At 50.2% G+C, this 46,655-nt stretch carries 44 protein-coding genes; 40 read left to right on the top strand and 4 right to left on the bottom strand.

What is annotated here, in order from left to right; genetic code table 11:
* Nucleotides 1-155: 155 nt before the first annotated feature.
* Both HOK28_10755 and HOK28_10750 read right to left on the bottom strand, forming a co-directional pair.
* Nucleotides 156-731 carry a methyltransferase domain-containing protein gene (locus HOK28_10755; protein MBT6433564.1) on the bottom strand — a complete coding sequence of 192 codons (576 nt, stop codon included), beginning with the start codon at nucleotides 729-731 and terminating at the stop codon, nucleotides 156-158.
* A complete protein-coding gene (locus tag HOK28_10750; protein ID MBT6433563.1) occupies nucleotides 728-1,372 on the bottom strand; it encodes a lytic transglycosylase domain-containing protein in 645 nt (214 codons plus the stop codon). Before HOK28_10750 ends, HOK28_10755 begins: the two co-directional genes overlap by 4 nt.
* Before the next feature lie 508 nt (nucleotides 1,373-1,880).
* Here HOK28_10750 and mraZ point away from each other — a divergent pair.
* The 33 genes from mraZ (at nucleotide 1,881) to HOK28_10585 (ending at nucleotide 35,272) form a co-directional block, all read left to right on the top strand.
* The gene (mraZ, locus tag HOK28_10745) at nucleotides 1,881-2,339 is read left to right on the top strand and encodes a division/cell wall cluster transcriptional repressor MraZ (protein ID MBT6433562.1); all 459 of its coding nucleotides are present in this window, start codon (nucleotides 1,881-1,883) and stop codon (nucleotides 2,337-2,339) included.
* The gene (rsmH, locus tag HOK28_10740; protein ID MBT6433561.1) at nucleotides 2,339-3,289 is read left to right on the top strand and encodes a 16S rRNA (cytosine(1402)-N(4))-methyltransferase RsmH; all 951 of its coding nucleotides are present in this window, start codon (nucleotides 2,339-2,341) and stop codon (nucleotides 3,287-3,289) included. The genes mraZ and rsmH overlap by 1 nt, the downstream gene beginning before the upstream one ends.
* A 1-nt stretch (nucleotide 3,290) precedes the next feature.
* Nucleotides 3,291-3,584 carry a hypothetical protein gene (locus HOK28_10735; GenBank protein MBT6433560.1) on the top strand — a complete coding sequence of 98 codons (294 nt, stop codon included), beginning with the start codon at nucleotides 3,291-3,293 and terminating at the stop codon, nucleotides 3,582-3,584.
* Nucleotides 3,574-5,559 (top strand): penicillin-binding protein, encoded by a 1,986-nt coding sequence (locus tag HOK28_10730; protein MBT6433559.1) that lies wholly within the window; start codon nucleotides 3,574-3,576, stop codon nucleotides 5,557-5,559. Before HOK28_10735 ends, HOK28_10730 begins: the two co-directional genes overlap by 11 nt.
* Before the next feature lie 13 nt (nucleotides 5,560-5,572).
* Nucleotides 5,573-7,042 carry a UDP-N-acetylmuramoyl-L-alanyl-D-glutamate--2,6-diaminopimelate ligase gene (locus HOK28_10725; protein MBT6433558.1) on the top strand — a complete coding sequence of 490 codons (1,470 nt, stop codon included), beginning with the start codon at nucleotides 5,573-5,575 and terminating at the stop codon, nucleotides 7,040-7,042.
* A gap of 43 nt (nucleotides 7,043-7,085) precedes the next feature.
* Nucleotides 7,086-7,265 carry a hypothetical protein gene (locus HOK28_10720; protein MBT6433557.1) on the top strand — a complete coding sequence of 60 codons (180 nt, stop codon included), beginning with the start codon at nucleotides 7,086-7,088 and terminating at the stop codon, nucleotides 7,263-7,265.
* 36 nt (nucleotides 7,266-7,301) lie between these two features.
* Nucleotides 7,302-8,717, top strand: coding sequence for a UDP-N-acetylmuramoyl-tripeptide--D-alanyl-D-alanine ligase (locus tag HOK28_10715; GenBank protein MBT6433556.1), 1,416 nt, complete (start codon nucleotides 7,302-7,304; stop codon nucleotides 8,715-8,717).
* A complete protein-coding gene (locus HOK28_10710; GenBank protein MBT6433555.1) occupies nucleotides 8,714-9,862 on the top strand; it encodes a phospho-N-acetylmuramoyl-pentapeptide-transferase in 1,149 nt (382 codons plus the stop codon). Before HOK28_10715 ends, HOK28_10710 begins: the two co-directional genes overlap by 4 nt.
* Entirely contained in the window at nucleotides 9,859-11,280 is a 1,422-nt protein-coding gene (murD, locus tag HOK28_10705) for a UDP-N-acetylmuramoyl-L-alanine--D-glutamate ligase (protein MBT6433554.1), read from the top strand. Before HOK28_10710 ends, murD begins: the two co-directional genes overlap by 4 nt.
* A complete protein-coding gene (ftsW, locus tag HOK28_10700; protein ID MBT6433553.1) occupies nucleotides 11,277-12,419 on the top strand; it encodes a putative lipid II flippase FtsW in 1,143 nt (380 codons plus the stop codon). The genes murD and ftsW overlap by 4 nt, the downstream gene beginning before the upstream one ends.
* Nucleotides 12,416-13,498, top strand: coding sequence for an undecaprenyldiphospho-muramoylpentapeptide beta-N-acetylglucosaminyltransferase (gene murG / locus HOK28_10695; protein ID MBT6433552.1), 1,083 nt, complete (start codon nucleotides 12,416-12,418; stop codon nucleotides 13,496-13,498). Before ftsW ends, murG begins: the two co-directional genes overlap by 4 nt.
* Nucleotides 13,491-14,891, top strand: coding sequence for a UDP-N-acetylmuramate--L-alanine ligase (locus HOK28_10690; protein ID MBT6433551.1), 1,401 nt, complete (start codon nucleotides 13,491-13,493; stop codon nucleotides 14,889-14,891). The genes murG and HOK28_10690 overlap by 8 nt, the downstream gene beginning before the upstream one ends.
* A 145-nt stretch (nucleotides 14,892-15,036) precedes the next feature.
* Nucleotides 15,037-15,942: an FtsQ-type POTRA domain-containing protein gene (locus HOK28_10685; GenBank protein MBT6433550.1), complete on the top strand. Its 906-nt coding sequence runs from the start codon at nucleotides 15,037-15,039 to the stop codon at nucleotides 15,940-15,942.
* A 3-nt stretch (nucleotides 15,943-15,945) separates the two neighbouring features.
* Nucleotides 15,946-17,175 carry a cell division protein FtsA gene (gene ftsA / locus HOK28_10680; GenBank protein ID MBT6433549.1) on the top strand — a complete coding sequence of 410 codons (1,230 nt, stop codon included), beginning with the start codon at nucleotides 15,946-15,948 and terminating at the stop codon, nucleotides 17,173-17,175.
* 68 nt (nucleotides 17,176-17,243) lie between these two features.
* The gene (gene ftsZ / locus HOK28_10675; GenBank protein MBT6433548.1) at nucleotides 17,244-18,395 is read left to right on the top strand and encodes a cell division protein FtsZ; all 1,152 of its coding nucleotides are present in this window, start codon (nucleotides 17,244-17,246) and stop codon (nucleotides 18,393-18,395) included.
* 170 nt (nucleotides 18,396-18,565) lie between these two features.
* Complete coding sequence (locus tag HOK28_10670) at nucleotides 18,566-19,042, top strand: phosphatidylglycerophosphatase A (protein MBT6433547.1); 477 nt, start codon at nucleotides 18,566-18,568, stop codon at nucleotides 19,040-19,042.
* A gap of 130 nt (nucleotides 19,043-19,172) precedes the next feature.
* Entirely contained in the window at nucleotides 19,173-20,498 is a 1,326-nt protein-coding gene (locus HOK28_10665; GenBank protein ID MBT6433546.1) for an MATE family efflux transporter, read from the top strand.
* 118 nt (nucleotides 20,499-20,616) lie between these two features.
* Nucleotides 20,617-21,696: an MBL fold metallo-hydrolase gene (locus HOK28_10660; GenBank protein ID MBT6433545.1), complete on the top strand. Its 1,080-nt coding sequence runs from the start codon at nucleotides 20,617-20,619 to the stop codon at nucleotides 21,694-21,696.
* A 54-nt stretch (nucleotides 21,697-21,750) separates the two neighbouring features.
* On the top strand, nucleotides 21,751-22,986 hold the full coding sequence (locus HOK28_10655; GenBank protein ID MBT6433544.1) for a CinA family nicotinamide mononucleotide deamidase-related protein: 1,236 nt from the start codon (nucleotides 21,751-21,753) through the stop codon (nucleotides 22,984-22,986).
* Between the two features lie 162 nt (nucleotides 22,987-23,148).
* Nucleotides 23,149-23,796 (top strand): riboflavin synthase, encoded by a 648-nt coding sequence (locus HOK28_10650; protein MBT6433543.1) that lies wholly within the window; start codon nucleotides 23,149-23,151, stop codon nucleotides 23,794-23,796.
* Entirely contained in the window at nucleotides 23,793-24,974 is a 1,182-nt protein-coding gene (gene ribB / locus HOK28_10645; GenBank protein ID MBT6433542.1) for a 3,4-dihydroxy-2-butanone-4-phosphate synthase, read from the top strand. The genes HOK28_10650 and ribB overlap by 4 nt, the downstream gene beginning before the upstream one ends.
* Nucleotides 24,971-25,459 carry a 6,7-dimethyl-8-ribityllumazine synthase gene (locus HOK28_10640; GenBank protein ID MBT6433541.1) on the top strand — a complete coding sequence of 163 codons (489 nt, stop codon included), beginning with the start codon at nucleotides 24,971-24,973 and terminating at the stop codon, nucleotides 25,457-25,459. The genes ribB and HOK28_10640 overlap by 4 nt, the downstream gene beginning before the upstream one ends.
* 5 nt (nucleotides 25,460-25,464) lie before the next feature.
* A complete protein-coding gene (nusB, locus tag HOK28_10635; protein ID MBT6433540.1) occupies nucleotides 25,465-25,893 on the top strand; it encodes a transcription antitermination factor NusB in 429 nt (142 codons plus the stop codon).
* 5 nt (nucleotides 25,894-25,898) lie between these two features.
* Entirely contained in the window at nucleotides 25,899-26,381 is a 483-nt protein-coding gene (locus HOK28_10630; GenBank protein ID MBT6433539.1) for a peptidase M17, read from the top strand.
* Nucleotides 26,382-26,542: 161 nt separating this feature from the next.
* Nucleotides 26,543-26,917 (top strand): response regulator, encoded by a 375-nt coding sequence (locus HOK28_10625; GenBank protein ID MBT6433538.1) that lies wholly within the window; start codon nucleotides 26,543-26,545, stop codon nucleotides 26,915-26,917.
* Entirely contained in the window at nucleotides 26,914-29,046 is a 2,133-nt protein-coding gene (locus HOK28_10620; protein ID MBT6433537.1) for a chemotaxis protein CheA, read from the top strand. Before HOK28_10625 ends, HOK28_10620 begins: the two co-directional genes overlap by 4 nt.
* Complete coding sequence (locus HOK28_10615) at nucleotides 29,043-29,669, top strand: purine-binding chemotaxis protein CheW (protein ID MBT6433536.1); 627 nt, start codon at nucleotides 29,043-29,045, stop codon at nucleotides 29,667-29,669. The genes HOK28_10620 and HOK28_10615 overlap by 4 nt, the downstream gene beginning before the upstream one ends.
* On the top strand, nucleotides 29,669-30,181 hold the full coding sequence (locus HOK28_10610) for a chemotaxis protein CheW (protein MBT6433535.1): 513 nt from the start codon (nucleotides 29,669-29,671) through the stop codon (nucleotides 30,179-30,181). The genes HOK28_10615 and HOK28_10610 overlap by 1 nt, the downstream gene beginning before the upstream one ends.
* A 22-nt stretch (nucleotides 30,182-30,203) precedes the next feature.
* Nucleotides 30,204-32,249, top strand: a complete 2,046-nt coding sequence (locus HOK28_10605; GenBank protein MBT6433534.1) for a HEAT repeat domain-containing protein — start codon at nucleotides 30,204-30,206, stop codon at nucleotides 32,247-32,249.
* The gene (locus HOK28_10600) at nucleotides 32,246-33,124 is read left to right on the top strand and encodes a protein-glutamate O-methyltransferase CheR (GenBank protein MBT6433533.1); all 879 of its coding nucleotides are present in this window, start codon (nucleotides 32,246-32,248) and stop codon (nucleotides 33,122-33,124) included. Before HOK28_10605 ends, HOK28_10600 begins: the two co-directional genes overlap by 4 nt.
* Nucleotides 33,124-34,188 (top strand): chemotaxis-specific protein-glutamate methyltransferase CheB, encoded by a 1,065-nt coding sequence (gene cheB / locus HOK28_10595; GenBank protein ID MBT6433532.1) that lies wholly within the window; start codon nucleotides 33,124-33,126, stop codon nucleotides 34,186-34,188. Before HOK28_10600 ends, cheB begins: the two co-directional genes overlap by 1 nt.
* Before the next feature lie 71 nt (nucleotides 34,189-34,259).
* The gene (locus HOK28_10590) at nucleotides 34,260-34,892 is read left to right on the top strand and encodes a hypothetical protein (protein MBT6433531.1); all 633 of its coding nucleotides are present in this window, start codon (nucleotides 34,260-34,262) and stop codon (nucleotides 34,890-34,892) included.
* Entirely contained in the window at nucleotides 34,892-35,272 is a 381-nt protein-coding gene (locus HOK28_10585; protein MBT6433530.1) for a response regulator, read from the top strand. The genes HOK28_10590 and HOK28_10585 overlap by 1 nt, the downstream gene beginning before the upstream one ends.
* Before the next feature lie 24 nt (nucleotides 35,273-35,296).
* Here the strand turns inward: HOK28_10585 and HOK28_10580 are convergent, their stop codons facing one another.
* Nucleotides 35,297-36,517: an imidazolonepropionase gene (locus HOK28_10580; protein MBT6433529.1), complete on the bottom strand. Its 1,221-nt coding sequence runs from the start codon at nucleotides 36,515-36,517 to the stop codon at nucleotides 35,297-35,299.
* Nucleotides 36,518-36,520: 3 nt separating this feature from the next.
* Complete coding sequence (gene hutU / locus HOK28_10575) at nucleotides 36,521-38,167, bottom strand: urocanate hydratase (protein ID MBT6433528.1); 1,647 nt, start codon at nucleotides 38,165-38,167, stop codon at nucleotides 36,521-36,523.
* A gap of 218 nt (nucleotides 38,168-38,385) precedes the next feature.
* Here hutU and HOK28_10570 point away from each other — a divergent pair, with 218 nt between their 5' ends.
* The 7 genes from HOK28_10570 to HOK28_10540 all read left to right on the top strand — a co-directional run bounded on the left by HOK28_10570 (nucleotide 38,386) and on the right by HOK28_10540 (nucleotide 46,588).
* On the top strand, nucleotides 38,386-39,252 hold the full coding sequence (locus HOK28_10570) for a HEAT repeat domain-containing protein (GenBank protein MBT6433527.1): 867 nt from the start codon (nucleotides 38,386-38,388) through the stop codon (nucleotides 39,250-39,252).
* The gene (locus tag HOK28_10565) at nucleotides 39,224-40,057 is read left to right on the top strand and encodes a DUF481 domain-containing protein (GenBank protein ID MBT6433526.1); all 834 of its coding nucleotides are present in this window, start codon (nucleotides 39,224-39,226) and stop codon (nucleotides 40,055-40,057) included. Before HOK28_10570 ends, HOK28_10565 begins: the two co-directional genes overlap by 29 nt.
* 86 nt (nucleotides 40,058-40,143) lie before the next feature.
* Nucleotides 40,144-41,622 carry a D-glycero-beta-D-manno-heptose-7-phosphate kinase gene (gene rfaE1, locus HOK28_10560; GenBank protein MBT6433525.1) on the top strand — a complete coding sequence of 493 codons (1,479 nt, stop codon included), beginning with the start codon at nucleotides 40,144-40,146 and terminating at the stop codon, nucleotides 41,620-41,622.
* A gap of 155 nt (nucleotides 41,623-41,777) precedes the next feature.
* Entirely contained in the window at nucleotides 41,778-42,725 is a 948-nt protein-coding gene (locus tag HOK28_10555) for an ATP-binding cassette domain-containing protein (GenBank protein MBT6433524.1), read from the top strand.
* Nucleotides 42,726-42,736: 11 nt separating this feature from the next.
* A complete protein-coding gene (locus HOK28_10550) occupies nucleotides 42,737-43,456 on the top strand; it encodes an ABC transporter permease (GenBank protein MBT6433523.1) in 720 nt (239 codons plus the stop codon).
* Nucleotides 43,457-43,466: 10 nt separating this feature from the next.
* Nucleotides 43,467-45,041, top strand: coding sequence for a GldG family protein (locus HOK28_10545; GenBank protein MBT6433522.1), 1,575 nt, complete (start codon nucleotides 43,467-43,469; stop codon nucleotides 45,039-45,041).
* 20 nt (nucleotides 45,042-45,061) lie between these two features.
* Entirely contained in the window at nucleotides 45,062-46,588 is a 1,527-nt protein-coding gene (locus HOK28_10540; protein MBT6433521.1) for a DUF4340 domain-containing protein, read from the top strand.
* Nucleotides 46,589-46,655 lie beyond the last annotated feature (67 nt).

Here is a 46,655-nt window from a genome sequence, read left to right as displayed (position 1 = left end):
CGAAGAAAAAAGTGACCAAGAAGAAGGCCACCAAGAAAAAGGTCACTAAGAAAAAGGTGACCAAGAAGAAGGTCACTAAGAAGAAAGTAACCAAGAAAAAGGCCACTAAGAAGAAAGCGTCCGAAGATTAGTTCACTTACTCGTTGTAGCCCTCTTTAGGGCTTTAGGCGCTTAAAAACCATCACTGTGTACTTAAACCAGTCCAACGTCGCTCGGTCCCGAAAAGATTGACCAACGTCAACGAGTTCTTCATACCCCATCGCTTGCAGTCGGCAGCTAACATATTCGCTGTCTCTGCAGTTCACATGCCCAAGTCCAGTCTGACCAGGAATCGCCCAGCTTAAAATGATGCCTTCACGGTTCATGCTGTGGAGGTTCTCAAGGTAGATGCGTTCATATTTGGCCGGAATATGTTCGGCCACCTCTAGAGATAAGCTCCAATCGTAAACCCTTGAAAGTTCCAGAGGGCGGGCAAGGTCGGCTTGGCCACAGAGGCCACCGGAGAGTTCTGGTGTATTGGGATTCCCGTCGACTCCGTCGCAGTCAAAACCAGCCTCTTGCAATCGCCTTACATAATTGCCCGTACCACAACCGAGATCGATGACCGATTGACCCATAGGGATAAACTCTACGATGGCATTCGCAAGATTTGAGTCGAACATATGCTCTTCTTGAAAGTTCGTTCCTACCCAATAGCCATGACTTGAAAGTGTGTATTCTTCAGGCATCATTTACTCGCTCTTTGGCGGTACCGCCGCTCGAGCTTTAAAACACGTTTAATGTAGTGCCGGGTTTCGGAGGGCACCTTGCCCAAACGTTTACGCTTTGAGACACGTCCCATCCCCCAGTTGTATGCTGCTGCAATTTTTTCTTTATTACCTCGGTACCTTTTCCAAAGAATTTTTAAGTACCGCACGCCTCCGCGAATATTATCTTTTGGGTCAAATGGATCTGTAACGCCCATATCTCGTGCGGTGCCCGGCATCAGTTGCATGACGCCCATCGCTCCCGTGCTGCTAATACGGTACGGCATCAAATTGGACTCGGCCTCAGCTACTGCAGCTACAAGTGAGTAGGGAATTTTATTAATATGTGCGTAATGTCTCAAAAGCTCTCGGATAGATTTGTCTTTATTTAGGAATGGGTACTGGATAGCGTGACCCGCGAGCTTTCCGAGGGCGCTTACCTTATTTTGAAAATGAAACGGTGAGAGTAGATGCGGATAGCCGCCGCCGAAAGTTCGCACGGATTGGTTGACGCCCACCATCGCACCAAGGGCAATAAGACAGCATAAGAAAACCCATTTACGTAATCCACCAAGCATAACGCTTTGTAGAACGATTGAGTGAGCACTACGAATTCCTTGCAGCATTGGAATTGAATCATTTGGTCATTTTTTCCGCTGGATTTTTGCGTACTGCTCCATGAGAGGCTAGAAAATCGACTTTGCTGGATCTTTTCCGGTGGATGCGATCGTTAAGGCTCTCACCCTAAGCACTTATGTAAGTAATTGGGGATGTTTGTGGGCTGGTGTCGCTAAAATTGTCATTGATTACAAAGCCTTAACGCCCACTGGGCCAGCGGGTGCCTGGTAGTACCTTCAGGCCATACTCATCGCTCTCTGTTTCAAGCCGATTGCTAGAGAGTACTTTCATTAATGGCCAGATCTACCTGATTTTATTAGTTTTTGAAAAAAAACCAAAGTTCATAACGCGTCTGAGCAAAGTGATCTGGGCCTGCGTAAACCCTTACGAAACCGTGAACCTGCTTGACCTTTCTACGTTTTTTTAATTTAGATCAAAGTGGGAGATAGTGGATCATAGTGGATCTTCGTGGATCTAAGTGGAACTCGTAACCAAAACAAACCAAGCGGTCATTTCATGTTTCTAGGACAACACCAGCACACCATCGACGCCAAAGGCAGGATGAGTCTGCCGGTGCGTTTTCGTGAGCAGCTCGCGCCCGTGTCGAGCGGTGAGTCCGGAGAAGTGAATTTCATTTTGACCACGGGAATCGATCGATGTTTGGTTCTCTACCCAGTGAAGCAATGGCAAGAGTTTGAAGAAAAGCTGGCAGGCCTGTCCCAGTTTGACCCGGCGGTGGTTGCGATTAGACGAATCTACCTTGCTGGAGCAGCCGAGGTGACGCTTGATAAGAATGGCCGCCTCCTCGTACCACCGATGCTTCGAGAGTGGGCCGGTTTGTGCCGGGATGTTGTTTGGGCAGGCACGGGTTCTACCGTTGAACTCTGGGACAAGGAGCAGTGGAACCAAAAGGCTGATGATTCGAGGTCTGACCCTCAGGCTGTGTCAGCGGCACTTGCGGGATTGGGCTTATGATGGATTCAGAGCCGCCCAAGCAAGACTTTGAGCACGAGCCCGTATTGCTACGGCAAGTGGTCGAGAGCATTGCTGCCGAAAATCCCAAGCTCATTATGGATTGCACTCTTGGCGGCGCAGGTCACTCCGCAGCGCTTTTAGAAGCTATTCCACAAGCTCATTTAATCGGCTTAGATAGAGACCAAACAGCCATCAGCGTCGCCAAGAAACGACTGTCTCAATTTGGCGATAGGGTAACCATCGTTCACTCTTCATTCGAGAATGCACCACAAGTGTTAGCAGATCTGGGCATTGATGGCGTCGATGCTTTACTGGCAGACCTTGGCGTTTCATCTCACCAAATAGATACAGCAGACCGAGGTTTCTCCTTTCGAATGGATGGGCCCTTGGATATGCGCATGGACACTTCGGTGGGCCAATCTGCGGCAGAGATTCTAGAAGAGATTCCCGAGAAAGAACTGGCTAGAATCATTAAGGTTTACGGTGAGGAACGCTATTCCGGCCGCGTAGCCCGGGTGATCAAGGAGGCTAACCTCACGACCACGGCTGAACTCGCCGATGTGATTCGCAGTGTGGTGCGAAAAGGTAAAGACAAGCTGGATCCGGCAACCCGAACTTTTCAGGCAATCAGAATGCTGGTCAATGGTGAGTTGGACCAACTGGAAAATCTGCTTAACGCGATTCCAAACTTACTTAACGATGATGGAGTCGCGGCCTTAATAAGTTTTCACAGCTTGGAAGATAGAGCTGTGAAGCACGCATTTCGCAAGGCTGCAAAAGGTGAAGAAACACCGCCTGAAATTCCGGTCTATGTTCAGTACGTGGCACCGACGATGGAAGTCGTAACCCGGAAGCCACTGGTTGCTGATGACGATGAAATTAGGAGCAACCCGCGCAGCCGAAGCGCGAAGCTGCGTGTCGCTCGTCGCCTTGCTCGAGGGGATAACTGAAATGTCGATTGTGGGACGATTTCTTTGTGCGGTCGCAATTGTGTGCCCTTTGATAGCCGGACTCTTCATTGTTCATGTGCACCAAGATGGTGTTCAGCTTGGTTACAAGTTGATGAAGGAAGAAAAGCGACACCGCGAGCTCGTTATGACTTTGAAGAAATTAGAAGTCGAGTTGGCCGCGGAGTGCGCACCCGAGCGCCTTAAAGAGCTTGCTGCTCGGCTGGGGCTGAACCAGCCAGAGAATTCACAAGTTGTTGGTGCGGTCTACCCGAGCGGGGGACCGAATGTCGAGTAGTCATCAAATAGCAGTTGGCCGTCTCAAGTTTGTCTTTGGGCTATTCATTGCTCTGAGTCTCTGCATTGTAGCGCGTTTTGTACAGCTCCAAGTCGTTCAGCACGAACATTTAAAAGGGATGGCTGACCGTCAGCATCTGCGCAGTGTTCATATCGCAGCCAAACGTGGAAATATTTACGACCGCAATGGGCAGAATCTTGCCATTTCAGTTGATGTTCCTTCCATCGCTGCTGACCCTTCTTTAATTCAAGATCCACGCCCGGTCGCCAAAGCTCTCTCCAAAACTCTCGGCTTAGATTACGAAGCGCTTTATAAACGCCTGAGTTCTGATACCCGTTTTGCCTGGATGCAGCGCCGAGTCCAGCCAGAGATCGCAGAGAAAGTTCGCAGCCTTAAATTACCAGGAATTTTTGTTCGCCAAGAGGCCAAGCGCTTCTACCCAAATAAGAACGTAGCCTCTCAGATTCTTGGATTTACAGATATTGATGGCCGAGGCCTTGAAGGGGTTGAGCGCGCACTTGAGGGCAAGCTTAAGGGCCAGCTGCAAATTATTAAGACGGCACGAGACGCCAGAGGGCGTCCGGTTTTGGCCGGCGGTTTGGATCCAGAAGGCCGAGCGCGGGGCAATGATATTCGGTTAACGTTGGACTTGAATATTCAGCACGTGGCTGAAGTCGCTTTGATGAAGATGATTGAAGAAACCAATGCAAAATCGGCCTCGGCGGTTGTGCTTGATGTTGAGACTTCTGAAATCTTAGCCATGGCAACAGTTCCAAGCTTCAACCCAAATAAGATTACAGGCTCCAAGACTGGTGACCGCCGTAACCGCGCCTTGGTCGACCTTTTCGAGCCTGGTTCAACGATGAAACCCTTTGTGGTTGCGGCTGCCTTGGACGAGGGTTCATACAAAGCCGATGACCAGCTCTTTTGTGAAGATGGTAAAATGCGAGTGGGCGGACATACTATTCGCGACTATAAGCCATACGGTTGGATGACGCTTACTCAGATCATTCAGAAGTCATCGAATATTTGCTCCGCGAAAATCGGTCAAACCTTAGGTAACGAAAAACTCTACTCGACTTTAATCAACTTAGGTTTTGGTACACGGACAGGAATTGATTTTCCGGGTGAAACTCTAGGTATGCTTGCAGCACCTTCTCGGTGGTCTGCATCTTCAAGCGCAACGATTTCCTTCGGACACGGAATGGCTTCCAATTTACTTCAGCTCGCGGGAGCTTACCGCGTATTGGCAGCCGAAGGCGTCTACAAAACTCCAACCCTCATTCATAGCATCGAAGGCCCCGATGGCATCGAAGAATCAGACCAGCCGCGGCAGGAAAAACGTATCTTCGATGCGGAGGCGGTAGCACATACTGTGAGAATGATGGAGGCAGTGGTGGGCGAGGGCGGTACAGGCCGGTTGGCTGCCGTGCCGGGTTATCGCGTAGCAGGCAAAACGGGTACCGCTCAAAAGATTGATCCCATTTCAGGGGGTTACAGTGACGAACTCTTTAGAGCGGTCTTTGGAGGATTTCTTCCTTCACGTGATCCACGGGTTGTTATTGCGGTGGTAGTAGATGAGCCAATCGGCAAACATACCGGCGGGGCCGTTGCAGGTCCTGTGTTCAGTGAAATCGGTTCAGCTGCGATGTTGCATTTAAAAGTTCTACCGACTTTAGAGCAAGAGGCACGGCCTACATCGAATGTGGCTGCAGCTATCGCGCGAATTAATCAGCTTCCATCTATTTCAACGAATCCAGAGCCAGCTGAAGATAATCTGGATAAGCCAAGCTCTGGAACCATTCCATCGTTCTTAGGTTTAAGCGCTCGTCAATCTTTAGCGCGTTATCAAGAGCTGGGAATAGACAGCCATATTGAATTGGTTGGATCTGGAGCGGTTGTGAAGCAAGAGCCACGAGCTGGAACACGTTTTGGGGACGTAGATAAATTACGACTTGTATTGGGACAACGGTAGCGAAGAGGTGAAAGTGAGTTCTCTATTCATAGATCAGGATATTAAGCAGGAGGGCCCCGACGTGGAGGTTCTTGGATTGGCTTATGATTCCAGAGCTGTGAAAAATGGATTCTTGTTTGCAGCACTTAAGGGTTCGCAGGGAGATGGCAAGGCGCATGTAAACGATGCGGTTGCACGTGGCGCGGTTGCTGTTCTCAGCGCTGATCCCATTGCTCAACCAGGTGTTACGAACATTCTCGCTAAGCATCCCCGTAAAGCCCTGGCGCTTGCGGCCAATAATTTTTACGCTCGCCCTGATCAAAAACTTAAAATGATAGGGATTACCGGGACGAACGGTAAGACCACCGTCGCCCATTTGGTTGAAGGAATTCTTGAGGCAGCTGGTCTGGCTCCTGGCGTCATCGGAACTCTCGGCGCACGTTATCTAAACAAGACCATCGAAACCGGACTTACCACGCCGCAATCTGTTGACCTGTCCTCCATGCTTTCACAGATGACTACGGAGGGTGTCGCCAGCGTGGTTATGGAAGTGAGTTCTCATGCCTTGGAGCAAGATCGAGTCGGCGGTGTCCAGTATGACGTTGGTGTTTTCACAAACTTAACTCAAGACCATTTAGATTATCACGGCTCTATGAATGCATACTTCGATGCTAAGTCTATCTTGATTAACGAGCGTTTGAAGCAAAACGGAGCGGCAGTGTTGAACCTCGATGACCCGACCATAGCCGGGCTAAACGTCGAGGGCGTTTGGGGCTTTAGTGTCAAAGGTCATCCACAAGCTCGAATCGTTGCTGAGCAAATTGAGATGGGCCGCGACGACACCCGAGTTCAAGTATCTATCGATGGGCACAGCCTAAACATTCATAGCCGCATGGTTGGTGGCTTCAACGTTGAAAATATTCTTGCAGCCGCAGGTGTTGGCGCAGCTCTCGGTTTTAGCCACGATGTGATCCGCCAAGGTATTGAAAGTGTGGACGCGGTGCCCGGCCGGCTTGAGAGAGTGAATCAAGTTGGTGAACCGTTGGTGGTTGTAGATTACGCCCATACACCAGACGCTTTGGAAAAGGCTCTTACAGCTGTTCGAGAAATTACGAATGGAAATGTTTTTTGCGTCTTTGGTTGCGGTGGTGACCGAGACACTGAAAAGCGCGAGCCCATGGGACAAGCAGTGGGCCTTGGTGCAGACAGTGCAGTTGTAACCAATGACAATCCTCGCGGTGAATCACCGGAAGCGATTGCCGAAATGATAAGACCGGGCTTGGTGACCAGTGGGATGGCCTCGGGGCATTTAGGAAACCTAAAAGAATACGAAATAGAATTGGACCGTTCCCTTGCGATTGGAAAAGCCGTGCGCGCGGCTGGACCCAACGATGCAGTATTGATCGCAGGCAAAGGACACGAGGACTATCAAATAACTGGAGATGAGAAACGATATTTTGACGACCGAGAAGAAGCACGAAGTGCCTTAAAAGCACGGGAATAAACTTTTTCTTTAAGCGGTTACATAAGGGAGGGGGGCTCCTATTATGAGTAAGCCATGGTATATAGCGCCTGAGCATTTTCGTATTCAGGCGAGTATCAAAACGAAACAAGAGAAATTTAGAACCCGTAACCTCGTAGCGCCTCAAGGGCTGCTCGATAAAAAGTACGTAAGAGAGATGTCTCGTACAGAGACTGATAAAAAGAAGAGTGAAGTAAGTAATTAACTCTGTTATTGACTGTTGCGAAACGATACATTGACTATGCAAGAAACAATCGAAACAAATCAATGGCTGCTTGATGAGCTTGCGCGAGCGACTCAAGCAGAACTTCGTGGAGGGGGGCTCCCAGCCCACATTGAATCGGTAGGGACCGACACCCGGTCCCTACCACCACGAAGTTTGTTTGTTGCCCTTCGGGGCGAAAATTTCGATGGTCACGAATTTCTCCAAAAAGCTCTCGATTCCAACTGCCTCGCTTTGATGGTTGATAAGCAAGGTGCAGATGCTGTGCACAGTTTAGAGGGTTCTCCCGTTCCGGCTTTGGTCGTTGATGACACACTCTTTGGTTACGGGGAGCTTGCTGCTTTCCACCGACGACAAATGGCTCGTCCTGTTGCGGCGGTTACCGGCTCCAATGGTAAGACAACGACGAAAGAGCTGATGGCGGCGGCATTAAATTCTCGAGGGCCCGTTCACAAAACTGCCGGTAACTTCAACAATCTCATTGGCGTTCCAAAAACAATTCTCGACTGGAAGAATGATGCCTGGGCCGCAGTGGTCGAAATGGGCATGAACATTCCGGGTGAGATAGAGCGGTTAACTCAGATAGCAGCGCCTGATGTGGCAGTGATCACAAATGTAGCGGGCGCACATCTTGAGGGACTCGGAAGCATCGAAGGCGTGGCGCGCGCCAAAGGTGAGCTTTTTGCAAACTTACCTCCCAACGCTGTGGGCGTGGTGAATTTAGATGACCCGATGATTTGCTCTGTTTGCCTGCCTTTACTGGGAACTCGCCCTCGCCTTACTTTCGGAAAAGGCCGATCTGCAGATGTGAGAATTCTAGAATACATCAGTACGAAAACAGGCTGTATTGTACGGTTGAGTATTCAGGGCCATGGTTTTGATTTCCCGGTTCCACTCTTTGGCGTTCATCAGGCTTCCAATATTGCAGCGGCGGTTTCAGTTGCCCTTGCCCTTGGCTCCCGGCCAGCGTCTATCCAGGCCGGCCTCTCGGGAGTAGCGGTTCCTGGTGGTCGGTGCCGAGTGTTTATGCAGTCTGGCCGAAATATGATCGATGATTCCTACAATGCAAACCCAGCATCGATGTCTGCGGCTTTCAAGACCATGGAAGTTCTCGCGGGAAGTAACCGCCGATTGGCGGCTCTAGGCTCCATGTTTGAGCTTGGTGATGAAGCAGCGGTCTTGCATTTTCAAGTTGGCGAAAATGCGGCGAAATCAGGAATTGATGAAGTATTTGCTTTAGGGCCTTGGGCAAAAGATTTAGCTGCCGGTGCTCAAGAAGCCGGTGCTCGTGGATATGCATTCGAAGAAATGAATGACCTCACTGGTCACCTCACTCAATCGCTGAAAGATGGCGAGTGGTTGCTGGTTAAAGGTTCGCGAGGAATGCGAATGGAACGCGTTTTTGATGCGTTAGATACGGAAATGACTAACTGATGTTATATCATCTATTCACAGCATGGGCCGATGTCATTGGGCCTTTTCGAGTTTTTCGATACCCTTCGTTTAGAATCCCTGCGGCTGCGCTCACGGCTCTGGTCTTGATGCTTTGGTTATTTCCGCGCTTCATTGAATTTTTGAGATCGCAGCAACACGGCGTCAGCAATGTTCGAGAGGACACGCCGGAACAGCACCAGGTTAAACGAGGCACTCCTACGATGGGTGGTGTTTTTATTTTAATCACCTTGATGGTCAGCACTTTACTCTGGGCTGATTTGAGTAACATTTTTGTTTGGGCTGTTTTATTGGTCACTGCTGGCTTTGGAGCCATCGGGTTCATCGATGATTATCGCAAGGTAAAAAAGAAAGACTCCAAGGGTCTACCGGGGCGCAAGAAACTTCTCTATCAAGTTTTTGTATTAGGTGGACTGACAGCTTTTTTAATGGCTGCGCGTGCGGGGTATTTTGGAACACCCATCGAACTTGATACCACGGTTTCACTTCCTTTTGTTTCGGTAAAACTATTTAACCCTGATATTGGCTGGCTTTATGTCCCATTCGCATTCTTGGTCGTCATGGGTACCTCCCACGCGGTGAACCTCACCGATGGATTGGATGGACTGGCCATCGGTCCAACAGTCGTGAGCGCATCAACCTTCATGATCTTGGCCTATATTGCAGGTTTGGTTTTGGGTGTGAATGCCGGCGGAACCTACGTTGAGTTCAACGCAGCTGATTATCTCAACTTGGTTCATATCGAAGGTATGGGTGAGCTGGCGATTTTGTGCGCGGCCATTGCCGGAGCAGGCATCGGTTTTCTGTGGTTCAACACATTTCCAGCCTCGGTATTCATGGGTGATGTTGGTTCATTGGCCCTTGGAGGGGCACTCGGAGCCATCGCGGTTTTAACGAAGAATGAATTCTTAAGTGCGATTATCCACGGTGTATTTTTGGTGGAAGTGTTGAGTGTCATCACTCAGGTGGCCAGCTTTAAGCTTACCGGAAAACGCGTTTTTCGAATGGCGCCAATTCATCACCACTTTGAACTCAAAGGCTGGGCAGAACCGAAAATCATTGTTCGCTTTTGGATTGCTTCAATTATCCTTGCCTTGGTTGGATTGGTAACACTGAAACTACGATGAGTTTATGGAAGCCCTCCAATAGCGAGCTTGCAAAGCTCGACGAGATACTCGGCTCATTGCCTGGTAGGCGCATCGGTCTACTGGGGCTTGGTGTCGCCGGGAGGGCCATGGCTCATTACCTCGTCAAGCAGGGCGCAAATGTTGTAGCCGCGGACCTGAGAACAGAGCTTGGGCAGGATGAAAATCTCAGTCCAAATCTGACGCTTCGTTTGGGCTCAATGTCTGAAAGCACGTTTGACGATGTGGAGGCTTTGGTTATTTCACCAGGAGCGCATCCAGAGCAACCAGCGGTCCAAGCGGTTCGAGCATCTGGACGACCAGTTTTCGGCGAACTTGAGTTGGTAGGTAACTTGGGAGCGAAGGTTGTTGCCATTACTGGGACCAATGGAAAAAGCACCACCACGGCATTGATCGGTCGTCTGATCGAGGGCTTGGGTTACAGCGTTTTTGTGGGCGGTAACCTCGGTGATCCATTAAGCCGGTTTGCCGCCAGTGGAGAGTCGGTTGATGTGTTGGTCCTTGAGTTGTCGAGTTTCCAACTTGAAACGGCGTACCGTTACCGGCCTGATGTATCCGTTGTCCTCAATGTGACGCCAGACCATGGCGAGCGATATGACGATTTAGAAGACTATGCATTAACGAAAGCCAATATCTTGGCCAGTCAAACAGATGAGCAGGTCGCCGTTTTAAGTGCAGATGATACTCGGGTCGAAAAGATGGCTCAAAATACAGCTGCTCAAGTTCGTTGGTTTTCAACCGGCGCAGATTTGAGCAATCGAGATGGCCTCTACTTAAACAACGATACCGCCCAAGGCAGTGGTAAACTTAGCTCAGAACTGAATCTCAACCTTGAGCACGAAAAACTCTTTGGCAGGCATAACCGAGAAAATGCTTTGGCTGCGTTCCTCGCGGTAGATGGCTTGGGTCTCGCCGACCACAATTGGTCCGGCATCCTTAAGGGTTATCGGGGTTTTGGTGGCCTTGAGCACCGGCTTGAGTGGGTTCGCGAAGTAGATGGAGTGCGCTTTATCAATGACTCCAAGGCGACCAACGATGAAGCTGCGGCGGTTGCGTTAAGAGCCTTGCCGGCTCCGGTCGTGTTACTGGCCGGCGGTCGCAGCAAGGGCGGCGGGTATGAAGCCCTGGTTCAGGCGAGCAAAGACAAAGTGACTCAGGTGATAGCTTTTGGTGAAGCCGGCGATGAGATTTACGAACGATTTTCCAAAGAGCCGTTAGATACGAGGCAATGCACAACGATGCTAGAAGCAGTTGCGGGATCCTTGACCGGTTGTACAGAGGGAACAACCGTGGTGCTTGCGCCAGCTTGTTCTAGTTTTGATGAATTTCCCAATTACACCGTGCGAGGACAGGTTTTTAAACAAGCTGTTCTTGCTCTGGGCGAAGGGGCAGCGCGATGAGTCAGCAGTTGAAGTTGAAAGAAGCACCCAAGATCGATCTTTGGTTATGCGGCTCCGTGATTGCTCTCTTAACACTGGGCTTGGTCATGGTTTACTCCAGCAGCTCCGCCCATGCAGCAAAATCTTTCGGAGATCCCGAGTTCTTTATCCGTCGCCAGTTGATGTGGTGCACGTTGGGACTGGGGGGTATTGCTCTTGTGCTGCGCGTTCCCACTCATATTTTCTCGCGCCGAGCGGGTTGGTTCGCACTTTTTGCGGTTGTACTTTGTGCAATCGTTTTGATTCCCGGAATAGGCGTCAAAGTTGGCGGTGCCCGCCGCTGGCTTGATTTGGGTTTAGCTAGATTTCAGCCATCTGAGTTTGCGAAGGTAGCATTGGTTATTTTATTCGCAGTCGTTTGCTCTCGCCGAGCAGCCCGCGGTGACACAGATACAAAAAGCTTAATCGTTCCTTTTCTTTTCGCTCAGATTCCCATCGCCTTGATTTATTTTGAACCCGATTTGGGCACCGCTTTTGTAATAGAAATGGTTCTTTTGACTATGTTGCTGGTGGCGGGCTTAAAAATACGGGTCGTGGCCATGGTGACCTTGGCCATTGCTCCCATTGTTTACCATCTGATTATGGGAACACACTACCGGCTACGCCGGGTGATGGGATTTATCGATCCTTGGGCTCATCGATCAGACGAAGGCTACCAATTAACAGAGGCATTGATTTCGATTGGCTCTGGAGGACTGACCGGTTTAGGACTTGGTCAGGGTAAGAAACAGCTCTTTTTCTTACCAGAAGCACATACCGACTTTATTTTCGCAATTTTAGCCGAAGAATTGGGCCTTATTGGTGTGGTTTTCTTTGTCACAGCCTTTTCAATTCTGGTATTCCGCTCCGTTCGAATTGCTATGAAGGCACCAGATCTGTTCCGGGTTTTCCTGGCAACGGGTATTACGGCGATGCTGGCAATCCCGATGTTGTTTAATTTGGCAGTGGTGACTGGGTTGGTTCCTACAAAGGGTCTCCCGTTACCATTTATGAGTTCAGGTGGTTCCAATATGTTGATGGCGCTTGTTTGTGTGGGAGTTCTTTTAAGAATTCACCTGGAAACTCAAGATGGCCACGACATCGGTGGAGAACACGCGTGATGGATGTGTTGATTGCCGGCGGCGGTACCGGTGGCCACCTATTTCCTGGAATCGCGCTGGCCCAAGAGGTTCGGCGACGAGACCCCAATGCGCGCATTGTATTTGTAGGTTCTCCCCGGGGCATCGAAAAACATGCAGTCCCCAAAGCTGGGTTTGATCTGCGGCTGATTCCCGTGAGTGGTTTACGAAGCAAAGGTTTGAAAGAAAGACTTTTAGGTCTCATGCGATTGCCGGTGGCGATGGTGCAGGCGTTTTGGGTCGTCGCTCGGTTTCGGCCAGATGTTGCGGTTTCTTGTGGCGGCTATGCCGCAGGTCCTGCAGTTTTGGCGGCCCGGATACTCGGTGTGCCGTGTATTGTGATGGAGCAAAATGCCGTTCCAGGTGTTACGAATCGAATATTGGGTAAAGTTGCCCACCGAGTTATCTCCGCGCTTCCGGTAAAAGGTTTCTCTCCGGAGAAGGTTCGGGTCTTAGGAAATCCAGTTCGTTCAGATTTACTCCGTGTCCGTGATACCGGCTACACCTTGAGCGAAACTCCGCAGATCCTTCTTTTTGGAGGTTCACAAGGCGCACGAGCTCTAAATGAAGCGATGATGGAGTTGGCTCCGGTATTAGACCAAGAGGGCTTAAACGTTCGCATTGTCCACCAAACTGGCCGCTTGGATTATGAGCGAGTTAAGGAACACTATAAAACGCTTGGTATTGAGCGAATCGAGGCCCGTCAATTCATTGATGATATGGCGACTGAGTATGAGGCCGCCGACTTGGTGATTTGCCGTGCAGGCGCCACGACCATCGCAGAGCTTACCGTGGTCGGACGTCCCTCGATTCTTGTACCTTTTCCGTTTGCAGTTGATGACCATCAAACGGCGAATGCGTTGGAACTAGAAAACCAGGGTGCTGCGCTGCATTTACCTCAAACCGAACTTTCGGCTCAGAAGATTTTAGAGCTTCTCAAGGGATTTCTCGCAGATTCAGACAAGTTAAAAACCATGGCTCAGGCAAGTTTCGATGCAGGTCGTCCAGATGCCGTCTCACAGATTTTTGATGCTTTGAAAGAGGAGATTAAGCATGTTTAGAGGACGTGCCCATCGGCTCCATTTTGTTGGTATTGGCGGAATTGGGATGAGTGGTATTGCCGAAGTTCTCCTGAACTTGGGCTATGAAATTCACGGTTCTGATATGCGAAAATCTTCAGTGACTGAGCGTTTAACTTCAATGGGCGCTGTGATTCATCAAGACCACGCAGCTGAAAATGTCTCCGAGTGTGACGTTGTCGTCACCTCCACCGCAGTTCGCGCCGATAATCCAGAGGTGAAAGAAGCCCGCCGGATTGGTATCCCTGTAATCCGACGAGCTGAAATGCTAGCGGAGCTGATGCGAATGAAATATGGCATCGCTGTTGCGGGTACTCACGGCAAAACCACGACCACGAGTTTGTGCGCTACGATTTTAGGCGAGGGCGGTATTGATCCCACTGTGGTTATCGGTGGCAGGCTGAAGTCGATTTCATCGAATGCGCGGCTGGGCGAAGGCGAATACCTGGTAGCAGAAGCCGACGAGAGTGATGGCTCCTTCTTGAAGTTGATGCCAACCATCGCGGTTGTAACGAATATCGATCCCGAGCACTTGGACCACTGGTCCGGAGGTTTACCTGAGATTGTTGATGCCTTCGTCGATTTCGTAAACAAGGTCCCGTTTTATGGATGTTCAGTGGTGTGTTTGGACCATCCAACGGTTCAAGCTTCCTTGCCGCGCATCGAAAAACGCTACCTAACCTACGGATTATCTCCTCAAGCTGATTATTGTGCTTCGAACCTCGAGACGGTCAACGGCCAGGTCTCATTTGATGTGGTGGCTCATGGCGAGGCCATGGGACGCGTAACATTGAATATGATTGGTCAGCACAATGTACAAAATGCATTGGCTGCAATTGCCGTGGCGGATGAAGTCGGTGTCGACTTTGCCGTTTCCATTCGAGCACTTGGTACGTTTGAGGGCATTGGACGGCGCTTTGAGTCCAAAGGTGAGGTTGGCGGGATTGAGGTGGTTGATGACTATGCACACCACCCAGAAGAACTTAGAGCCACCCTTGGCGCTGCGCGAGAGGCGTTTGACCGCCGCGTCGTCGTGGCTTTTCAACCCCACCGCTACAGTAGAACGCAGAATCTGATGGATGATTTTGCGACCTGCTTCAACGCTTCAGATGTGCTCTTGCTCACGGATATCTATGCGGCAAGTGAAGACCCGATTGAAGGTGTAACAGCCTCTGCGTTGGCGGACGTCATTCGAGCCCATGGGCACCATGACGTAAGCTGGGTGGGCTCAGTTGCAGATGCAGGAAAAGCTCTACAGGAACGTGTTCAACCTGGCGACTTGGTGATTACCTGCGGTGCAGGAAATATCTATCAAGCCGGTGAAATGCTTTTAGAAGAGCTAAAAAAGAACGTTTTTAAAAAAGAAGATGAATAAACTTTTCGATAGGTGATTATAGTGTCGGATGTCTCGTAAATAATGATTTTATTAAGCGAAATTTTGGCCAAATTGAGAAAAGTCTAGTTTCATAGAGGTGGCAATCGTGCCCACGAAGTGGGTACTGCATAAGCCTGGAGGGGCTTTGAAAAGTAGAAGGGTAAAACCAGCAAGCCGTCGGCCGCGCAACCGACGTGTGAAGCAGGGGCGGAAGAATACATCCGCTTTGAACCTGGGAGCACTCTGGCAGTTCACAAAAACTGCCGTGGTGTGGACGGGCTCTTTTGCGTTGGTTTGCGGTCTCACCTTTGCTGGCTACACCGGCTGGCAACATTTTCAACAAAGCGACAGCCTTTTGGTGAAGAACATCGAGGTCGCTGGGATTCAGCGTGTAGCGGAGCATGAAGTTCTGGCTTATGCGGATTTGAAAGTGGGCATCCCGGTTTTCGACATCGACCTTGCAGATTGTGCAGAGAGCGTGCGGCAGCACCCCTGGATTGAGGAAGCAACGGTTCGTCGGCGACTGCCCGATGGAATTTTCGTTGACGTTAAAGAATTTACTACCGGCATCTTAGTCTCCATGGGCAATCTTTATCTGGCCAACCCGCAAGGGCGAATCTTTAAGCGCTTATCACGAACTGACAGTCTCGACCTTCCTGTCGTCACCGGGTTGAGCCCAGCTCAGAATGCAGATGAAGAACTGCGCAATCAGCAGATACTTACTGACGCCATGGCTTTGGCGGCTAATATTGCTGAGCACGAGGCGGTCATGGGACGCCTTGAAGAAATTCATTACGACTCTCATCTACATTGGTCCATCGTCACCGGTCATCCTCATAAGGATGATGGCGTTTTGACGATGCATCTTGGAGAGCACCCCGGTCGCCGCTTAAGCGTGGCCCGGCAGGTCTTAGGACAACTTAGACAACGTACGCGTGTACCACGTGTGATCTGGTTAGACGGGGAAACCCATCCAGAACGGGTACACATTCGCTTTGCCGATTCAGGACAATTCGCGGATTCGACAACTTTCACAGCAACTCTGAGGTAACACATGGCACAAGATGAAAATCTCATCGTCGGCTTAGATATCGGCACCACCAAAATCTGCGCAATCGTCGCAGCAGTCCAATCAGACGGCTCCGTAGAAATACAAGGCATCGGAACGCATCCATCTCGTGGTTTGCGCAAGGGCGTGGTGATTAACATCGAGGCCACAGTCGCATCGATTAAGGAAGCCATTCGTGAGGCTGAATTAATGGCAGGCTGTGAGATTTCCCATGTTTATGCTGGCATTGCAGGTGGGCATATCAAGGGTCTGAACAGTCACGGTATTGTCGCGGTAAAAGACAAGGAAGTCACTGAAGCGGATGTTGAGCGAGTCATTGACGCAGCTCGTGCCATTGCCATTCCATTGGACCGCGAAGTCATTCATATCTTGCCTCAAGAATATGTCATTGACGACCAAGACGGTATTCGTGAGCCTCTTGGCATGAGCGGTGTGCGTTTGGAGTCAAAGGTTCATATCGTAACTGGCGCTGTGACCAGTGCTCAAAACATCATCAAATGCGCTCAGCGCTGCGGTCTGACCGTAGCCGACATCGTCCTCGAGCAGCTCGCGTCTTCCGAAGCAGTACTGTCTCAGGATGAAAAAGAGTTGGGTGTAGCACTGATTGATATTGGTGGCGGAACAACCGACCTGGCGATTTGGAGCGAGGGCAGCATCATTCATACCTCGGTTTTAGCCATTGGTGGTGCTCACATCAGCAACGATATCGCCGTGGGGCTGCGTACTCCGATGGATGACGCCGAGCGAATCAAGCAGAAATTTGGATGCGCGATGGCAAGTATGGTGGATGAAGAAGAAACCATCGAAGTGCCAAGTGTGGGTGGTCGTAAACCCCGCGTACTTTCTAAGAGAATTCTTACTGAAATTATTGAGCCGCGGGTTGAAGAGATGTTCTCTCTGGTTCATCAAGAGATTCAGCGAACTGGCTACGAAGATCTCTTGGCAAGTGGCGTGGTGATTACTGGAGGAGCAACATTGCTTGAAGGTATGCCAGAGCTTGCCGAAGATATTTTAGGGCTTCCGGTGCGATTGGGGATGCCGGAAGATCTAGGCGGGTTGATGGATGTGGTGAGAAGCCCTGTCTATTCAACAGGTGTTGGACTCGTCCTCTACGGGCGTGACCACGAAGACCACCGTTACTTTAAGGTACGAGAAGAAAACGTTTATACGAAGGTCAAGAGCCGAATGAAGTCTTGGCTCGGTGATATTTTTTAGAAAATAAATAGCAATGGAAACATGCCGATATGGGGTGCGCGCCCCAGGCATTTAGGAGGGAGCAAGTTATGATTCACCTGGACGACTATAATGCACAAGATGCATTGATTAAGGTCATCGGAGTTGGCGGTGGTGGTGGTAATGCCATCAACACAATGATTGAGCACAATATTACCGGCGTAGAATTTATCGCCGCAAACACGGATCAGCAGGCTTTGGCGAAAAACCTAGCGGGCGTTAAGATTCCACTTGGGTCAACGCTCACCAAGGGTCTCGGCGCTGGTGCTAATCCAGATGTGGGCCGCGAAGCTGCACTTGAGGACCGTGAGCAAATTGCTGCATGTCTCGATGGTGCAGATATGGTTTTCGTCACCTGTGGTATGGGCGGCGGAACTGGTACCGGAGCTGCACCTGTGATTGCGGAACTCGCACGCTCGATGGGCTGCTTGACTGTTGGTGTTGTCACAAAGCCATTCTTCTTTGAAGGCAACCGTCGGCGCCGTCATGCTGAAGGCGGTATCATGGAGCTTCGTGATTCTGTTGATACTTTGATCACGATTCCAAACCAGCGACTGCTTTCAATTACTGATCAAAACACGCCCATGATGGATGCATTTAAGTCTGTCGATACCGTTTTGCTAAACGCGGTACAGGGCATCAGTGATTTGATTACGTGTCACGGTGTCGTAAACGTCGATTTTGCTGATGTTCGAACAGTTATGACTGATCAAGGCATGGCGTTGATGGGTACCGGGCGTGCGACGGGTGAAAATCGAGCAATCGAAGCAGCCAGCCAAGCCATTGATTCGCCTCTTCTTGAAGATGTGAGCATTGATGGGGCAACCGGCATTCTTCTGAACCTGACTGGTGGACGCAACATGAGCCTTAACGATGTTCATCAAGCCTCTACTCAAATCCAAGAAGCAGCCGATGAAGATGCGGAAATCATCTTTGGCGCTGTTATCGATGATACGATGGAAGCAGAAGAGCTTAAAGTCACAGTGATTGCCACGGGCTTTGACCGCCGGGACTCACGACGTCCTGATCCGGCAGCTGGCTCCAACATGATGGTTGCCAAGGAAACTCATGACATTCCTACAAAAATTCGTTTAGACCGCGAAAAGAACCAGTTTGCTAAGGTGCGTGCACCTGAAGCTGCGGTTGAAGTTGAAGAAGCTACTTTTGATGTTCCCGCTTTTATGCGCCGTCGTCCTCAGTAAGCTTTTTTAATTGTTTTCCATTTGCTCCTTGGAGGCCGGCTGACGCAGAATATGCTCATCCGGCCTCTACTCATTTGTGGCTATCTTTGTTATCCGAATCCCCCGACTGCGACCACGAAGCCAGCTCCTGAGCCGTTGGTTGTTGGATTAACCTTGATTGAGGATGGGTCATGCGCGCTTTTGATTATTTGATTCTAACTTTTTCAAGTGCAGGTGGGCTCGGTTACGCCCCGAAAGCACCCGGTACCTTTGGTACCTTGATGGGCATCCCGCTTTGGTGGGCGCTCTCGCAGTTGCAGCTCCCCGTATGGCAGTTCGTCCTGGTTGTGGCTTTGCTAACTGCTTTCGCCGTTTGGGTGTCTGGTCACGCGGAGCGAATTTATGGGAGCCATGATTCGGGCAAGATTGTTATCGATGAAGTTGTCGGTTTTCTAGCCACCGTGATTGCTGTGGATTTTGGTCTTCGTGAAGTCATTGTCGCTTTTATCATGTTTCGGATTTTCGACATTATTAAGCCTCCGCCCATTGGCACCGTGGATAAGAAAGTCGAAGGCGGTTTTGGTGTGGTGATTGATGACACCATCGCCGGACTCATGGCTTGCCCACTGGTTCACGGCGTTCTTTACCTAATGGATAAATTCCTCTAGCTATTTGTCTGCTCGAGCCTTAGAGAGTGTCTCCCGGTGCCCCGGGAAACAGATTAGGCCCACCTTAATTCTCGTTTAATGAACTAGACGAGCCAGCGTTGCCGGTGAGGCGTAAGCGGAGCGTTGGTCCATGACCAGTTTTAGTAAAGACTTTGAGCTGACTCGCGGCGAGGTGTTGCGGTTTGCAATTCCCAGTACACTCTTCTCTGTATTACGTCATGGCTACCGAACCGTGGACCAGTATTGGATTCAACATGTATCCACTGAGGCGCAAGCCGCTATTGGCTCCTCTACTTTTGTTCTGATTCTATTTTCGGGCCTCTTCGTGATGCTCTCGGCGGGCGCGGGTCCTTTGATTGCGCGTGCGACAGGAGCTGGGGATCTAGAGCTGCGGCGAAAGGTGCTTGGGGCCTCGTTTTACGGAGTCATCTTTATTACGCTTGTAACGATGGTTGTGGGCTCTGTTTTCGCGCCTGAAATAGCGACCCTGCTGGGCCTTCACGGGGAGACCCATACTGAATGTGTTCGATACCTTTCCGCGTTGTCGCTAACCTGCTTCCCGTTGGTTCTCATACCACTGGTTGATCAGGCGTTTATCGCGATGGGCAGTGCACGAACGCCGATGATTCTCCATGGCGCTATGCTCGCTTTAAACATCGTGATTACGCCCTTTATGATTCACACGATGGGTCTTGGAATTGTGGGCGCAGCTTTGGCTTCTAACCTTTCCTATTTAATCGGCGGAAGTATTGGTTTTGCGATTATTTGGAAAAGAGCAGGTGCGACTCGCTCGGATATTCGATTGGGCTTCCAGCTTAAAAGAATTTTGCGATTGGGTACCCCGATTGGCCTGGGGACCATCTCTTATGCGCTGGTGTATTGGGGAATGCTCTATACTTCGATCTCTCCTTTAGGGCCTCATGTGAACGCCGCCTTAGGTATAGGATTCTCGGTGCTCGAGGGTTTCACGTGGCCATGCTTCCATGGAGTGGAACTGGCAGTGGCATCTTTTGTGGGCCGAAGTTTAGGCGCGGGACGCCCAGACCAAGCACGCCGGGCCATCCGGTTGGCGCTGCCACTTTCGTTGTTTTTAGGCGTGGTGTCCTCAGTGGCTTTTTATTTCGGTGCAGAGTTCCTAACTGGCATTTTTACCGAAGACCAGAAGGTACATGACCAGGCCATTTTATACGCCACGATTTTAGCTTTCTCGCAGATATTTGTCGCAATCACGGTGCTTAATGAAGGTGTGCTCGCTGGGGCCGGAGATACTCGAACGGTCTTTTGGCTGACCACGCCGCTTACTGTCGTGCGGGTACCGCTTGCTTACTTTTTTGCATTTACGCTGGGCTATGGTGCCGCTGGGATCTGGTGGGCTATCAACTTAACGACGTACGCAAAGGCGATAGCAACGAGTATTGCCTGTTTTCGTGGTCGTTGGGCGGAGCAAGAAATCTAGCGCTTCAAACTCAGCGAACCGCGTAGCACGGCCAGGGTTCACCTTGTAATTTGATGGGTAGACTCACATAATACAGCTCCTGAGGATTCTTTTACTCGATACTCCAGGAGTTGTAATCGTGGGAATGTTGAGCATCATCAGTTCTGCAAAGTTCTTAAGACATACAAACTATTTTTATTTAACGGCCGCGTTTTGGTTAGCCAGCTCCACGGGATGTGCCACGATGAACCCTATTGATCCTAAATCACCTGAACATCATACCGAGACCGGTTTTCGAAATCTTTTTATCGAATCCAAGGCCAAAGGTTTCGGTGATATGTGGAAGTGGAAAGTCTCGGGGGAGGGTCCGAGGGGCAGTGACACCGATAGGAAAAGTGTACCGCGGGTTGATGTAGATCAAGCCTCGTTAAATAAACCGGGCTCCGCGCCTCAAGTGACTTGGATAGGGCACTCCACTGTTCTTTTCCAAATGGCTGGTAAAACAGTCATAACAGATCCTGTTTTTTCCGACCGTTGCTCACCCGTTAGTTTTGCCGGCCCGAAGCGCTACCAAGCGCCAGCGCTCTCTGTCGCTGAGCTTCCTAAAGTGGATTTTGCGGTGATTTCCCATAACCACTATGACCATCTCGATAAAGCATCCGTGATTGCGATGGGTAAAGAGGTGCATTGGCTCGTACCGTTGGGTCTCAAATCCTGGTTCAACGACTTGGGTATTGAACGGGTCACCGAGCTGGACTGGTGGGCCGAGACCACGCTTAGCGATGTTCGTTTTGTGGCAACCCCAACTCAGCACTGGTCAGCCCGAGGCCTAGCTGACCAATTTGAAACGCTGTGGGCATCATGGTTGGTTGAAATAGATGGTGTCCGATTTTGGTTTGGCGGCGATACTGGCTACAACGATATTCAATTTAAAGAGATTGGAAAACGCTTTGCGCCGATTGATATCGCGGCGATTCCTATTGGTGCCTATGAGCCACGTTGGTTTATGAAAGAGATGCACGTGAATCCCGAAGAGGCGTTAAATATTCATGAAGATATTGGAGCGCGCTGGTCCTTTGGTGTTCACTGGGGAACGTTCCAACTTACGGATGAGGCGCCGCTCGACCCTCGAAAAGATTTACTCAAATTCAGAGACCAGAAGGGGCTCAGTGAAGATGAGTTTACAACCTTAGCAATTGGAGAAACGCAGACGCGTTAACCTAAGGCGAAGTGTTAGGGTGGGTTCGAATCAAAAGATGATGTGGAGATTTTTATGACGCGTATTGAAGCCTTAATCATTGGCGATGAATTACTCGACGGGCGTGTGACTGACACCAATACAGTGCGTTTAGCCCAGAAGCTTGGTGAAATGGGCCTAAAGATTCAACAACGCACGACTATTACGGATGACTTGGACATTATCATTTGTGAGGCCAAGCGCATTGCGGAGCGCGAGACCAAGGTGTGTGTGGTCAGTGGAGGCTTGGGGCCGACCAGTGATGATATTACAGCTGAGTCTTTTGCACGCTTACTGGGCGTAGAGCTTGAGCGCGACGCAGCCCAGGCACAGAAAATTACGGACCGCTTGATTGGCCGTGGCCGTGAAGTGACGGCAAACCAACTGAAACAAGCAGACAGACCTCTTGGGGCAGAAGTGATTGAGAACCATCATGGCACTGCGCCGGGTTTTGCCGTGGTCTACCAAGGTTGTCGATTTGTCTCGGTACCAGGTGTGCCGCGCGAGTTTGATCCAATGATTGAAAGCGCGGTTTTGGCCCCATTACAGGAGACGAGTGCCGAACCCGCTCGTGTCGTTTTGCGAACCTTTGGGATGGTGGAAGCACAGGTCGAGACGAAGATTAAAGAATTGAGCACCAAGTGGCCGATGGTTCGTCTTGGGTTTCGAGCACATTTCCCAACCATTGATGTTTCACTCAGCAGCGATGCCGATGACCGTCCGGCTTTAGAAGAAGCGGCGGGCTACGCGCGGGAAAAATTAGGGAACCATCTCTTTAGCGAAGAGAAGGGACCGTTTGCTGCGAGTCTCGTAAAAATGCTGCAAGAGGCTCAAGCCACCGTTGCCACAGCCGAGTCGTGCACTGGAGGTAAGGTCGGAGATTTGATTACGGATGTATCTGGGAGTAGCGCGGTCTTTCGAGAGGGAGTCGTGGCCTATTGTAATGAGGTTAAGGTAAGCCGGTTGGCCGTCAAACCCGAAACACTTGAGGCCCACGGGGCAGTGAGTGAGCCCGTTGTTCTTGAAATGGCGCGGGGCGTTCGAGAAAAAGCGGGAGCGACCTATGGCTTAGCCATCAGCGGTATTGCTGGACCCTCAGGGGGAACGCCTGAAAAGCCAGTCGGCACGGTATTCTTGGCAGCCGTCGGAGAGCACTTTGAAGAAGTTCGGAAGCTATCTTTGGTCTATGGCCGGGAGCGCAATAAAGTGGTCAGCGCTTTTGGTGTTTTAGATTTGCTTCGCCGAGCCCTTCAGCGCAGAGCGGATTCTTAAAGTAGACACCCGTTTTCAAGAGCTTCTTCACCTCGCTGGGGATTCCGAAAATCCTTAAAATTGAAGAACTTTTACGAGAAATCCTCTTTCGATTCGGCCCTTTTGTGTGTATGGCAGCCTCAATCGAGCCCCCAGCACCTTCCCCAAGGGGCTCTGGAGTACATGATGTTTACTGGTTTGGTCGAATGTGTAGGAACGGTCAGTCGCCTTCAAGGCCGCTCACCGCTGCGTGTGACGATTCAATCGACCATGAATACTTCAGAAGTCGCCCTCGGTGATTCGGTTGCCATCAACGGCTGCTGCCTTACAGTTGTCGAAAAGTCTAAAGATTCTATGACCTTCGAGGCTGCCACAGAAACAATGGACCGTACAACCATCGCTCGTCTTCAGGTTGCAGAGGAAGTCAATTTGGAGCGTGCGCTTCGCGTAGGTGACAGGCTTGGCGGACATCTGGTCTCTGGCCATGTGGATGCAGTAGGGCATGTTGGTGTCTGCGAAATGCGTGGCAGTATGCTTTGGGTCGGGGTCGAAGTGCCTGATAGTGTGAGTAGAATAACAGTTGCCCGTGGCTCAATTACCCTCAACGGGGTGAGTCTTACGGTCAACGATGTTGATAAGTCCATGATTTTTGTAGGTTTAATTCCTCATACCCGCGAAGTCACCACATTGAAGACCCTGCAAATTGGGCAGGCCATCAATGTGGAGGCTGATATGCTGGGGCGCTATGTGGAAAAGTTGTTAGCCACTCGCCAGACACCGGTTAGCACCGGGTTGACCGAGCAATACCTGAAAGATAAGGGGTTCGCATGAGCCACGAAAAAGTACAACGCGCCTTGAGCGCTATCCGTGAAGGCCGCATGGTCATCTTAGTTGATGACGAAGATCGCGAGAATGAAGGCGATTTGTGCTGTGCTGCTGATAAAGTTACCCCCGAATTGATCAACTTCATGGCCTCGAAAGGTCGAGGTTTGATCTGTCTCACCATGATGGAAGACCGGCTCAAAGAGCTTAAAATCCCGATGATGGTGGACCAGAATACCAGTCCCTTTGAGACTGCATTCACGGTTTCTATTGAGGCACGAACTGGTGTGAGCACAGGTATCAGTGCCGCCGATAGAGCCCGCACCATTCAGGTTGCTGTTGCTGAAGAGAGCACCGCTGAAGATTTGGTTCGACCAGGTCACGTATTTCCTTTGCGAGCTCGCGAGGGCGGCGTGTTGGTTCGAACGGGGCAAACAGAAGGCAGTGTCGATTTGGCACGAATGGCTGGATGTTATCCTGCAGGGGTCATCTGCGAAATTATGAACGAAGATGGCACGATGGCGCGCATGCCGGATCTTAAGAAGTTTGCGGAAGAGCACGATACGCCGATCCTCGCGATTGCGGATTTGGTTCAGTACCGTCTTACTCAAGAAAGCCTTGTGCACCCGATTGTTTCTCGCAAAGTGGAACACCCGACTTGGGGTGAGGTTGAGCTTTGGGCCTTTGGCACTCGGCTAGACGGAAAGCAGCACCTCGCGGTCGTAAAGGGAGACCTATTTAACGGCCCTCCGCCTCTGGTACGCGTGCACTCAGGTTACCCTTTCGCGAATGTATTTGGTGATCTCTTTTCAAACGATAGAGGTTGGCTAAACGCGGCACTCGATAGATTGGGCGAAGAAGAGCGCGGTGTGATGGTCTGTATTGACCGCGGCGCACCTCAAACTCCACTTGATAAGCGTATCGAGACATTGGGTGATAAACGTCCTGTAGCTACGCGCGATAACAGCGGCGTTTTGCGAGAGTATGGCATTGGAGCCCAAATTCTGCGTCAATTAGGGTTGAACCATATTCGTCTTCTGACCAATAACCCACGCCGCTTGGCGGCTATCAAAGGTTTTGGACTGGAAGTGGACGAGATGGTTCCATTGATTCAGGACGAGACGAAGATGCCAACGAAAATTCATGAATTGGTGTCGCAAGACCAAAAAGCAGGAGGCGAAGGATGAGCCAGCAACCCACAGTATACGAAGGTGATTTCAACGCGGCCGGTGGGCGCTATGCAATTGTTGCTAGCCGATTCAACGCATTTATCGTTGAGAAATTGGTTGAAGGTGCTCTCGATGCATTACGCCGTCACGGTGCCGATGTTTCGACCGTTGATGTCGCTTGGGTACCCGGTACTTTTGAAATGCCGTTGGTAGCTCGCCGTATGGCGACCAGCAAGAAATACGATGCAGTCATTTGCGTGGGCGCAGTTATCCGTGGTGGTACGCCTCATTTTGATTACGTTGCAGGTCAGTGTGCCCGCGGCGTATCGCAGGCTGGGTGGGATGCGGATGTTCCGGTTGTCTTTGGTGTGCTGACAACAGATTCAATTGAGCAATGCATTGAACGTGCTGGCACTAAAATGGGTAACAAGGGTTTTGAAGCAGCAGTTGCAGCTATCGAAACAGCTAATTTACTTAAGAGCCTTCCGGCCGGAGAGTCGTAAATATTATGCGCAGACATGGGCGCGAGTGCGCATTACAGATCCTCTACCAAATGGACATGCAGAGTTTGCTCACAAGCAAAGACGAATCGTCGCGGCTTAAAGCGATTTCTGATTTTTGGGGCAGCTTTGACAAGGTGGGACCAGACGACAGGCGTTTTGCCACACGCTTGGTCAATGGTGTCATTGAGGCGCTCGGTGGACTGGATCAGGCCATTGAAGGCGTCAGTCATCGATGGAAAATGGGCAGAATGGCTCAGGTTGATCGTAATCTTTTACGAATGGCCGCTTACGAGATCATTTATTGCCCCGATATCCCAAAATCTGTCACGATCAACGAAGCTATTGAGGTAGCAAAACGGTTCAGTGGCCAGGACTCTTTTGCCTTCATCAACGGCATTCTCGACAAATTAGAGCCTGAATCAGACGACCACTAATCACCGTGTCCAAGTCTAAGGTAGCTAAACTCCCCACACGCCTCTCGGCCGATCTTTCAGGCCTGGATCAACTTCAACTTGAGTCGCTGGCGGTCTTCGTCTTTCAAGATGTGAGGCCACTGCGCGGTGTAGCTGGTTATATTGATTGGCGTTTATGTGGATCCTTGTCTCGTTTGATCCTTGCCGGCCATTTCGAAGGTCGACGTGACGAGCACGTTTTGATGCCGGTCACGGGAACACTCAATATCCAGAGACTTTTCATTTTTGGCCTCGGACCACTGCGGACTTTCAGTCAGTCTACACTTTCGAGCGTCTGTGGTACCGCTATTGAGGTCATGGGCCGAGCGGGAGCCACCTCAATTCATCTTTCTCAGCCCGAAGTTTACGGACGCGAAGATATTGCTCAAAGCTTTTTAGATGTGACCTCTCGGACAATTAAGCGCCATCTTACTGGAATTTTGGTCAGTCCTGAGTTTTGTAGCGCCTAAGTCCCTTATTTCCGCCAATAATTTGGCAAAAGTCTCAAAAATACCCGATAATTAATGCGCAGGTGCATCGTACCTGTTTGTGTCAGGTGTTGCCTCGAATTCGGTAAGCTCCTAAGCTGTTTAGTGGGTGAAACCGAAATAATATTGGAGGGATGGCTCCCATGCCCAGGGTACTGGTTGTTGAAGATTCTCCCGTCATGAGAGGGCTTATAGGCTCTTTAGTTGACGAACTCGGAGAAATAGATGTTGTTGAAGTCGAGAACGGCTTGGAAGCACTGCGTGTGCTTCCGGTGGAAAGTTTTGATCTCATCATCACAGATATCAATATGCCAAATATCAATGGTTTGGAATTGCTTTCCTTTATCCGAAACAATCCGCAACACGTCGACACGCCAGTTCTTGTAGTTACTACTGAAGGAGCTGCCCGTGATCGTGAGAAAGGTCTTGCACTGGGCGCTACAGATTACTTGGTTAAACCCTTTGAGAATGAGGTTTTAATTGAGACGGTGCGCAGGTTGCTACAAGAAAAAGAATGACTACTCTCGTCAGTCCTGAATTTGTCGCTGAAGCTCAAGAGATTGTGGATGCACTGAACCGTGATCTTATTGCGGTTGAAGATGAAATGCGTACGGGTGCGGATGAAATTGATCCGGACCGTTTAAACAATCTGTTCAGAAGTGCCCACTCCCTAAAAGGGATCGCTGGGATGTTTGGTTTGGAAGAAGTTGCTGGCCTCGCGCACGATATGGAAAATGTGCTCGATGGTATGCGACTCGGTAAAGTCTCTCTCGACACTCGCGCCGTAGACGTCCTCTTTAGCTGCGTTGATCGCTTCGGCGTGTTGATTGAAGAGGCTTCAAGAGGTGTTAAAGGCGAAGGCACCGGTTCTCAAAGCTTAAGAGACCAACTGCAAAAGGTTGCAGAGGGTGATGAGGATGAGGGCGGCGAGGATATCCTGGATACCATCGACATCGGTGAAGAAGTCCTCGGTGTCCTTACAGAATACGAAGAACACAGGCTTCGCGAAAACGTTAAGCGTGGTAAGAATTTATTTACGCTTCATACTGCTTTCGATTTAGCGACTTTTGACCAGGGCCTTGCTCAGCTTGATGCTGCGCTCAAAGGCAAGGGCGAGGTCATCTCGAAGCTACCAAGTTCACAAGAGACCGACCCAGGAACTCTGGCGTTTGATATCATTGTGGGCTCTGAACTATCGCAAGGTGAACTTACTGAAATCATTACAGTCGATGGGGCCGAAATAGTTCCCATTGCACGTAAGAACAGTAAGGGCAGCAGCGCACCAGCCAAGAAAGAAGCGGTGCCAATCGGTGCTCCTGCTCCCGAAGCAGCCGCTACATCTGAAGCTGCCCCGGCGGAGGCAAAGCCTAAGCCGGCAAAAAAAGCTGAAGCAGCGAAAAAAGCTGAGCCCGCGCCGAGTCCAAGTCCACAACGTGCAGCGATGCAAACCGTACGTGTTGATATCCGCCGCTTGGATAGACTGATGAATATGGTTGGTGAACTTGCCTTAACGAAAATGGCTGTTCAGCGGCTCAGTGAAGAGCTTAAGCAAGATATTGGGTTTACCGGCATGGCCGTTGAACTGCACAAAGCGAGTCGTAACTTCGAACGACGTTTGGCTGATTTACAAGCTGGCATCATGGAAGTGCGTATGGTTCCGCTTGATAACCTCTTCGAGCGTATGGTTCGTATCGGCCGTCAAATTGGGCGTGAACTCGGTAAGCGCGTTCGGATTGAGGTGAAGGGTGCACACACCGAGCTGGATAAGCTTATTGTCGAAGATCTCGCCGATCCATTGATGCACCTGATTCGTAACTCGGTTGACCACGGTCTCGAGGCTCCAGACGAACGTAGAGAATCTGGGAAAGATGAAGAAGGCCGAGTTCGGTTAACTGCGGTTGCACAAGGTAACCACGTTGTCGTTGAAATCGCCGATGATGGACGCGGTATCAACACCGAGAAGGTTCTTGCCCGGGCGCTTGAAAGAGAGCTCATTACTGAAGAGCGAGCCCGCGAAATGACGGACCGCGAAATCTTTAATATTCTTTTTATGCCTGGATTCTCAACTGCTGATCAGGTCACTGAATACAGTGGTCGCGGTGTGGGGATGGACGTTGTTAAAACGAATATTGCCGAACTCAGTGGAATCATTGATGTTGAATCTGAGATGGGTGTCGGAACGAAGACTACGGTTACATTGCCAATCACGTTGGCCATTATTCCGGCGTTGATTGTTCGAATTGCCGACCGCGTTTATGCTCTGCCGTTGAATAACGTGATGGAGACACTGTCACTCCAAGAAACGCAAATTAAAACCATCGAAACACGTGAGGTGATTTCGGTACGCGGCACGACGGTTCCATTGGTCGACTTACGAGAAATATTCGGTATGGAGGGTGAGCGCTCTCACGATGCTTTTAGTGTTGTGGCGGGAGTAGGTGAGAGCCGGATGGCCTTGGTCGTGGATGAGCTGATTGGTCAACAGGATATTGTTATTAAGTCTCTTGGCCGAAGATTGAGAAACTTACCGGGCATCGCGGGTGCAACCGAGCTTGGTAACCAGAAAACAATTCTGGTGATTGATATGGTTGGCTTAATTAATGAAATGACTTCTCAAAATGAAGAGAGAGCGAGTGCTGCAAGATGAGCGAGTCAGACAACGGTGGTTTTGATCCGGGAGAAGGTTTCTCATTGCGACGGGGAGTTCTACCTCCGCTCTTAGGCGCGCAGGATATCACAGATATCAGCGAGTTTTTTGTTTCAAAAGAGGAACAGAAGCAGAGCCTTGCAAGTTATCTATCCGATCCTGCGTTTTCTACAGCCGCTGTTCTGTCCGATAATATCGTCGAGCTTTTGAGCTTTTGGGTTGCTGATGAAGAGTACGCCGTTGATATTTTAGAAATCGGCGAAATTATTAAGGTCCCGGAAATTACAGATGTACCCAGAGGGCCGCGTTGGCTCTTGGGTGTTATTTCATTACGCGGTACGGTTGTACCCATTCTTGATTTAAGAATCGTATTAAAACTCGATAAGCAAGAGGTCACCCGAGCGAGCCGTGTTCTGGTTCTAAGAGCCGACGATGAACCGGTCGGCATTCTGGTTGATCGTGTAACAAGCGTTGTTCGTTTAGAGCGAACTCAGATTGAGCCAAAGCCGCAGACGATGCGTCTTGAGGCCGGTGACGTTATTCGCGGCGTCGGTCGTATTGGTGAGAGGGTTCTAATCATTCTAGATGGCGACAGCGTCGTTAGTGTATTGGAGCGAACCTAATGGAACGTGAAAGTTTAACTTTAGGTAGTATCGAAACCGAGGAAATTACTCAGCTTACTGCTTTTAAAGTGGGTGATGAGGAATACGTCGTCGATATCTTAAGAATTCGAGAAATTATCAGACCTCTGCCGGTAACACCGGTTCGGAGAGGTCCTAGATTTGTTGAAGGCGTAATCAGCCTGCGAGGCTCTGTTATCCCCGTGGTCGATATGCGCAACCGGTTCGGTTTGGGACCACTGTCAACAGATTCATCCAAGCGACGGGTTATCATCCTGGTTATTGACGGCCGGGTTTTGGGACTCATCGTAGATGCGGTTACCGAGGTAGTCCGTGTGCCTCGGACTTCTATCCGACCCGCGCCAGGTTTTCTTGACGCAGAACGAGCTCCCTATTTTATGGGTGTCTGTTACCACAAAGAGAGGATCCTGATCCTTTTGAATGTTCGTAACGTTGTTGAGTCTGAAGAGGCAATCGACGTGATGACAGCATCAGAGTTGATGGGGCAACCCTAATAATACGTGGGGCTTAGGCGCTGTGACAACCGATTCAAAATTTAAAACGCCAGCATCTTTTTCTGAGACTGCTCACCATGAGACAAATGTAGGGCTCACTCCTGAGAATGCGCGTTACGCATCCATTCAGGCGATTAACCCTGCGGCTGATAATGCCATTGATCAAATTATCGAATTGATGGGTGACCCAAGTTGGCGTGTTAGAAAAGCTTCAGTTGAGAAGATTGCATCCTTTGAGCATACGGCTGAGCTAATTGCCACACTCACTGAGGCTCTAAGCGCCGATAACAATGCGCGTTTACGAAACACTGCAGCCGAGGCATTGATTGAAATAGGCTCCGGCGCACTGGAGCACCTCGTCGTCGCGCTTGGTACCGCAGACAGCAGTCGACGTAAGTTTATCGTAGAAATTCTTGGCTCCATTGGAACAGACACAGCTCGTGTGAGCCTTTTTGCAGCTCTCAATGACCGAGACCGAAATGTGCAGGCTGCAGTGGTAGAGGCGCTGGGAAGTATTGGCGGACGTGCAGTCGTCAGTGAACTGGTGAGACGCGCTTCTGAGGCCATTGGAGACAAGCAGCTCCTGAATTATTTGGTTGGAGCGCTCGGTACATGTAAAGCAGAAGTCGATTTTAAGATCCTTGAGGTATGGGAGAGAGAACGGTCTATCGTTCGGTTGGTTGGACCCCTTCTAGGTCTGTCAGGTGATCCCAGGGCGTTTCCGCTCCTCGCTAAGCATATGATGGATGGTTCACGAAGTGTACGAACAGGGGCCCTAAAAGGCGTAAGACATGCGATGACTGTATTCGCACCTCTTGACCTATCCGATCTCAAAAAAGAACTGTTCAAAAAACCAGAGGTTCTCGAGAGAATTCGTGAAGCTTTGGGCGATAAAGAAACAAGCATCGCCGAATCTGCTTTCGATATTCTGGTGATGATTGGGGATCCGGTTTTCGCCTCAGATATTCTGCGGGCAGGCACAGGTGAAGCGTGGGAACCGAGGGCTGTGGAAGCTGTTGTGAATATGGGTCCGCAAGTGGTTGAACCGCTTATGCGCGAGTTCAGTACCACCAGAGCGAGTGCGCGGGTTTTATTCCTTGAAGTCTTAGAATTGCTCGGCGATGACTCGGTGATACCCACCTTGGTTCGTACGGCACATGGTGGTGACTCTCGAGCAGCAGAGGCCGCGATTCATGCGTTGGCTCGTATCGGCGGCGCAACCGAAGTTGACGTTATTGTTGAATTGATTGTGACAGGTGAGTCCGACCTCAAGCAGCCGGCAACGCTTGCTCTATCGGCCATTGGCAAGCGTCATCCACAAAGAGTGGCTGACCAGGTTCGAATGATGATTGAGCGTAAAGGTCAGAACGCTGTGTGGCTTTCAGTTCTCGGCGCGCTAAGACGATCTAAAGATTTAGATGTTGTTGTTGAAGGTGTTCGCAATGCGAATCCCAAAATAAGAAAAGCAGCGCTCGGCGCGTCCTTATCTTATGGGGGTAGTTTTCCGGAAGAGGTTCTTCTGGAGGCACTTAACGATGCTGTGGCCACAGTGAGGGCGGCAGCAGCGAGAGCATTGGGTGCGTTTAGTACTGACCAAGCATTGGTAGCACTTCGACAGGCTATGGAAGATGATGACCCTTGGGTTGTTTCTGAAGTGGTTGAGGCGCTGGGGCGCTCAGGAGCACACCTGGTGGTTGATGAACTATTTCGAATGGTCGAACATGAATCTCCTGCAGTCGCTATATCGAGTTTACAAGCACTGGCGAGACTTTGTCCTCTCGGAGTTGATGGCATTATCGATGTAGCCTTAAAGAACCACGACTCTGAAGTGGTCGTTGAAGCTATGAATGTTTTGCGTTGTCTATCAAGAGATGAGGCAGGCGAGCGCCTTTTGAAGGCCATGGAGCACCCGTCATGGGATGTTCGGTTGGCTGCAGCGGAAATGGCTCAGCGTCGCCGCATAGTGATGAAGAAAGAGGACCTTACTCGTCTTTTGAAAGAAGAGCGTGAAGTTATAGTGCGTGCCGCCTTTGAAGAGCTAGAGTCTCTGGTGGAGGCTGATGCGTGAGTGGTCACGGTTCTCACAACATCCGGCTCCAAGAAGCGGAGTTTAGATTGCTCAGGGAGATCATCCATGAGCATTGTGGGATTTTTTTACCGGACAACGTCACTTTCCTTCTGGAACGACGTTTAAGACCACGTTTGAAGGCGCTCGAGCTTGAAGATTTTCGAAGTTATTACCGTTACGTTAAGTATACCCGTGATGGCTATGAAGAACTGTGTGAGATTGTTGAGCGTATTACGACCAACGAGACATACTTTTTTCGAGAAGAATATCAGCTTAAAGATTTCATCGAAGAAATTATTCCCGATATTCTTCAGGAGCACGAGCGGGATTTGCCGGTTAATATTTGGTCGGCGGGCTGTTCCAGTGGAGAAGAGCCGTACACGCTGGCGATGCTGCTCAATGATTCAGGGTTCACAAACTCATTCGACTTTAATATTCTCGCCAACGATATTTCGCAGCAGGTCTTAGATAAGGCGAGCGACGGTATCTACCGAGAAGCTTCGTTTAGAGAAACGCGTCCCGATGTGATGACACGTTACTTTCGAAGAGAGGGAGCTCGGTTTCGAATCAACGAGAATATTCGTCGCCAAGTTACTTTCGAGCAAGCAAACCTCATCGATTCGTCCACCCTCGTTGGCTATCAAAATTTCGATGTCATCTTTTGCCGAAACGTTATGATCTATTTCGCTCGGGAGAGCCGAGAGCAACTCTTACAAGAGTTTCTTGAACGATTGCGACCTGGCGGTTACCTGCTGCTGGGCCACTCTGAGAGCCTTGTAAATCTTTCAACGGGTTTTGAATTGATTCCGCTCAAGCGCGGTATCGTCTACCGTAAGCCACTCGATCCTAGCACCGGTTCCGGGGGCGACGTTTGATGGTCAAACCACTTAAAGTTGTGGTGGTTGATGACTCGAGCTTTAACCGTGAAACAATTGTGCAAACTCTGAATAGTCATCCGGACTTTGAAGTGATTGGAACCGCTGCGGACGGCGAAGTTGGACTTAAGCTGGCGATGACGCTGGATCCCGACTTGGTGACATTAGATTTAGAAATGCCAAGAATGGATGGCTTTACGTTTCTACGTGTCATTATGGAACAAAAGCCAATGCCTATCCTTGTTGTCAGCGCGCACAGCCGGGCACAAGATGTCTTCAATGCTTTGGAGTTAGGTGCTTATGATTTTGTAGCAAAGTCGAAGCACTTTTTCCCCGGAGAGATTTCAGAGCATTTGCGAAATGAGATTCTTCGTAAAGCCCGGGTTGCTCGGCAAATCAAACTTGCAAGCACCAATGAAGAAGACACTCGGAATATAGAGAAATTAGCAGAGGTACCTGGCGGTGTCGTTAGGCGTGTGGCTTGTATTGGTGCATCAACGGGAGGACCCAGAGCACTGAGGCATATTTTAGGAATGTTACCTGGTGGCGGCGGTACTGCTTACCTTGTTGCGCAGCATATGCCGGCGACGTTTACGGGTGCTTTTGCCGAGCGCTTAGATCGAGCACTTTCTCCAAAGGTGCTATTGGCCACAAATAATATCGAAGTGTCGCCCGGTCATATCTACATTTGCCCTGGGGCTCACAATATGGAGCTGAAATCCTACCAAGGAGGCTGGCGCCTTAGGGTGTGGCAGGCTGAATATATGGAGACCTCACCATCGGTGGACACCTTATTTCAGTCCGTAGCGCGAGATTATGATGGTTCGGTGCTCGGAATATTGCTCACGGGAATGGGGAGCGATGGCGGGCGAGGAATGCAGTCCTTGGTGGAGGCAGGAGGGCATACAGTGGCGGAGTCGGCTGAAACTGCTGCGGTTTTTGGAATGCCGAAGGAGGCCATCGAGCGGGGAGCCGCTAAAGAGGTTTTGGCATTAGATGAGATCGGCACCCGATTATGCCAATTTGCCCGCGGAGAAGGTGTCCGATCTGGTCAGCAGAGTTGAGGCGGGTGAACGGATCGTGATAAATATGAGTCTAATTAAAGGGGAGCCTAATGGATTCCGAAGATAACCCAGTGGAAGATAATATCTCACTTGGGCACGAAGACCAGATGAATGACCTCCAACAGGCGCTGGACGAAGCCGAGCTTCGTCTGCAGAAGGCTGAGGCGAGAAATAATCATTTACTGGAAACATTGATTGCGACATCTCAATTGCAGCAAGCCTTGGGTTTCGAAGACGCTAAAAAGGTACTTCAAGAAATCATGGTGAATTTCGTTGGCGCAACCGATTTTGCGATCGCGATGGTATCGGAAGAGGGTGATAAGCTACTTCCCGTTATGGCGGTTGGATTAAGTGAAGAAGCCGTATCGGAGATTGATTTGGCAAGTGGCGTCGTTGCAAATTGCGTGCAGTCCGATAAGCCGTTCACTTCAGATTCGTTGATCGTCATGGAAAAATTAAACGCAGCGGAACCGCGCGTTGTGGTGCCACTTAAGCTTGCTAATAAACGAGCAGCTCTTTTGCTTTGTTACCGATTTTTGGGACATAAGACAGAAGTTAGGGCAGCCGAGTTACAGCTCTACCAAATGTTAAGTACGACGATTCTCGTCTCTCTACTCGCTGCCAGGCTTGTTACTATATCTGGTAGGGATTTTTCCAATCGGAGTGATTTACTCGCGGTGATGTTACCTGGGGAGGCCGAGTAATGAACGATTACACTGCACTCGTTGTTGAAGATTCTCCGACCATGCGTCAACTCCTTGTCTCTGCTTTGGGGCAAATGGGAGAGCTTAAGATACTTGAAGCTGAAGATGGCGTTGATGGTCTTAAACAAATGAGAGAGCATCAAATTGACATTTTGATTACTGATATCAACATGCCGATGATGGATGGTCTTAAATTGGTCGGGATGGTTCGTAAGGATCCAAAGCATCGCGACATCCCAATTATCATTGTCACGACTGAAGGCGCACGTGAAGATCGCGATCGCGGCTTATCTCTTGGAGCGGATGCTTACTTGGTCAAGCCAGTGAAGCCATCAGAGGTCGTAGCCACTGTCGGTGATTTGTTAGGGCTCTACACCTAACAACCGTCTCTGAATACGAGCTGCTTAAAGCTCGTTTCCCTGAATAAATACAGAGTGAAGAGGAGCCGCTGCTGGGTTGTAAAGCAGCGAGCGCCAATCTGCGTGATCTAAAACGATAAAGTCAGCGCGTTCTCCCGGGCTTAGAGAGCCTCGGTCGTTTAAACCAAGTGCTTTCGCACCGCCTCGAGTCATCCCCCAAAGAGATTCTTCCAGTGAGAGTCCACACTGGGTCGCACCCATGGTGGCGCAGAGAGGAAGATCTATAACCATTGATGAGCCGGGGTTACAGTCTGTGGCAATCGCAACTTCGCATCCCGCATCTCGCAGTGCTCTACCGTTTGGCCAGTTAGCGCCGCCCAAGAAAAGACCACAGCCAGGAAGAATGGTTGCGATGGTTCCAGCTTGAGCCAATGCCTCACGACCTTGCGCAGAGGTTAACTCTAGATGGTCAGCAGAAAGTGCACCCAGCTCGGCGGCCAGCGCAGCACCTCCGCCTTCATGAAGTTGGTCCACATGAAGCTTGATTTTGAGCCCCGCGGCCTTTGCGCGCTCAGCAATGTAGCGGCACTCATCTGGGGTATAGGCAGTGGCTTCAACGAACACATCACAAAACTGAACCGTCTGACTCGCAGCTGCTGGCCCCAACACTTGGCTACAGAATTCATCGATATACTCTTTGCGGTTGTCGCGGCGATTGGGCGGAATCACGTGGGCGAGTGCTGTTGCAAAAATGGTTTGATCTGGAACCGTCTGGCGCAGCTTTTGGATGACCTGCAGTTGTAAGTTTTCAAGTTCTGGTTCTAAGCCATAACCTGTTTTGATTTCTAAAGTTGTGGTTCCTCTTGCCAGCATATTCTGAAGGCGCTTTTGCGATTGGGTGACAATCGAACTGAGCTCCGTGGCGCGTAGAGCTTCAACCGATCGAACAATGCCGCCCCCAGCTTTGGCAATCTCTTCATATGTCTCGCCGCGGGTTCGACGGGCCATCTCATCCATACGGTCACCGGCAAATACAATGTGCGTGTGGGAATCGATGAGACCCGGTAGGACTGCGCGTCCTTCTAAGTCGATGGTGGTGTCCCCATCGTTGATGGTTGCCGAATCCTGTGGTCCGGCAAAAACGACAACGCCATCCGAAACACTGAGTGTGGCCTGCTTAACCACCTCGATGGGTGAACGGGTATCGCCCTCATCTAGGAAGGGGCGCACCAGCTCTGAAATACCCTGATAGTGTATGGTACCCATGGATTATAAACCGGGAACGTTTACGCCGCGTTCTCGGGCCACATCTTTAGCGAGGTCGTAACCTGCGTCCACGTGCCTTACGACGCCCATACCAGGGTCACCTTGAAGAACACGTTTGATACGCTTGTCAGCTTCTTCGGTACCGTCTGCCACGATAACCATACCAGCGTGTAGAGAATAGCCGATGCCTACACCGCCGCCGTGGTGAAAGCTCACCCAGCTTGCGCCATTCACAGCATTGAGCATCGCGTTTAAAATAGGCCAATCAGCCACAGCATCGGAACCATCTTTCATGGCTTCAGTTTCTCGGTTCGGGCTTGCAACGGAGCCGCAGTCTAAGTGGTCACGCCCAATAACAATGGGGCCTTTTACCTCACCTTTTCGAACGAGTTCATTAAAAGCCAGGCCTACCTTTTCGCGCTCGCCATAGCCGAGCCAGCAGATTCGAGAGGGCAGCCCTTGGTACTGAATGCGCTCTTGAGCCATGTCAATCCAGCGGTGAAGCTCGGGCTTGTCGATGAGCGCTTTGACACATTCGTCTGTACGCTTGATGTCTTCAGGATCGCCGGAAAGTGCGACCCAGCGAAATGGACCCATTCCTTCGCAAAACAGTGGGCGAATATAAGCAGGTACAAAGCCTTCAAAAGCAAAGGCGTCTTCAAAGCCGCCAAGCTTAGCTTGTGCTCGTAGGTTGTTACCGTAATCAAAAACGTGGCTTCCGCGTTTTTTCATATCCACCATCGCTTTGCAGTGGGCAGCCATCGATTCTTGAGAACGCTTTACATAGACTTTAGGATCGGCCTCTCGGAGTGTGTCTGCCTCTGCCATCGTCATGCCGTGAGGCACGTAACCGCCTAGAGGGTCATGAGCTGAGGTTTGATCTGTGACTAAGTCGAAGTCGTAGCCTCGTTTAGCGATTTCGGGAAAGACATCTGCAGCGTTGGCACAAAGCGCAATAGAGACCGCCTCGCCCTTAGCTTTTGCTTCGTCAATACGGGCCAGTGCTAGGTCGAGATTGTCAGCTACTTCGTCGAGGTAACGGGTTTCGAGGCGCCGCTGGATTCGCTGTGGGTCCACGTCGATTGCAAGCATACAGGCACCGGCCATGGTGGCCGCTAGAGGTTGCGCTCCGCCCATACCGCCAAGTCCGCCGGTTAAGATGGACTTACCGCTGAGATTTGCATCGCCATAGTGGGTTTTGCCGGCCGCGCAGAAGGTTTCGTAGGTACCCTGCAAAATTCCCTGGGTTCCAATGTAAATCCAGCTACCCGCAGTCATCTGGCCATACATCATCAGGCCTTTTTTCTCGAGTTCGTGGAAATGATCCCAGGTAGCCCATTCTCCGACCAAGTTGCTGTTGGCGATTAGGACGCGGGGTGCATCTGGATGGCTCTTCATGATCGCGACGGGCTTGCCCGATTGTACCAGGAGCGTTTCGTCGTCCTCGAGATCTTGAAGGCTTTTGACGATGTTGTCGTATGCTTCCCAGTTTCTCGCGGCTTTTCCTGTTCCGCCGTAAACCACCAGATCTTCTGGACGTTCTGCTACCTCAGGGTCCAGATTGTTCATAAGCATTCGTAATGCAGCCTCTTGAACCCAGCCCTTACAGCTTTTTTCTGTGCCTCGTGCGGCTCGAATTACCCGTGACATATGGTCTTCTCCTCGGTCTCAGAACTCTGTGCGGCTGAGTTCGTTTGTTGCCTATTGACCCCTTTTTTCAGGAGTATCAAGGGCCGCATATAACGCGAGAATTGCCGAAAGAAAACCTTACAAAGATGACGCGTCGCGCAAGTATGTCGAACCTATATTGGCACTTTGGTCCCGGTAGTGTATCTCCCCTCTACGAATCTGGAAAACTGGAGGAACCTATGGGTTTACGCAATTTGAGTTGGATGATCGCTTTGGCCTCGTTGGTCGTTGTTGGATGTAATGAACCGCGCTTTATGGGGCGAACCATGGGCTCTTGGACCATGGATCTAGAAAGTGACAATGATTACGCGCGAAGAGCGGCTTGTGAAGCGATTGCAACGGCGGGACCTGCTGGTGCTCCGGCTGTACCGGCCATGGCTAAGCTCCTAGACGACGTAAACGACGGGGTGCAGACCTATGCTGTAAAAGCGTTGGCAGCAGTGGGCCCGGCAGCGATTCCTGAACTTGAGAAAGTTTTAGCTCAGGAACAAGTACCGAATGTGCGCTTGAATGCAGCGACGGCTTTGGTGCAAATTGACCCAGCCAACGTTAGCGGGCGTGATGCTCTCTACGCGGCTTATACCGGTACGGGAAATGCCAAGATCGCACGCGACGCAGGACATATTATTGTTCGGCAAAAAGGCGCGTTGGTCGATCTCTTGATGAAGGGGGTTCAAGATACTTATGAGCCCATCAGAATTGAATCAGCTCGGTTGATGGGTAAAATCGGAACTCCGGCTGCTCCTGCGGCGGATACGATGATTAAACTGATTCAAGATGAGACACAGCCTCCGATGCTTCGACGCACCTTGGTCTCAGCTCTGGCAACAGTTGTTACGAAAGAAAAAGCTGCACCCGTGTTTCAGGCCTTGGTTGATAACGAAGAAGGCGACGGCGACGTGACTTCAATGGCCGGCGACATGCTTCGTTACATTGGTGAACGTGAAGCTGTAAGCGGCAACGAAGTTGACCCCAATAGCCCTGAAGCCAAAGCAGCAGCTTTGGAAGCAGAAGCCAATGCGCTGGATGCAGCGGCAGGTAAGTAATCAAAGAAGCGAGCTTATTGTGAACAATAGAATATTCCTTTCGAGCGTCCTTATATTGGGTGTTTTAGTCACCTCTGCGCCGGCTTTAGCCATCGTAAATGTTTTACCAAGTGGAACCCAGAAAGATGGTTTTGCGGGCAAGTTTGCAACATCGGTTACCTGGCGAACCGGCAACACAAATTTGCTTCAATGGTCGGGCAGTGCGAATGCTTCTTACCATCACGCTGACCACGGCCTGTTGTTTAAGGCGCAGGTTACCTACGGCTCAAAGAGTGAAGAAGTTTATATTGCTCGTACCTTTGAGCATATCCGCTATCGTTACACGTTAACGGACTGGCTAACGACTGAAGCCTTGTTTCAGCACCAGTATGATATGTTTAAGGCACTTAAGTTCAGGGCGCTTCTTGGCTGGGGGCTTGCAGCGAATTGGCAGCCCTTTGAGAATCTAAGCATGGTGCTTGGCTCAACTTATTTACTCGAGCGTGAAATTGAAGGGACCGATGAACCCATCACGATTTCAAGTTTCGCAGATTTTGACCACCGTTGGTCCAACTACGTTCAACTGGGCTGGAATATCACCGAGACTATTGGCTTGAACTCCACCAACTTCTTGCAACCGCGCCTGGACGATTTTTCAGATCTAAGAATTTATTCTGAAAATAGCTTAACGGTGAAGGCGAATGATATTTTTTCCGTGAAGGTCTCCTTTAACGCAACTTACGACAGTGAGCCCTACAGTGATGTCGATACAGTGATCGAGTCTCTAGATACCAACCTAAAGACATCTCTTGAGTTCAGTTTTTAGAAGCCGCTTCCTAAGCGTTAGAGCACTCCTGGTTTAGGTGGAGCCGGGCTGTTGACCCGTGCGGGACTTTGGGTACTCTAACCACTATGACCACAGCACTTGATACCTTATTCGTTCGGGACACACCTCTGAGGATTCTCGTGGTGGGCGATGTGATGATAGATGGTTACCTTGAAGGTGATGTCGGTCGGACTTCACCCGAGGCCCCCGTACCCGTTGTTCTCTCGAAAAATACCCGTCATGTTGCAGGCGGTGCTGCAAACGTAGCCAATAATCTCAGAGCTCTGGGCTCTCATGTTACCCTGGCCGGATTTACCGGGGATGACGCTGAAGGAAAGACTTTGGCACATTTGGTTCAGGCTGCAGGTATTGAGCATTGCTTCGTAAAAGATCCCAGCAGACCGACAACTTATAAGCTTCGGATCGTCGCTCAAAACCAACATATGTTGCGAATCGACAGAGAGTCCAAGAACCTGGCAACCGCAGCTATGACGGATGCGCTCTGGAACAAGATAGAACCTCTTTTAGCGCGGGTTGATGGGGTCGTTGTTTCTGATTACGCCAAGGGGGTTGTAGGCATCTCATTAATGAATCGCCTTATAGCTGAAGCTACGAAGCTTGGCCTGAAAGTCTGCGTCGATCCAAAAGGCCGTGATTACAGCCGATATCGCGGTGCTTATATGATTACCCCCAATCGCCGGGAAGTTGGCGAGGCGGCTCAGCGAAATATCGATTTACCTGAGGATTTCCAGCAAGCGGTTGCAGAGCTGAAGGAGCAAACCCAGGCAGAGGTTGTTCTGGCCACTTGCGGTGCAGACGGCATGCTTGTTTATGAGTCGGATAAGCAGGCGTTGAGATTACCTGCCCAAGCCTCCGAGGTGTATGATGTGACGGGTGCTGGCGATACAGTGATCTCAGTTGCAGCCATGGGAGTTTTTTGTGGTATGGCCGTAAGCGATGCCGCTGAACTTGCCAATATTGCAGCGGGGATAGCGGTCGGAAAGTTCGGAACCGTGGTAGTCTTACCGGAAGAGCTAAGGTCAAGTGTGGCTCGCGGTGGCAGTGACCAGTATGCAAAGATTTTGGATTTCGACGAGGCGGTATCGGTGGCTGAGAGGTACCGGCAAGCGGGTAAAAATATCGTTTTTACAAATGGTTGCTTTGACCTGCTTCATGCGGGCCATGTTCATTACCTGCAGCAAGCGCGGCTCAGTGGCGATCTCTTAATGATTGGCCTCAACACAGATGCATCTGTTCAAAGGCTTAAAGGCCCCAAGCGCCCCATTGTTCCAGAAAAAGAACGAGCCGCTGTACTTAGCGCTCTGGAGTGCGTGAGTCATGTTGTGCTCTTTGATGAAGATACCCCGAAAAATATAATCGAATCACTTAAGCCTGATGTTCTCGTCAAAGGTGCTGACTGGCCGGCCGATAAGGTTGTAGGCCGTGACTTTGTCGAAGGTAGAGGGGGCAAACTTGTCCTAATCGACACCTTGGAAGGCCGCTCCAGCACTGAGATCGTGAATACGATTTTAGCGAGAGAAAGTGCTAACACCCAGGCGGGCTAAGATTGCCTATAATCGTTTTAAATAAGCTGGTGAACCCTTCACAATAGCTCCACAAATAGCCTATGAATGCCTCTCTGCGCCGAGCCCTATGGCTCTCGCTGGACTTCAACTTGTATGAAGGGGAGCTCGGAATGATTCATAAAACGGGTCAGGTCATGGTTCAAACTCATGGCCTCATAAAAGACTATGGACCTAATCGCGCTGTTAAAGGAATTTCCTTCGAGGTCTCTAAGGGTGAGGTCTTAGGTTTTCTCGGTCCAAATGGTGCAGGTAAAAGTACCACCATGAAAATGCTGACGGGCTTTCTAAAGCCAACGTCGGGTTCAGTCACAGTTGGCGGAATCGCGGTGGCGGACGAGCCATTGGAGGCGCAGCGCCGCATTGGCTATCTGCCGGAAAGCGCGCCCATGTACGACGACATGATGGTCGTTGATTTTCTACATTTTGCGGCAAAGCTTCGAGGCGTACCACTGGACCTTCGCAAGAGCCGCTTGATGGAAATTGGCCAGCGCTGTGGATTAGAGAAAGTTTTAGGTAAAGACATCGGCCAGCTTTCTAAAGGATACCGTCAGAGAGTAGGACTTGCGCAGGCACTGGTTCATGACCCTGATTTATTGATTCTCGATGAACCAACCTCCGGGCTCGATCCCAATCAAATCGTTGAGATTCGCCAGCTCATTCGTGAATTGGGGCAAGAAAAAACAGTCATTTTATCAACGCATATTCTCCCAGAGGTCCAGGCTACATGTAGCCGGATTGTCATCATTAATGATGGTGAGTTGGTTGCCGATGATACGCCAGAGGCTTTGATGGAGCAGCAAGAAGGCGGCCAAATAAATGTTGTGGTTGCTCCCCGAAACGGTACTCCACTTGAGCGGAACCGAATCCAAGAGCATTTCCAGGGCTTACCTGGCGTAAGATCTGTGGCCCACACCGATGGTGACGGGCAGGGCACCCTGGGCTTCAAAATTCGCACATCGGGAACCGATGACCCAAGAAGAGATATTTTTGGCGCAGCCGTGGCACAGGATTGGGTTCTTTTAGATTTACATCGAGAGCACGTTTCTCTCGAAGATACTTTTAGACGCTTAACTCAGGGGTAGGGAGATTATTGATGAATCCCATATTAACAATCGCCGGGCGTGAACTGAAAAGTTATTTCGATTCTCCAATCGCGTATATTGTGGTCGTTTCATTTCTGTTGGTTGCAGGTTGGATGTTTTTTGGTTCGTTTTTCTTAATGGAACGAGCGGATATGAGAATGTTCTTTGCTCCATCACCATTTAGTCCTTCGATGCTGCTGGTTATCATGGTTCCTGCACTCACGATGCGCCTTGTGGCCGAAGAAAAGAAATCAGGAACGATTGAGTTTTTGACAACGATGCCGGTTACGGACACTCAGGTTATCCTCGGGAAATTCCTTGGCGCTTTTGCCTTACTAAGTTCTGCTATCTTAGCCACACTCATCTATGCGGTTTGTGTAAGTTTCGTCGGGGATTTGGACTGGGGTCCAGTAATCTCCGGTTATGTTGGCCTCCTGCTTTTTGTAGCGGCTATGACTGCTATCGGCCTTTTGTGTTCAACATTAACGAGTAATCAAATCGTGGCCTTTATCATTGGCTTTCTGGTTTGTGCGGGACTCTATTTTGTTTATTGGCTGCAGTTTTTCATGCCTCAAGGTCTGGGCGCGATTGTTGAGTACCTGTCCTTAAGCTTCCATCTTGATAATTTGGCGAGGGGCGTGATCGATACACGCGATGTTCTTTACTATTTGAGCGTAACTTCGGGTGCACTCTTCTTGTCGGTTCAATCGATGAACCGTCAGCACGCGTAAGGAGTGGGTGATGAAGCAAACTAAGACTATAGATAAATCGATTTTGGTATTCGCAGTCATCGGTAGCTTAATTGCGTTAAACGTTTTGGCGCTTGAGATGTTTGCAAGAGCAGACCTTACGAGAGACGGACAGTTTACGCTGAGTGACGCCACAGTTAAGAGCCTGGAAGAATTACCAGACCCGGTTCGCATCGATGCTTATTTTACGGCGAACTTGCCGGCGCCTTATGGAAACAATGCTCGGTACGTGCGTGATTTGCTCGAGGAGTATTACGCTCGTAATAGCGCTGACTTTAGCTTTCAATTTATAGACCCCGCAACTGCTGAAAGTGATGCAGATAAAGAGAAGAAGAAGAACGTTCAAAAAGATATTTTCGGACGAAGTGTTCGGGAGGCAACCGAACTCGAGACGAAGCTTCAGGAGCTTGGTATCCCTCCGGTTGAGTTGCGTGTGAATGAAGATGATAAGCTTGAGGTGAAGCGTATTTTTATGGGCTTGGCTCTTCATTATGGTGACCAAACCGAGGTCATTCCTGTTGTTCAAAACACTGCTAATCTCGAGTACGAACTCACAACCATCATCCGCAAAATGGTACGTCCTCGCATACCGAAGGTAGCTTTTTTAGTAGGGCACGATGGCCCTGAACCTAAAAAAGATATGGGGCGACTTTGGGGAATGCTTGGCCAGCTCTACAGTCTGACTGAACTCGATTTAACCCAGATGCCGATGATGGAAGATTTAGACGCTTTGATCATTGCGGGTCCAAAGTCTGCGTTGGGTGCCAATGAAATAAGTCAAATTGAAGAGTTTATTGCAGGCGGTGGGTCGGCGGCGTTTTTACTCGATGCGCTTTCAGTCGATCAGCAAACTTTGCAAACTGAGCCGAAGGTACACGGACTTCAAGGTCTTTTGGCAACTTACGGTGTGGTTCCATCCTCTGAGCTTGTTTTAGACAAGTCATGCTCAACGATTAACGTGATGCGCCAACAAGGTTATATGCGAGTAGCTCAACAGGTTGCATATCCATTTATGCCGGTATCGGAAGATTTAGATAACGAGCATCCTTTGACCCGAGGACTGGGGCAAGTTGCATTACCATTTGCGAGTCCGCTGGTTGTTGAGGATTCGCAGCTTGGTCATGAGGTTGATGTCTTGGTTCGTTCGTCTAAAGAGTCTTGGCTTGCGAATGCGCCATTCAACATGGACCCATTTCAGCGCTGGACGTTAGATGCACTCGGAGAGCAGGCGGCGCATCCGTTGGTGGCTGTTGTAAAATTGAAGCAAACATCGGCGCGTCAATCACGCGTTTTAGTCGCCGGTACATCCAGCTTTTTAACAGACCAGTTCATGCAACGCAGCAACGAAGCTTTGGTTTTGAATTTGCTGGATTGGCTCGTCTTGGATGAAGACTTGTTAGCGGTGCGAACCAGAGGGCTCGCGGCCGCACCATTAGAGGAATTAGAGGATTCAGAGCGATTGACGGTGAAGTACGGGAATATTGTGGGTCTGCCACTTTTGTTCATGCTCTTCGGTATCGTGCGATGGCGAAGACGTGAAGCCCGTCGTCTTACTGCGCAATTTTAGTTTTAGAGAAGGTAATGGAAATGAATAAGTCAACGGGCCTAGCGGTCTTCGTCTGTATCGTCTTGGCCGGAATGGTTTGGGTTAAGCAGGGCGAAAAACAAGAGCGCGGTGTGTCTCGGGTGTCTTTTACGCAGCTGGATAGTACGCAGATCAGCGGGTTGACGATTAAGGGTAAGCACCCTGTGGTTTTAAAGCGTCAGGAAGATTCTTGGACGGTTGAGAGCGGTCGACGTGCCGATGCAACTGCAGTGAAGGCAGCGCTGGATGCTCTTGTAAAGATTGATTCTACCAACTTGGTTACGCAGAAGCCTGAACGTTTCGCAGAATTAAAGGTCGACGAGAAAGAGGGAACACATGTGGTTGTCTCGTCTGGCGATTCGGTTGTAGCAGACTTTGTGATCGGTAGCGCCGATGCAGGCGGCTCTTATATCCTGTTCGAGAACAAAGTTTACTCGATGAAGAGAGTATTCCCCGGGACCTTTTCACGACCCACCGCCTCTTGGGTCGACCGGCGTGTGGTCCAGGCAGAAATGGATGCGATAGCGCGGGTCGAGATTAAGGTACGGGAAAGTGAGTCTTATAGCTTGGTGCCCAGTGCTGATGACACCCGAGCATGGTCACTGGCCAATGCTTCGGTGCTGCCTGATGGGTTTCGTTTTGACCACGCGGCCGCCTACCGTCTCGTGAATGCATTGTCTGATTTACGTGCACGTGAATTCGTCGACGGCGCAAGTCATGAAACTATGGGTCTTGGTGAGGAGGCGAGCCGAGTTGTTGTACATTTCAAGGACACCGGCCGGGCGGCTCAAACCTTGGTGATAGGCCAGGAGGCTGGGAGTAAATTGGTCTATGGCAAGGTCTTGCCTCAGGGGGATGTTTTTATCTTTTCGTCCCATTCTTCTCAGCTCCTCACTCAAGCTCCTCGTGATTTTCGAGATTTGAGACTTATCGATTTCTCCCTACCCGACGTGCAGAGCTTCGAAATTATGGATGGTTCCATGAAAGCCGAGCTCAAACGGCAAGGGGAAGGGTGGGTGGTTGGCTCAGCTAATCCACCGTTGCCTCAAGGTTTCGAACTGGATGTCTTAGCTGTGGAGGCCCGGTTACAAGTTCTTAAGAACTACCGAGCCAAAGCACTGGCTCCTGATACAAAGCCGCGCAAAACCAAGTTTAAACGTTCGAAAAAGCAGGTACGCGTCACGTTGGGAGACGGATCGACCCGCAAGATTGAGTTCGGCGCAGTCGCCGACGTGAAAGGCGAGACCATGCTTTATGCACGAGGCGCCATCGATACCGCTCTATATTACGCAGACCAGGGCTCTTTGGGCGCAGTTTTGAGCGATCTGAAGTCGATGGGTAAAAAGGTTGCACCCCAGCGGCCCAATCTGGGTAATTTAGATCCGAGTTCATTGAGCCAATTGCCGCCCGAAATTCGTAAGCAGATTTTGATGCAGTTAGAGCAAGAAGAGCAAAAAAAGAAGATGCTCAAGGCTTTTGAGAAGCAACGCACAGTTAAACCGGCGCTAAAAGCCGAACAAGTGAGATAACTTGTAAATAGGGCACTCTGGTGAGTTGACACAGGACCAATTATCCGTATCACTGCTCAGTGAAATG

It is taken from the genome of Deltaproteobacteria bacterium (assembly GCA_018668695.1).
Taxonomy (GTDB): domain Bacteria; phylum Myxococcota; class XYA12-FULL-58-9; order XYA12-FULL-58-9; family JABJBS01; genus JABJBS01.
Note: the sequence above shows the minus strand (reverse complement) of the source record. Positions and strands in the feature narration are given on the sequence as shown.

Bases quoted from the DNA above. Each gene is read 5' to 3' on its own strand.
- HOK28_10655 (MBT6433544.1), top strand. From the start codon at position 21,751: ATGACGCGTATTGAAGCCTTAATCATTGGCGATGAATTACTCGACGGG.
- HOK28_10665 (MBT6433546.1), top strand. From the start codon at position 19,173: ATGACCAGTTTTAGTAAAGACTTTGAGCTGACTCGCGGCGAGGTGTTG.
- murD (MBT6433554.1), top strand. From the start codon at position 9,859: ATGAGTTTATGGAAGCCCTCCAATAGCGAGCTTGCAAAGCTCGACGAG.
- HOK28_10570 (MBT6433527.1), top strand. From the start codon at position 38,386: ATGGGTTTACGCAATTTGAGTTGGATGATCGCTTTGGCCTCGTTGGTC.
- HOK28_10650 (MBT6433543.1), top strand. From the start codon at position 23,149: ATGATGTTTACTGGTTTGGTCGAATGTGTAGGAACGGTCAGTCGCCTT.
- ribB (MBT6433542.1), top strand. From the start codon at position 23,793: ATGAGCCACGAAAAAGTACAACGCGCCTTGAGCGCTATCCGTGAAGGC.
- ftsW (MBT6433553.1), top strand. From the start codon at position 11,277: ATGAGTCAGCAGTTGAAGTTGAAAGAAGCACCCAAGATCGATCTTTGG.
- HOK28_10555 (MBT6433524.1), top strand. From the start codon at position 41,778: ATGGTTCAAACTCATGGCCTCATAAAAGACTATGGACCTAATCGCGCT.
- cheB (MBT6433532.1), top strand. From the start codon at position 33,124: ATGGTCAAACCACTTAAAGTTGTGGTGGTTGATGACTCGAGCTTTAAC.
- HOK28_10720 (MBT6433557.1), top strand. From the start codon at position 7,086: ATGAGTAAGCCATGGTATATAGCGCCTGAGCATTTTCGTATTCAGGCG.
- HOK28_10540 (MBT6433521.1), top strand. From the start codon at position 45,062: ATGAATAAGTCAACGGGCCTAGCGGTCTTCGTCTGTATCGTCTTGGCC.
- HOK28_10735 (MBT6433560.1), top strand. From the start codon at position 3,291: ATGTCGATTGTGGGACGATTTCTTTGTGCGGTCGCAATTGTGTGCCCT.
- HOK28_10565 (MBT6433526.1), top strand. From the start codon at position 39,224: ATGCGCTGGATGCAGCGGCAGGTAAGTAATCAAAGAAGCGAGCTTATT.
- HOK28_10755 (MBT6433564.1), bottom strand. From the start codon at position 731: ATGATGCCTGAAGAATACACACTTTCAAGTCATGGCTATTGGGTAGGA.
- HOK28_10585 (MBT6433530.1), top strand. From the start codon at position 34,892: ATGAACGATTACACTGCACTCGTTGTTGAAGATTCTCCGACCATGCGT.
- HOK28_10545 (MBT6433522.1), top strand. From the start codon at position 43,467: ATGAAGCAAACTAAGACTATAGATAAATCGATTTTGGTATTCGCAGTC.
- HOK28_10615 (MBT6433536.1), top strand. From the start codon at position 29,043: ATGAGCGAGTCAGACAACGGTGGTTTTGATCCGGGAGAAGGTTTCTCA.
- HOK28_10550 (MBT6433523.1), top strand. From the start codon at position 42,737: ATGAATCCCATATTAACAATCGCCGGGCGTGAACTGAAAAGTTATTTC.
- ftsZ (MBT6433548.1), top strand. From the start codon at position 17,244: ATGATTCACCTGGACGACTATAATGCACAAGATGCATTGATTAAGGTC.
- rfaE1 (MBT6433525.1), top strand. From the start codon at position 40,144: ATGACCACAGCACTTGATACCTTATTCGTTCGGGACACACCTCTGAGG.
- hutU (MBT6433528.1), bottom strand. From the start codon at position 38,167: ATGTCACGGGTAATTCGAGCCGCACGAGGCACAGAAAAAAGCTGTAAG.
- HOK28_10620 (MBT6433537.1), top strand. From the start codon at position 26,914: ATGACTACTCTCGTCAGTCCTGAATTTGTCGCTGAAGCTCAAGAGATT.
- rsmH (MBT6433561.1), top strand. From the start codon at position 2,339: ATGGATTCAGAGCCGCCCAAGCAAGACTTTGAGCACGAGCCCGTATTG.
- HOK28_10670 (MBT6433547.1), top strand. From the start codon at position 18,566: ATGCGCGCTTTTGATTATTTGATTCTAACTTTTTCAAGTGCAGGTGGG.
- mraZ (MBT6433562.1), top strand. From the start codon at position 1,881: ATGTTTCTAGGACAACACCAGCACACCATCGACGCCAAAGGCAGGATG.
- HOK28_10625 (MBT6433538.1), top strand. From the start codon at position 26,543: ATGCCCAGGGTACTGGTTGTTGAAGATTCTCCCGTCATGAGAGGGCTT.
- ftsA (MBT6433549.1), top strand. From the start codon at position 15,946: ATGGCACAAGATGAAAATCTCATCGTCGGCTTAGATATCGGCACCACC.
- HOK28_10690 (MBT6433551.1), top strand. From the start codon at position 13,491: ATGTTTAGAGGACGTGCCCATCGGCTCCATTTTGTTGGTATTGGCGGA.
- nusB (MBT6433540.1), top strand. From the start codon at position 25,465: ATGCGCAGACATGGGCGCGAGTGCGCATTACAGATCCTCTACCAAATG.
- HOK28_10640 (MBT6433541.1), top strand. From the start codon at position 24,971: ATGAGCCAGCAACCCACAGTATACGAAGGTGATTTCAACGCGGCCGGT.
- HOK28_10580 (MBT6433529.1), bottom strand. From the start codon at position 36,517: ATGGGTACCATACACTATCAGGGTATTTCAGAGCTGGTGCGCCCCTTC.
- HOK28_10730 (MBT6433559.1), top strand. From the start codon at position 3,574: ATGTCGAGTAGTCATCAAATAGCAGTTGGCCGTCTCAAGTTTGTCTTT.
- HOK28_10750 (MBT6433563.1), bottom strand. From the start codon at position 1,372: ATGCTGCAAGGAATTCGTAGTGCTCACTCAATCGTTCTACAAAGCGTT.
- HOK28_10715 (MBT6433556.1), top strand. From the start codon at position 7,302: ATGCAAGAAACAATCGAAACAAATCAATGGCTGCTTGATGAGCTTGCG.
- HOK28_10610 (MBT6433535.1), top strand. From the start codon at position 29,669: ATGGAACGTGAAAGTTTAACTTTAGGTAGTATCGAAACCGAGGAAATT.